The following is a 56,210-nucleotide window of genomic DNA, read 5'->3' as shown; positions in this document are numbered from 1 at the left end:
AGGATAGTCGGCGCGCAGGGCGTCGTCAGGAGCGTGACGGAGGCGGAGCATGACGGCAGCACCCCCGGTCCTCCGGAGCAGCAGGCCCGTCGCCCGAAGGCGCCCTCGCGCCGCAACCCCGGTCGTCCGCCGTGCCGCCGCTCTAGAATCGCTCGTGATGACTCGCGACGACGAACCCCGCACCACCCCCGCCGACGAGGCTCCCGAGCCCGCCGACGCGGAGCAGACGATCGTGGAGACCGTCGAGGAGTCGCTGGACGACGCCCCGGTCGAGGCTCCCGTCGATCTCCGCTCCCTCTTCGAGCAGCAGGCGCTGCCCTTCATCGACCAGCTCTACGCGGCCGGTCTGCGGATGACGAAGAACCCCTCCGACGCGCAGGACCTCGTGCAGGAGACGTTCGCGAAGGCGTTCGGCGCATTCCGCCAGTTCGAGCAGGGCACCAACCTGAAGGCCTGGCTCTACCGCATCCTCACGAACACGTTCATCAACTCGTACCGCAAGAAGCAGCGCGAGCCCTACCAGAGCGCGATCGACGAGCTCGAGGACTGGCAGCTGGGCGGCGCCGAGTCGACCACGGCCACTTCCAGCCGCTCGGCCGAGGCGGAGGCGATCGACCACCTCCCCGACACCGCGGTGAAGGAGGCGCTCCAGGCGATCCCGGAGGACTTCCGGCTCGCCGTCTACTTCGCCGATGTCGAAGGCTTCTCCTACCAGGAGATCGCGGACATCATGAAGACCCCCGTCGGGACCGTCATGAGCCGGCTGCACCGCGGCCGGCGCATGCTGCGCGAACGACTCACCGACTACGCACGCGAGCGCGGATTCCGCGCCGCATTCACTTCCGGGAGCACGAAATGACCGACAGCGGCTGCACGAAGGCGAAGGCCGAGCTCGAGGAGTACCTCCACAACGAGCTGTGCAAGGAGGACGCCGCCGACATCCGCGAGCACATGGCGGGATGCGGCGACTGCGCCGACGAGGCGAAGGTCGGCGTGGTTCTGACGGTCGCCGTGCAGCGGGCGTGCAAGGAGACGGCGCCGGAGGACCTCCGCGCCCAGGTGCTCGGCATGCTCCGCGACGAGCACGCCGCGCACTCCCAGGCGCCCGCCCGCCTCTAGGCGCAGCACGACCCGGGGAGCCCCGGCCGTTCGAGATCTCCCGCGCACCGCGGGCCCTCGAGGGGCCGGGGCTCCGTCGTGTCCGGCGGCCTCCGGTCGCCGCGGCACCCGCACGTCGCGAGCGCTTCTGCCGGTTTCTGTGGGCCTGCGGTCAGGCACGGTCCGCCCGCAACGCGACGGGCCCGCCGGAACACGAGGTTCCGACGGGCCCGACCGCGTCGTGCGGACCGCGGATCAGCGGGTGAGCGCCCGCGACAGCAGGTCGGCCTGCTCGGAGGCGTGCCGCTTGGCCGAGCCGGCCGCGGGGGAGGCCGCGGACGGCCGCGAGACCACGCGCATGGACCGGCCCAGCTTCGGAGCGACCTCGAGGGCCATGAACGGCCAGGCGCCCTGGTTCTCGGGCTCGTCCTGCACCCAGACGAGCTCCGCGTCCGGGTAGCGCTCGGCGATGCCGCGCAGCTCCTCGATCGGCGCCGGGTAGTACTGCTCGACCCGGACCAGCGCGATGCCGTCGTCGGGCTTCTTCTCGAGCTCCGCCTTGAGGTCGTAGTGGACCTTGCCGGCGTGGAGCAGGACGCGCTTCACGGCCGAGGCGTCCTGGATCCGCGCGTCGTCGATCACCGGCTGGAAGCGGCCCGAGGTGAAGTCCTCGACCGGGCTCGAGGCTCCGCGTAGACGCAGCATCGCCTTCGGGGTGAAGACGATCAGCGGTCGGCGGGGCCGGGAGTAGGCCTGGCGGCGCAGCAGGTGGAAGTAGGACGCCGGCGTCGACGGTCGCGCGACGGTCATGTTCCGCTCCGCGCACATCTGCAGGTAGCGCTCGATCCGCGCCGACGAGTGGTCGGGGCCCTGGCCCTCGTAGCCGTGCGGGAGCAGGAGCACGAGCGACGAGCGCTGGCCCCACTTCTGCTCGGCGGAGGAGATGAACTCGTCGATCACGATCTGGGCGCCGTTCGCGAAGTCACCGAACTGCGCCTCCCACAGCACGAGCGAGTCGGGCCGCTCCACCGAGTAGCCGTACTCGAACGCCATCGCCGCGTACTCCGAGAGCAGCGAGTCGTAGATCCAGAGCCGGGCCTGCTGCTCGGACAGGTTCATCAGCGGCAGCCACTCCTGGCCGTTCTCGCGGTCGTGGAGGACCGCGTGGCGCTGGACGAAGGTCCCGCGGCGCGTGTCCTGGCCGACGAGGCGCACCGGGGTGTCCTCGAGGAGCAGGGAGCCGAGCGCGAGCAGCTCGCCGAAGGCCCAGTCGATGGAGCCGGAGCGGCTCATCTCCTGGCGCTTCGCCAGCAGCTGCTGGAGCTTGGGGTGCACGGTGAAGCCCTCGGGCGGCGTCGTGAACGCGTCGCCGATGCGGGTCACGACCTCGGTCTTCACGCCGGTCACCTCGGGCTCGCCCGGGTAGTCCTCGCCCTGCTGCGCGTCGGGCAGCTCGAGGTCGGCCACGGAGTCGCCGTCGGCGGTGATCACGGGGATCGCGCCGGTCTGCGCGGCGTGGGTCTCGGCGAACGCACGCTCCAGGCGGTCCTGGAAGTCCTGGTGGGCGCGGTCGTACTCCTCCTCGGTGATGTCGCCGCGGCCGACGAGCGCCTCGGTGTAGAGCTTGCGGACAGAGCGCTTGGCCTCGATCAGGCTATACATCAGCGGCTGGGTCATCGAGGGGTCGTCGCCCTCGTTGTGCCCGCGCCGGCGGTAGCAGATCAGGTCGATGACCACGTCGCGGTGGAACCGCTGGCGGTACTCGAACGCGAGCTGCCCGACGTGGACGACCGCCTCGGGGTCGTCGCCGTTCACGTGGAAGATCGGCGCCTGGATCGTCTTCGCGCCGTCGGTCGAGTAGATCGAGGTGCGGGCCTCGTGAGGGGGAGTCGTGAACCCGACCTGGTTGTTGATGTTGATGTGGATCGTGCCGCCGGTGCGGTACGCGCGCAGCTGCGACATCTGCAGGGTCTCGACCACCACGCCCTGGCCCGCCATCGCGGCGTCGCCGTGCACGAGGATCGGCAGCGTGGTGAAGGTGCCGATGGGCTTGCGGTCCTGCTTGGCGCGGACGATGCCCTCGAGCACGCCGTTCACGGCCTCGAGGTGCGAGGGGTTCGCTGCCAGGTAGACCGGGATCTCCTCGCCCGCCGCGCCGCGGAAGGTGCCCTCGGTGCCGAGGTGGTACTTCACGTCTCCGGAGCCCTGGACCGTGCGCGGGTCCTGGGTGCCCTCGAACTCGCGGAAGATCTGGCCGTAGGTCTTGCCGGCGATGTTGGTCAGCACGTTCAGGCGGCCGCGGTGGGCCATGCCGATCGCGACCTCGTCGAGGTGCTCGTCGGCCGCGCCCTGCAGGACGGCGTCGAGCAGCGCGATGAGCGACTCCCCGCCCTCGAGCGAGAAGCGCTTCTGGCCCACGTACTTGGTCTGCAGGAAGGTCTCGAAGGCCTCGGCCTCGTTGAGCTTGCCCAGGATGCGCAGCTGCTCGTCGTGGCCCGGCTTCTCGTAGCCGCGCTCGAGCTTCTGCTGCATCCAGGCGCGCTGCTCCGGGTCCTGGATGTGCATGTACTCGACGCCGACGGTGCGGCAGTACGAGTCGCGGAGGATCCCGAGGATGTCGCGCAGCTTGAGCTGGCGCTTGCCGCCGAAGCCGTCCGTGACGAACTCGCGGTCGAGGTCCCAGAAGGTGAGGCCGTGGCTCTCGATGGCGAGGTCGGGGTGCGAGCGCTGCACGTACTCCAGCGGGTCGACGTCGGCCATCAGGTGCCCGCGGACGCGGAACGAGTTGATGAGCTCCTGCACGCGGGCGGTCTTGGAGACGCGCTCGGCGAGGTCGACGGCGATGTCCGTGGACCAGTGGATCGGGTCGTAGGGGATGCGCAGCGCGGCGAAGATGTCCTCGTAGAAGCCGCGGCCGCCGAGCAGGAGCTCGTGCACGATCTTGAGGAACTCGCCCGAGCCGGCGCCCTGGATGACGCGGTGGTCGTAGGTCGAGGTCAGGGTGATGGTCTTGCCGATGCCCAGCTCGACCAGCGTCTTCTCGGACGCGCCCTGGAACTCCGCCGGGTACTCGAGGGCGCCGGCTCCGATGATGCAGCCCTGGCCCTTCATCAGGCGGGGGACGGAGTGGACCGTGCCGATGCCGCCGGGGTTCGTCAGCGAGAGCGTGGTGCCCGCGAAGTCGCCGGCGACGAGCTTGTTGCCGCGCGCGCGCTTGACCAGGTCCTCGTAGGCCGAGAGGTAGGCCGTGAAGCTCAGCGTGTCGGCGCGCTTGATGCTCGGCACGAGCAGGGCGCGCGTGCCGTCGGGCTTCGGCATGTCGATCGCGATGCCGAGGTTGACGTGCGCCGGGGCGACGACCGCGGGCTTGCCGTCGACCTCGTCGTAGAACACGTTCTGGCTCGGGAAGTCCTTGAGCGCGCGGATGAGCGCCCAGCCGATCAGGTGCGTGAACGAGACCTTGCCGCCGCGGGTGCGGCGCAGGTGGTTGTTGATGACGATGCGGTTGTCGATCATCAGCTTCGCAGGGATCGTGCGGACGCTCGTCGCGGTGGGGATGCTGAGGCTGGCGTCCATGTTGGTCGCGAGGCTCTTCGCCATGCCGCGGAGCGGGGTGACGACGTCCTCGTCCGGCGTCGAGTCCTCGGCGGAGGGCTTGCTCACCGGAGCGTCGGCCGGGATCGGCTGCGCTTTCGGCTGCTTCGACGTGGTGCGGGAGGCGGGGGTCGACTCGGAGGAGGAGGCCGCGGCGGGATGGGTCACGGCGCCTCCGCCGCTCGACGAGACGCGCTCGGCGGCAGCGGCGGGCTTCGAGGCGGCGGGCGCGGGTGCCGCGGCGGGAGCCGGAGCCGGAGCGTCCTTGCCGGAGTTCGCGAGCTGGGCGCCGTAGCGCTCCAGGATGGGCCACCAGGACTCGTCCACCGAGGCGCGGTCGGCGCTGTACTGCTCGTACAGCTCCTCCACGAGCCACTCGTTGGCTCCGAAGTCCTCCGCGCCCTGCTCTGTTCCTGCTCCGGTCAACTGGCTCGACACAGCCGATCGCCCACTCTCTCCGTTGATTCGTCCTCGATCATCCGGACGGGCCCGTCGCATCCCTCGGCGCCTGCCACCGCGGCGGAGGAGGTCGTCCTCGCACCAGCGGGAACCGGTGCCGTCGCCTGGTCCCGTCCCGGTCGCCAAGCCTAGCCCCGTTCCCTGCACGGCCGACCCGGGGCCGCGCCGGAGTAGCGTTTCCCCCATGCGTTTCTCCGGCGGAACACCCTCAGGCGACCTCACCTACTCGGACGTCTTCCTCGTCCCCGGCCGCTCGTCGGTGACGAGCCGCCTCGACGTCTCGCTCGCCCCGGGCGACGGCACCGGGGCGACGATCCCCGTCGTCTCCTCCAACATGAACTCGGTCACCGGTCAGCGCCTCGCAGCGACGCTCGCGCGCCGGGGCGGGCTCGGCGTCCTCCCGCAGGACATGCCCCTGCAGGCGCTGGACGCCGCGATCCGCTGGGTGAAGCGCCAGCCGGTCGCCTTCTCCGGCGCCCTCACCGCTTCGCCGGCGACGACCGTGGAGGAGGCGCTGCGCATCCTGCCGGCCGTCGCCGGCCACGGCTTCGTGGTGCAGGAGGAGGGCGGCGCGATCCTCGGCTGCGTCCCGGCCGCGCGCCTGGCGACCGCGCTGCCGGACGCGCGCCTGGGCGACCTGGTGCACTCCGCCACCCCCTCGATCGACGCCGACGACGTGCCCACCGCGCGGGCCGCCTTCGACCTCATGGTGGCCGCCGACCTCGACTTCGCCCCCGTGCTGCACCACGGCGCCCTGGTCGGCACGCTGTCGCGCACCGGCGCCCTCCGCTCCACCGTCTACGACCCGGCGCTCGACGCGGACGGGCGTCTGCGCGTCGCGGCGGCGATCGGCATCAACGGCGACGTCGAGGCGAAGGCGCGCGCGCTCGTCTCCGCGGGCGTCGACGTCCTCGTCCTCGACACCGCGCACGGCCACCAGGAGGGGATGCTCCGGGCGCTCCGGACGGTCTCCGCGCTCGATCTCGGAGTGCCGATCGCGGCGGGCAACGTCGTCACGGCCGACGCGGTGCACGACCTCGTCGACGCGGGAGCGGACATCCTCAAGGTCGGCGTCGGCCCCGGCGCGATGTGCACCACGCGGATGATGACCGCGGTCGGCCGACCGCAGTTCTCGGCCGTCCTCGAGACGGCCGAGCGCGCGCACGAGCTGGGCGCCCACGTCTGGGCGGACGGCGGGGTGCGCTACCCGCGCGACGTCGCCCTCGCGCTGGCCGCGGGCGCCGCCTCCGTGATGATCGGCTCCTGGTTCGCCGGCACGATCGAGGCGCCGGGGGAGCTGCGCAGCGACGCGGTCGGCCGGGTCTACAAGGAGAGCTGGGGCATGGCCTCGGCCAAGGCGGTGCAGGAGCGCTTCGACCGCCTCGACGCCTACGAGCTCGCCCGCAAGCGCCTCTTCGCCGAGGGCATCTCCTCCTCCACCATCTACCTCGACCCGTTGCGGCCCTCGGTCGAGGACCTGCTCGACATGATCACCTCGGGGGTCCGCTCGTCCTTCACCTACGCCGGCGCCCGGAGCGTGGCCGACTTCCACGAGCGGGCGCACGTGGGCCTGCAGTCGGCCGCGGGCTACGAGGAGGGCAAGGCGCTGCCGGTCAGCTGGTGAGCGGGCGCCGCGTGCTAGAACCGAGCCCATGACCATCGTCGACAACGCCGTGTACGTCGACGGCCGCCGCATCCGGAACCCCGACTCGCTCGAGGACACCTTCGAGCTGATGCGCGACGAGCACGGCATGGCCTGGATCGGCCTCTACCGCCCGACGCGCGAGGAGGTCGAGGCGGTCGCCGAGGAGTTCGGGCTGCACCCGCTCGCCGTCGAGGACGCGCTCAGCGGGCACCAGCGGGCCAAGCTCGAGCGCTACGACGACGGGCTCTTCGTCGTGCTGCGGCCGGCGCGCTACGCGGACGCCGCCGAGACGGTCGTCTTCGGCGAGCTGCACGTCTTCGTCGGCCCCGACTTCGTGGTCACCATCCGGCACGCCGACTCCCCGGACCTCGCCCGCGTGCGCCGCCGCCTGGAGGAGGATCCGGCCCTCCTCGCCCGCGGGCCCGAAGCGGTGCTCTACGCGATCCTCGACCAGGTCGTCGACGAGTACGCGCCGGTGGTGTTCGGCGTCCAGGGCGACGTGGACGAGATCGAGGACCAGCTCTTCGGCGACGGCTCGGACGACGGGCTCTCGGAGCGCATCTACCGGCTCTCGCGCGAGGTCATCCACTTCCAGCGCTCGGTGCAGCCGCTGACCGCCCTGCTGCACGAGCTGCTGCAGGAGTCGACGCCCGTGGAGGGGGAGCCCTCGCCCTCGCCGGAGCGGATCGAGCTGCGCCGCTCCCTCCGCGACGTGCTCGACCACACCATCCGCGTGACGGAGGCGGTCGACTCCCTGCGCGCGATCCTCGACAAGGCGCTCACGGTGCACTCGACGCTCGTCTCGCGCCGGCAGACCGAGACCGGGCTCGCCCAGAACGACGTGGTCCGCAAGATCTCCTCGTGGGCGGCGATCCTCTTCGCCCCGACGCTCGTGGCCGGCATCTACGGGATGAACTTCGACGACATGCCGGAGCTGCACTGGCGGCTCGGCTACCCCTGGGCGCTGGGCCTGATGGTGCTGTTCGGCTTCGCGCTCTACGCGGTGTTCAAGCGGAAGAAGTGGCTCTGAGCCGCCGCGTCGGAGCACGCCCGGCGGCGCTCCGCGGCGGGTAGACTCGGCGCCACAATGGACGACCCTCCCTCTGCGCATCCGGCCTGTTCCGCTCACTGCCGTGCTCCTCGGACTCCCGCTCGACGCTCCGGTGCCGCCGCTCCGCCGGCCCGCACCGTCCGGCCCTCCTCGCACCTCCCTCTCGTGACCGGGGGCGACCACCGTGGGAACTGAGTGGCTCCTCCTCGGCGTCGGCCTGCTGCTGACCCTGGGCACCGGCGTCTTCGTCGCCAGCGAGTTCGCGCTGGTGAACCTCGACCGGGCCGACCTCGAGGCCCGTCGCGACCGCGGCGAGACGCGCCTGGGCATGACCATCGCGGCCCTGCGCGTCACCTCCACGCACCTCTCGAGCGCGCAGCTGGGCATCACTCTCACGACGCTGCTCACCGGCTACACGATGGAGCCCGCCCTCTCGACGCTGCTCCAGGAGCCGTTCAGCGGACTCGGCATCCCGGAGGAGGCGCTCGCGCCGGTCATGACGGTGGTCGCCATCGTCATCGCGACCCTGCTGTCGATGATCCTCGGCGAGCTGGTCCCCAAGAACTTCGCCCTCGCTCTGCCGCGGGCGACCGCGAAGCTCGTCGTGCCGCTGCAGACCGCGTTCACGACGGTGTTCCGCCCGGCCGTCGCCCTGCTGAACGGCAGCGCGAACGCCCTGCTGCGCCTGGTCGGCATCGAGCCGAAGGAGGAGCTCTCGGGCGCCCGCAGCGCCGAGGAGCTCTCGAGCCTCGTGCGCCACTCCGCCAGCGCCGGACTGCTCGAGGAGGACACGGCCGACCTGCTCGGGCGCACCCTCCGCTTCTCCGCCCTCACCGCGGGCGACGTGATGACGCCGCGCCTGCGCCTGTCGACGGTCGAGCGCGCGAGCACCGCGCAGGACGTGCTCGACCTCGCCCGCACCACCGGGTTCTCGCGCTTCCCGATCACGGACGACGACATCGACGACATCGTCGGAGTCGTGCACGTCAAGCAGGCCGTCGCCGTGCCCCGCGGCAAGAGGTCCGACGTGCCGGTCACGGCGCTGCGCTCCGAGCCGCTCCGCGTCCCCGAGACCATGAAGCTCGACGTGCTGCTCACGGAGCTGCGCGGACGCGGCTTCCAGCTCGCGGTCGTCGTCGACGAGTACGGCGGGACGGCGGGCGTCGCCACGCTCGAGGACCTGGTCGAGGAGCTGGTCGGCGAGGTCGCCGACGAGCACGACCGCTCCCGGGCCGACGTGGTCAAGCTCCCCGGCTCCACCACCTTCCCCGGCATGCTCCGCCCCGACGAGGTCCTCGACCGCGCCGGCGTGCACATCCCCGAGGAGGGGCCCTACGAGACGGTCGCCGGATTCGTGATGAGCGAGCTCGGCCGCCTCCCCGCCGTCGGCGACCGGGTCGACGTCGAGGGCGGATCTCTGCGCGTCGAGCGCCTGGACGGCCGCCGCATCGACCGCCTCCGCTTCACCCCCGACCCCGACGCGGATCTCGACGGGATCCCCGACCCGCTCGCCGACGTCGCCCGCGGACACCGCGGACGGAAGGAGTCCGACGATGAGTGACTGGGCCGGAATCGCCTGGCTCGTGGTGCTCCTCGCCGCGAACGCCTTCTTCGTCGGAGCGGAGTTCGCGGTCATCTCCGCGCGCCGCTCCCAGATCGAGCCCCTCGCGGAGAGCGGACGCCGCAGCGCGATCACCGCGCTCGCCGCGATGGAGCACGCCACACTGATGCTCGCGACCACGCAGCTGGGCATCACCGTCTGCTCGCTGCTGATCCTCAACGTGAGCGAGCCGGCGATCCACCACCTGCTCGGGGTGCCGCTCCACGCCGTCGGCATCCCCGACGAGCTCTCCGGCACCGTCGCCTTCGTCATCACGCTGCTGATCGTGTCGTTCCTGCACGTGGTGCTCGGCGAGATGGTCCCCAAGAACATCTCGTTCTCGATGCCCGACCGCGCCGTGCTCCTCCTGGCGCCGCCGCTCGTCGCCATCGCCCGGGTCCTCCGCCCGATCATCGTCGCCCTCAACGCGGTCTCGAACGGAGTGCTCCGCCTCTTCAAGGTGGAGCCCAAGGACGAGGCGAACAGCACCTTCACGCTCGAGGAGGTGCAGACGATCGTCGACCAGTCCACCCGCGAGGGCACCCTCCGCGACTCGACCGGGACCCTCCTCGCCGCGTTCGAGTTCACCGAGAAGAAGGTCCACGACGTCGCCCTGCCTCTCGACGGGATCGTCAGCCTCCCCAGCGGAGCGACCCCCGCCGACGTCGAGCGCGCCGTCGCCAAGCACGGCTTCTCGCGCTACGTGATCCTCGGCGAGGACGGCACCCCCGAGGGCTACATCCACCTCAAGGACGTCCTCGACCTCGACGGCGACACGGAGGGCGCCAAGTTCCGCCTCCCCGTCCCCGCCAAGCGCATCCGCCAGCTCGCCTCGATCTTCGAGGCCACCGACCTCGAGGACGCCCTCGCGATCATGCGGCGCACCGGCGCCCACCTCGCCCGGGCGTTCGACGAGCAGGGCCGCGCCACCGGAGTGCTGTTCCTCGAGGACATCATCGAGGAGCTCGTCGGCGAAGTCGACGACGCCACCCGCCGCTAGGCGCGGGCCGCGGAGGGGCCGTCTGCGGCGTTGTCGTCGGGCGCGATACCGCCGGTATCGCTTCCTCCTCCGCCTTGCATCCGACCCCTCCGCGGCCCGCGCCCGCGGGTGCTGGAGGCGGCGTTGTCGTCGGGCGCGATACCGCCGGTATCGCTTCCTCCTCCGCCTTGTATCCGACCCCTCCGCGGCCCGCGCCCGCGGGTGCTGGAGGCGGCGTTGTCGTCGGGCGCGATACCGCCGGTACCGCTTCCTCCTCCGCCTTGCGACTGCCCCCTCCAGCACCCGCGCCCCTCTGGAGCAAGGGGAGAGGGGTGCGGCTGCGCCGGCACCAGTGCGGCAGCGGCGGCACCGGGCGGCTCCGTCGCAGGGCGACGTAGGGTGGCGGGATGGGTGAGCGGGTCGGGACGGCGGAGGCGGCGCGGAGCATCAGGGTGCCGCGGGAGGACGACGACAAGTACACGCGCGGGGTGCTGGGGATCGCGACCGGGTCGGAGCGGTACCCGGGAGCGGCGGTGCTCGGCGTCGAGGCGGCGGTGCGGACGGGAGTCGGCATGGTCCGCTACCTCGGACCGGAGCGGCCCGCGGGACTGGTGCTCGCCCGGCGGCCGGAGGTCGTGACCGCGGTGGGACGCGTGCAGGCCTGGCTCGTCGGCTCCGGCACCAGCGCCGAGGACCGCAGCGACGAGGAGCGGCGCACCCTGATCGAGCAGCTGCACTCGGGAGTCCCGGTGGTGCTCGACGCGGGCGCGCTCGACCTGATCGACGAGGCCGCAGGCCCGGTCGTCATCACGCCGCACTACCGCGAGCTCGCCGGAGTGCTCGGCCGAGCGGGTCTGGACGCGGACGCCGCGACGATCGCCGAGGCCCCGGGGGAGTGGGCGCGCCGGGCGGCGGACCGCCTCGGAGTCTGCGTGCTCCTCAAGGGCGGCACCACCCACGTCGTCGCGGGCGGCGTCGAGCTCGAGGTCTCCGGATCCACGCCCTGGCTGGCGACCGCGGGCAGCGGCGACGTCCTCGGCGGCGTGCTCGGCGCACTCCTCGCCGGTCGGGCCGCGGACGCCGAGGCGGCCGGGGCGACTCTGACCGCGGAGGACCTCGCCCCCGTGGCCGCCGCGGCCGCCGTCCTGCACGCGGAGGCCGGACGGAGCGCCTCCGCCGGCGGCCCGATCGCCGCGCTCGACATCGCGGAGCACCTGCCCGGAGTGGTCGCCGCACTCCTGCGCTGACACGCCCGTCGGACGAGCGCTGAACCGAACCGGGACCGCCGCCGTTGTCCTGGAGGAAGCGACGCCCGCGGCCCGGCTCACCGGCTCCGCACCGCCGCCTCATCGGGTGCTCGAAGCGAGCACCTCTACCGTCGGATCCGCCGCGTCCGCCTCGACCAGGAGAACAGACATGACCGCGAAGACCACGACTCCCGCCCGCTACGCCCTGACCCTCCTCGCCGGCGCCGGCACCCTCGCCGCGCTCGCCGCCTGCTCCAGCACCACCACGACCGGGAGCGACGCCGCCGACGCGGCGACCACCACCGCTCCGAGCACCGCCACCAGCTCCGCCCCCGAGGCCACCGGCGCCGCGTCCTCCGCCGCGAGCGGCAGCAGCTACGCCGACGGCACCTACGAGGCCGAGGGCGCCTACACCTCGCCCGGAGGGAACGAGAAGGTGGGCGTCTCGCTGACCCTCGCCGACGGCGTCGTCACCGACGTGACCGTGACCCCGGAGTCGGAGAACCCCACCGGCCAGCAGTACCAGTCGCGCTTCGCGGGCGGCATCGCGGGCGAGGTCGTCGGCAAGCAGCTCGACGAGCTGAAGGTCTCCAAGGTGTCGGGATCCTCCCTCACCTCCGGCGGCTTCAACGACGCCGTCGAGACCATCAAGGCCGATGCCACGGCCTGACGCCCCGACGGTCCTCGGCCACGCGTGGCGGTTCGACGCGATCGGCACCGGCTGGCAGATCGACACCGCCGAGCCGCTCGGGCCCTCCCACCGCTCGCGGGTCGAGGCGCGCATCGCGGAGTACGACCGCACCTGGTCGCGGTTCCGTGACGACTCCGCCGTCTCGCAGCTGCGGGCCGGGGGCGAGCACGTCTTCCCCGACGAGGCGGCCGACCTCTTCGCACTGTACGACGTGCTCGACGAGCTGACCGGCGGGGCGGTCACCCCCTTCGTCGGCGGCTCTCTCGAGCAGCTCGGCTACGACTCCGCGTACACCCTCGTCCCGCGCGGACCCGCCGTCCCCGCTCCCTCCTGGGCCGCCGCCCGACGCGGGGCGGCGGGACTGCGGGTCGAGCCCGGGACCGTCGTCGACGTCGGCGCCGCGGGCAAGGGCCAGCTCGTAGACCTCGTCCTCGAGGAGTTCGACGGAGTCGGGCCCGCCGTCGTCGACGCGAGCGGCGACCTCCGGGGCATCGGAGCCGGACCCGTCCGGGTCGGCCTCGAGCACCCGTGGGACCCGAGCAGCGCACTGGGAGTGGCGGTGCCCGGCGACCGCGCGCTCTGCGGCTCGGCGAGCAACCGCCGCGCCTGGGGCAGCGGCCTCCACCACGTCCTCGACGGGCGGACCGGAGCTCCGGTCGAGAGCATCGTCGCCACCTGGGCGGTGGCCGACACGGCCCTCGTCGCCGACGGGCTCGCGACCGCGCTGTTCGTCTGCCCGCCCGAGGCCCTCGCCGAGCGCTTCGACTTCGAGTTCGTCCGCGTCCGCAGCGACGGCACCCTCCACTACTCGCCTTCCTTCCCCGGAGAGGTCTTCCGATGATCGGCACCTTCGACCGCGCCCTCGGCCGCGTCACCACCTACCGGCTGGTCTGGATGACGCTCGCCGCGCTCCTGCTCGTCGCCGTCGGCTACGCCGCAGCCGGCCTGATCTTCTCGTCGCCGCTCGAGATCCTCGGCACGACGCTGGTCGCCGTCGTCTCGACGGCCCTGGTCAGCGCGGTCCTCGCGAGGCTGTTCCGCAGCCGCGCGCACCTGGAGTCCTCGCTCGTCACCGGTCTGCTGATCGCCTGCCTGCTCTTCCCGACGGCCGATCCCCGCGGGCTCGCCGTGATCGCGCTCGTCGGCGCGATCGCCGCCGCGTCCAAGTACGTCCTCGCCTGGCGGGGCCGCCACCTCTTCAACCCGGCCGCGGTCGCCGTGCTGATCATCGGCTTCACGGGGCTCAACGCCGGAGCCTGGTGGATCGCCAGTGGCGCGATCTGGCCGTTCGTCGTCGTGGGTTCCCTCCTGATCGTCGCGCGGGTCCGCCGCTGGGCCGTCTTCGCCGTCTTCGTCGTCGTCGCCGGCGGGGTGTCCGTGCAGCAGGCGGTGCAGAACGGCCAGGACCTCGGCGCCGCGGCGGCCCTGGTCCTCACGGCCTACCCCTTCGTCTTCGCCGGCGCCTTCATGCTGACGGAGCCGCTCACGCTCGCGCCGCGCCGCTCGCAGCAGCTGATCATCGCGGTCGTCGCAGCGCTCGTGGCGAGCGTCCCCTTCCACATCGGCGTCGTCTCCGCCACTCCGGAGCTGGGCCTCGTGGTCGGCAACGCCCTCGCGTTCGCCTTCGCATTCCGCCAGCGTCGGCGGCACACGCTCGAGCTCGCCTCGACCCGCGTGCTGGCGCCGGGCATCGCGGAGTACCGCTTCCGCTCCCGCTCGCCGCTGACCTTCGAGCCGGGCCAGTGGCTCGAGCTCGACCTGCCGCACCGCGCCGACAGCCGGGGCAGCCGGCGCACCTTCTCGGTCTCCTCCGCTCCGTCCGACGGCGAGATCGCGATCGCCCTGCGGATGCCGGAGAAGGCGAGCAGCTTCAAGCGCGCCCTCGCCGCGCTGGAGCCCGGCGACTCGCTCCGGGCGACGAGCGTCGGCGGTGACTTCGTCCTGCCGGCCGATCCCACCGTGCCGCTGCTGCTGGTGGCGGGCGGCATCGGGATCACCCCGTTCGCCAGTCAGCTCCGCTCGCTCGCGGACGGTCCGCGGCGCGACGTCGTCGTCGTGGTCGCCGCGCCGAGCCTCGCCGAGGTCGCGTACCGCGACCTGCTGCAGGAGTCGGGGGCCCGGGTCGTGCTCTGCTCGAAGGAGGCGCCGACCGACCTGCCCGCACGGTGGTCGCACGTCACAGGCCGACTGACCGCCGAGCTGCTCGCGGACGCGGTGCCGGACGCCGGCCGCCGCGTGGGCTACGTCTCCGGGTCGCCGTCGTTCGTCGACTCGGTCCGCGGCGCCCTGCGCGGTGCCGGGGCGAAGCGGATCCGCACCGACGCGTTCGCCGGCTACTGAGTTCGTCGGGTCGCGACGCCGGCCGCTGACGCCCGGCGGCGACCGACGCCGCCGGGGGATCGATGCCCGGCGGGAGCGGCGCTCTCAGGCGGGCTCAGGTGCTGCCAGGGTCCCGTTCAGCGGCCCCTCTACAATGACGCGGTGCCGTCCTCCCCTCCTCGAGCGTCCTCCCGCCCCCTCGCCCGGCTGCGCGAGAACCGCGACTCCGTCGCCGTGCTCTGGGGCGCCTTCGCGCTGGTGCACGTGGTGCTCTCCCTCCTGGCGCTGTTCGCTCCGGGTCTGCCGATGGGCGACGTCAGCATCGTCTACAAGGAGTGGATGAGGACCGCCGTCGAGGGCGGCGGCATCGCCGGGATCGACACGGGCTGGGTCTACCCGATCCTCGCCTGGGGCCCGATCGCCGCCTCCTGGCTCTTCGGCTCGGCGGGCTACGACCTGATGTGGCTCGTCCTCGTCGCGCTCGCCGATGCCGCCGCCTTCGCCCTGCTGCTGCGCGGCCGGTCGGCGCCTCGCCTCGCCGCGGCGCGCTGGTGGCTGCTGTTCCTCGTCCTCCTCGGGCCGATCGCGATCGGCCGCATCGACGCCTTCACTGCGCCGCCGGCCATCGCCGGGACGCTCTGGGCGGCGACCCGTCCGGGCGTCGCGGCGCTGCTGCTGACCGTGGCCACCTGGATCAAGGTGTGGCCGGCCGCGATCCTCGCCGCTGCCGTGCTGGTCCTGCGCGGACGGCTGCGGATGATCCTCGTCCCCGCGGTCGCCTCCGTGATCATCGTGCTCGCGGTCGTCCTCGTCGGCGGCGGGGACCAGGTCTTCAGCTTCGTCACCGACCAGACCGATCGGGGCCTCCAGATCGAGGCCGTCGTGAGCACTCCCTGGATGTGGCTGTCGGTCCTCCCGGGATCGGGGAGCTACGTCTACTACGCCGCCGACATCAACACCTTCGAGATGCACGGGCCCGGCACCGAGTTCGCGGCGAGCCTGATGACCCCGCTGCTCGCTCTGGCCATGCTCGGCGTGGCCCTGCTGGGTGCCCGTGCTCTCGCCCGCCGGGCGGACCCCGCCAGGCTGTTCCCGCTGCTCGCGCTGACCTTCGTGGTCGTGTTCATCGACACCAACAAGGTGCTCTCGCCGCAGTACATCGTCTGGCTCGCGCCGCCGGTGATCGCCGGGCTGATCGCGTGCCGCGACGGCGCGTTCGACCGGCCCGCGAAGCTGACGCTCGTCACTGCGGCTCTGACCCAGGTGGTCTACCCGTACCTCTACCTCTTCCTCCTCTGGTCGCACTGGTGGATGGTGCTCGTGCTGACCGTGCGGAACGTCCTCCTCGTGGTGCTGCTCGGCTGGCTGCTGCGCGAGCTGTGGAGGATGGGGACGGCGCGGGTCGTCGCACCCGGCGCCACGACTTCCGCGTCGTCGCTGACCGGCGAGACCCGCCTGGCGCCCCAGGGCTCGTAGGCTCGGAGGGCGCGGGGCCGGCACGCGGTGCGCGCAGTCAAGGAGGCTCCCATGCTCGTCGCATTCTCGGTCGCACCGTCCGGGGGCGAGGCGCCCGACGCGTCCGTCCACGACGCCGTCGCCGCCGCCGTCCGCATCGTCCGCGAGAGCGGCCTGCCGTCGCGGACGACCTCGATGTTCACCGAGATCGAGGGGGAGTGGGACGAGGTCTTCGACGTCGTCAAGCGCGCGACGGAGGCCGTCGGAGCGTTCGGGACGCGCGTGTCGCTCGTCCTGAAGGCGGACATCCGCCCCGGCTACTCGGGCGAGATCGACGGCAAGATCGCCCGGCTGAACGACGCGCTGGGGGAGTAGCGGGTCCGCGCCGAGACCTCTCGTGTCCGGGCTTTCTCGAATCGATTCGACATCCGCCCGATCCTGAGTAGCCTTGACCGGTGACGCTCTCGCCCGCTCGGACCCGCCTCGCCCTGCTCGCCCTCGCGATGGGGGGCTTCGGCATCGGCTCGACCGAGTTCGTCGCGATGGGGCTCCTCCCGCAGCTCGCCGCCGACCTCCTCCCCGGGGTCTGGGCCGTGAGCCAGGAGCAGGCCGTCTCGCAGGCCGGGATGCTGATCTCGGCCTACGCACTCGGCGTCGTGGTCGGCGCCCCCACCATCGCCGCCGCAGCGGCGCGCTGGCCGCGCAAGAGGCTCCTCCTGACCCTCCTCGTCGCCTTCACCGTCGGGACGATCGGCTCGGCGCTGCTCCCGAGCTTCCCGCTCGTCCTCGCCGCGCGCTTCGTCGCCGCGCTCCCGCACGGTGCCTACTTCGGCATCGCCTCCCTGGTCGCCGCCGACCTGATGGGTCCCGGCAAGCGCGGCAAGGGAGTCGCGTTCGTCCTCTCCGGGCTCACGATCGCGAACGTCGTCGGCGTGCCCGCGATCACCTGGGTCGGGCAGGTGGCCGGCTGGCGCAGCGCCTACCTCGTGGTCGCGGTGCTCTTCGCGCTGACCGTCGTGGCCGTCCAGCTTCTGGTGCCCGCGCAGCCCGGGAATCCGGCGGCGACCGTCCGCAACGAGCTGCGGGCGTTCGGGCGCCTGCAGGTCTGGATGACCCTGCTCGTCGGCGCCATCGGCTTCGGCGGACTCTTCGCGATGTACAGCTACATCTCGCCGCTCGCGACCGAGGTGACGGGCCTGCCGCTCGGCGCGGTCCCGTGGATCCTGGTCGTCATCGGCCTCGGGATGACCGTCGGCAACCTCGTCGGCGGCTGGGCCGCCGACCGCGACGTGCGGCGGGCGCTGGTGGTGTTCTTCGCCGGCGTCGGCGTCTCGCTGATCGGGCTCGCGCTGTCGGCCTCGTCGGTCGTCGGGCTGGTGGTGTTCGCGTTCCTCTCGGCGGGCTTCTCGGCCGCCGCGTCGCCCGCGATCCAGACCCGGCTGATGGACGTGGCGCGCGACAGCCAGACGATCGCGGCCGCGCTCAACCACTCCGCGCTCAACATCGGCAACTCGGTGGGTGCCGCGCTCGGCGGCCTGACGATCGCCGCCGGACTGGGCTATCTGTCGCCCATCTGGGTCGGCGTGGGCCTGACCGCGGCAGGAATCGTGCTCGCCCTCGGCAGCATCGCGATCGACCGCGCCCGGGGCACGGTCTACCCGGTCCACCGCGAGCCCGCCCAGCCGGGCACCGGCGGCATCCCGGTCGACGCACTGTAAGCAGAGCGCGGCCCGGGCCTCTGGGAGACTCTCGGCATGCGCGCCGTGAGCTACTCGTCCTTCTCCGCCCTCCCCGCGATCATCGAGGTCCCGGAGCCCGTCTGCCCCGTCGACGGCGTCGTCGTCCGCGTCGCGGCGACCGGGGTGTGCCGAAGCGACTGGCACGCGTGGAAGGGGCACGACGACTCGGTCGTCCTTCCGCAGATCCCCGGGCACGAGTTCGCCGGGACGGTGATCGCGACGGGAGCCCAGGTGTCGCTCTTCGCGGTCGGTGACCGGGTCACAGCGCCGTTCGTGTTCGCCTGCGGCGACTGCGAGCAGTGCCGGGAGGGGGCGACGCAGGTGTGCCTCCGGCAGCAGCAGCCGGGATTCACCCTCGACGGGTCGTTCGCCGAGGCGGTGGCCGTGCCGGGTGCGGATCTGAACCTGGTGCGACTGCCCGACTCCGTCGGCTTCGTCGAGGCGGCCGGTCTCGGCTGCCGCTTCGGGACCGCGTACCACGCCCTGCACGAGCGCGGCCGGGTCGCCCCGGGGGAGTGGGTCGCGGTGCTGGGCTGCGGCGGAGTCGGCCTCTCCGCGGTGATCGTCGCGCTCGCGGCCGGGGCCCGTGTGGTGGCGTCGGACGTCTCCGCCCCGGCGCGGGAGGCCGCAGCCGCGCTCGGGGCGGTGACCGTCCCCGGAGGCGAGGGTGCCGCCGAGGCGATCCGGGCGGCGACCGGAGGAGGTGCGCATCTGGCGATCGACGCCGTCGGAAGCAGCGTCACGGCGGAGGCGTCGATCGCCGCCCTGCGTCCGCGCGGCCGGCACGTGCAGGTGGGTCTGCTCCTCGGGCCCGATGCCGCACCGGCGATCCCGCTCGGCCGGGTCATCGCCCAGGAGCTCGAGCTGCTGGGCAGCCACGGCATCGCCCGAAGCGGCTACACGGCCCTCCTCGACGACGTCGTCGCCGGCCGTCTGCGCCCCGCCGACTCCGTCGGCCGCACCATCGCCTTCGAGGACCTGCCCGCCGCCCTCGCCGCGATGGACGCCCCCGCCGCGACGCCCGGCATGACGGTCGCCGTCCTGGCCTCCTGACGCGGGCCCGCAGGAGCACGGGCAGTCCCGGTCCGGTGGGTCTCGATGCCGCGCGTCCCGCGGCCTCTCGACCAGCATCGACCCGTTGCCCGTGCCTGGTGGGTCTCGATACGCCGCGTCCCGCGGCTACTCGACCGGCACGACTCGGGCACGCCCGCCCTGCTCGACCGCAGGAGCAGGTGGCCGCCGCTCGACGAGGTGGAGCCCGCCGACAGCGATCCGCGTGTCAGCGGATCGATGCCGGGCGACGCGCCCCGCTCTGCGGAACGCACCACGTCGTGAAGCCGACCGCGCCGCGGCGGGCGGGGACCGCCGCGCCCTCGTGGAGCCCGCCGACAGCGATCCGCGTGTCAGCGGATCGATGCCTGGCGACGCACCTCGCTCCGCGGAACGCACCACGTCGTGAAGTCGACCGCGCCGTGTCGGGCGGGGACCGCCGCGCCGTAGTGGAGCCCGCCGACAGTGATCCGCGTGCCGGCGGATCGATGCCGGGCGACGCACCCCGCTCTGCGGAGCGCACCGCGTCGTGAAGTCGACCGCGCCGCGGCGGGCGGGGACCGCCGCGCCTTTCGTGGAGCCCGTCGACAGCGATCCGCGTGCCAGCGGATCGATGCCGGGCGACGCACCCCGCTCTGCGGAACGCGCCACGTCATGAAGCCGACCGCGCCGCGGCGGGCGGGGACCGCCGCGCCCTCGTGGAGCCCGCCGACAGCGATCCGCGTGCCAGCGGATCGATGCCGGGCGACGCACCTCGCTCCGCGGAACGCACCACGTCGTGAAGCCGACCGCGCCGTGGCGGGCAGGGACCGCCACGGAAGAGGACTCAATCCGTCTCGATGAGGATCCCGTCGTGGATGGCGCGCTTGCGGAGCGCCACCTTCGTGCCGACGTCGATGCCGACGACGCGGTACTTCTCGCGGATCCGCTTGAGGTACGACTTCGCCGTCTCCTCCGAGATGCCCAGCTCGAACGCGACCGACTTCACCGGCTCGCCGCCGCCGTAGAGGGCCATCACGCGGCGCTCCTGCGCGCTGAGCTTCGGCGCTCCGTCGGAGTCGCCGGTGGAGAGCGCCATGTCGAGCTCGTGCGAGATGTAGGAGTGGCCGTCCTTGGCCGCGCGGATCGCCTCGACGATCATGTCCGCGTCCTCGGTCTTCACCAGGTAGCCGAGGGCTCCTGAGGCGAGCGCCTCGCGGACCACGGCGGGCTCGGAGTAGGTGCTCATCAGCACGGTCTTCACCCCGGTGGTCTTGAGGGTCGAGAGCTTCACCGAGATCGGGATGTTGTCCTTGAGGTCGAGGTCGAGGAGGACGACGTCGACGGGGAACTCGGGGTGCGTGAGCAGCTCGGGCCAGGAGGCGACCGCGGCCACCAGCTGGATGTCGGAGGCGGCTCCGCGGATCCACTCCGTGAGGGCTCCGAGGAGCATCTTGTGGTCGTCCACGACCGCGAGAGTGATCTTCGCGTCAGCGGTGAGTGTCATCGGTGTCCTTCGGTCGGCGGTCTCTCGGCGGCTGCTCACCGGTCGGCGGGATTCTCGACCAGGCAGTCGATCTCGATCCGGAGCTCCCCGTCGCGCGAGGTGTCGCGGAAGACGCCGACCTGAGCGATAGCCTCCCACGTCGCAGGATCGACGCCGCGCAAGGGCGCGCCTGAGGAGCGGAGCGTGATCGGCACGAGCAGTCCTCGAGCGGCCGTCCCGACTCCGGGATCGCGGGGGCTGCCCGACTCGACGTGGAGGACCACGGCGAGCCCGGTCGCGCTGTCGGCGATCAGCCAGATCGCCGAGAGGAGCCCGTCGCGCTGCTGGTGTCCGAGGAGCCCGGCGGTGCCGTCCGGGTCGTCGAGCTCGACGAGCGGCGCGAGCAGCTCGGACTCGAGCACGGCGTGGTGCAGCCAGGTCTCGCGCCGCCCCTCGATGAGGTGGAGGCGGAGCTGGGTGGCGAGCGAGGTCGCGTGCGCGGCGCGCTGGGCGTCGAGGGGCAGGCGGACCGAGCCGTCGCCCACCTCGGCGAGGAGGCGCTCGGCGGCGAGGTCGAGCCGTGCGAGCTCCTCCGAGGCGAGCATCCCGACCGCGTAGCGCGGGCCGAGCGTAGTGCTCTGCACGAGGGCGCGGTCGATCTCGAGCTGGACCATCCGGCGGAACCCGCGCATCATCACGACCACGACGACGGCCGGCGCGATCGTCACCACGAGGGCGCTGATGCGCACCGAGAGCGCGCCCGCGCCGCCCGACTCCATCGAGAGGAACGCGATCACCTCGGCGATCGCGACGAGGGCGCTCACCGCGAGGATCTCGATCCCACGCCGGTGGACGATCAGCGCGGCGTGCGCGACGGCGCCTGCGACCGCGGCGGTGGGGACGGTGCGGGCCGCGCCGGAGTCGGTCACGGCCACCAGGTCGAGCACGACGGCGGCTCCGAGGGCGACGAGGAAGCAGAGGTAGACCGGGAGCGGCAGGCGGCGTCCGCCGAGGTGGATCGCGAGGACGGTGGACCCGAAGGCCAGGACGACGAGGACCCAGGCGATCGCCGCGGGTGCGAGGTCGCTGTAGCGGGCGGAGGTCGAGAGGAAGATCAGCAGCTCGTAGGCGAGGATCGCGGCGGCGATGCCGTTGAGGCCGCTGCCGAGGTAGTTGGTGCCGAGCCCCTCCTGCTGGCGGCGGACCGAGCGGGCGGACCGGGAGGAGCGGCCGTGCGTCGCGGGCACGCGTCCCAGCAGCGGGGCCCGAGACTCCGGTGCGGGGCTCATTTCGGGACCTCCAGCACCACGGTCGTCCCCGATCCGGGGGCGCTGAACAGGCGGGTGCGGCCGCCGACGTCGCCGAGCCGGGCGATCACCGACTCCTTGAAGCCGAGCTTCGTGTCGGGGACGGTCGCGATGTCGAAGCCCGCGCCCGCGTCCGTGACCATCGCGCGGACGGTCGTCTCGTCCTCGGTGATCGTCACGTCGGCCGAGGCGACGCCGGAGTGGCGGCGCACGTTCTCGAGGCACTCCGCCAGGGCGAGCACGAAGGAGTCGAGGGCCGCGCCGGTGAGCGCCACCTGGCCGGAGCCGTGCCAGATCACGTCGAGCCCCATCCGGCCGAAGCGGTTGCGGACGGTCTCGAGGGTGTTGGCCGCGGGGGCGGAGGTGACGCTGGTCAGCTGGTAGGAGCCGGACGCGCTCGGGGTGGGGGTCCCGCCGAGCCGGAGCTGGCGCAGGAGCTGCGCGTCCTGCGCCGCCTGCTGACGGAGCGCGTCGACCGACACTCCGCGGCCCGAGTGCGCGAGGAGCGTGAGGGTGGCCAGCACCGTGTCGTGCAGGAGCCGCGCACCCTGCCGGCGCTGCGCCTCCGTCTCGCTGGCGAGGCGCTCCACACGGTGCGCGTTGCCGATGCTGTCGATCCGCCGCACCACCCGAGGGACCGCTGTGCCGATCCAGAGGGCGAATCCGCAGAGCGTGCCCCAGGGCAGCAGGCTCTGGACGACCACGGTGGGGATCATGGTGCCGCTCGAGACGAGCACCGACGGGATCAGGCTCGGGAGGACCACTGGCAGCAGCAGGAGCAGTCGGCGCGCGGACGTCGTCACGACCACGGCGATGCTCGCGGTCACGGCGTTCGCGGTGTTGACCAGGACGAACCCGGCGAAGTCGGCGCCCGGAGCGAGCCCCAGCGCGAGGCCCCAGCCCAGCAGCAGGCCGCCGACGGCGACGGCGATCACGCGGCTGCGGCGCCCCGTCCGGGCGAGCTCGACGTGGGCGGCCATCATGCCCAGGAGCAGCGCGACGGCGAACGGCACGGCGGCGGGCTGGAGCGTCCCGGGGATGAGGGCCATGCCGAGCGCCCCCGCCTCCGTGAGCAGGCCGATCCCGCAGGCGGAGTGGCGCAGCAGCCGGTCGCGCTCGCGGGCGCTGCGGATCATCGGCACGCTCTGGCCCCCTCCGGTCGTGGCGCGGGGCTGGCCCCCGTCTCACGATAGCCACTGGCCGGGCCGGTCGGCGCGGTTCGGGGCGTCGAACCGCGCCGGAGTCGGGCGGGTCAGGCCGTCGCGGGATGCGCCAGCAGCCGGGCGAGGTGCGCGCCGACCGCGTCGTCCTCGATGAGGAACCCGTCGTGGCCGAACGTCGAGGTGATCACCGCGACCTCTCCGCCGTCGAGGGCGCCGGGAGCGTGCGCCGCGATGATCCGCTGGCCCTCGACCGGGAAGAGCCGGTCGCTGTCGATGCCGAGGACGAGGGTCGGGCTGGTGATCCGGGAGAGGGCGGCCGCCTCGCCGCCCCGGCCGCGGCCGACGTCGTGCGAGTTCATCGCCTCGACGAGCGTGATGTAGCTGTTCGCGTCGAAGCGGCGGGTGAACTTGTTGCCGTGGAAGTCGAGGTACGACTCCACGGCGAAGCGGCCGCCGCCGCCGAGCGGGCTGAGCCCCGACTGCCAGCTGCGCTCGAAGCGGTCGTTGAGCTCGGAGGGGCTGCGGTAGTTGAGCAGTGCCATCCGGCGGGCGAGCGCGAGGCCGTGGTACGGGCCCTGGCCGTCGCCGGCGTCGTAGTAGGAGCCGCCCGCGAAGGCCGCGTCGTTGCGGATCGCCTCGAGCTGCACGAAGTTGAGGGCGATCTGGTCGGCCGTGGCCCGCGGGGGAGCGGCCAGAACCGCGAGGCGCGCGACCCGCTCCGCGTGGTCGATCCCCCACTCCAGCGCCTGCATCCCGCCCATCGAGCCGCCGATGACGGTGTGCCAGCGCTCGACGCCGAGCAGGTCGCTGAACTGCACCTGCGCCCGCACCTGGTCGCGGATGCTCGTGTACGGGAACCGTGCGCCCCACTCGTGGCCGTCGGGGGCGAGGGACGCGGGACCGCTGGAGCCCTGGCAGCCGCCGAGCATGTTCGGGGCGACCACGAAGAAGCGGTCGGTGTCGATCACGAGGCCGGGGCCGACGAGTCCCGACCACCAGCCGTCCGTCGCGTGGCCGGGATCGCCGCGGCCGAGCAGGTGGGAGTCGCCGGTCAGCGCGTGCAGGACGAGGACGGCGTTGTCACGGCGCTCGTTCAGCGCGCCCCAGCTCTCGTAGGCGATGCGGGCGTGGGGGAGGCGGCCGCCCGCCTCGAAGTCGAACGGGCCGAGGTCGACGAAGCGGCGCCCGCCCGGGTGGTCGCCGTCGCGCCAGGCTCCGGTGGCGGGCGGCTTGCCGATGACCGAGAGGAGCTGGCGCTCGGTGACGAACGCCGACGGGACCGTGTCCTCGAGTGTCTGCTGCCAGTCCATAGCGCTGTCCATCGTGTCAGAGCGCCGCGGGGCGGAGCCGTTTGTTACGCCCTGCTCCCCCGCTCCTCCGCCCGCGCGCGGAGCGCCCCGACGTGGTCCCCGAGGACGGGGACCCCGTCAGGGCGCCGAGGGGTCTCAGGCGTTCGCGCGGGAGGCCTCGACGACGGCGCGCGCGGCGCGGAGGGCCTGGTCGAGGTCGGCGCGGAGGTCGTCGACGTTCTCGAGTCCCACCGACAGGCGCACCAGGCCCGGAGTGACGCCGGCGGTCAGCTGCTGCTCGGGCGAGAGCTGCGAGTGCGTGGTCGACGCGGGGTGGATGACGAGCGAGCGGACGTCGCCGATGTTGGCAAGGTGCGAGAACAGCTCCAGCGAGTCGACGAAGGCCCGGCCGGCGTCCACTCCGCCCTTGAGCTCGAACGAGAGCACCGCGCCCACGCCCTTCGGCGCGTAGCGGTTGGCCGCGGCGTACCAGGGCGAGGTGGGCAGGCCCGAGTAGTTCACCGAGGCGATGTCGGAGTGGTTCTCGAGGTACTCCGCGATCTCCTGCGCGTTCTGCACGTGGCGCTCGATCCGGAGCGAGAGGGTCTCGATGCCCTGGATGAGCTGCCAGGCGCTCGCCGGGGCGATCGAGGCGCCGAGGTCGCGCAGCAGCTGCACGCGGGCCTTGATGATGTAGGCGAGGGAGTCGCCGACCGCGGCGGTGTAGACGGCGCCGTGGTACGACTCGTCCGGCGTGGTGAGGCCGGGGAAGCGCTCGGCGTTCGCGGTCCACGAGAAGCGGCCGCCGTCGACGATCGCTCCGCCGATGACCGTGCCGTGGCCGCCGAGGAACTTCGTCGCCGAGTGCACGATGATGTCCGCGCCGTGCTCGAAGGGGCGGATCAGGTAGGGCGTCGCGATGGTGTTGTCCACGATCAGGGGCACGCCGGCGTCGTGCGCGACATCGGCCACGGTGCGGATGTCGAGGATGTTGATCTTGGGGTTGCCGACGGTCTCGGCGAAGAACAGCTTCGTGTTCGGGCGGACGGCGCGGCGCCACTCCTCGCGGTCGTCCTGGTTCTCGACGAAGGTCGTCTCGATGCCGAGCTTGGCGAGGGTGTACTTGAAGAGGTTGTAGGTGCCGCCGTAGATCGAGGACGACGAGACGATGTGGTCGCCGGCCTGGGCGATGTTCAGCACGGCCGCGGTCTCGGCGGCCTGGCCCGAGGCGAGCAGCAGGGCGCCGGAGCCGCCCTCGAGGGCGGTGAGCCGCTCCTCCACGACCGCCTGGGTCGGGTTCTGGATGCGGGTGTAGATGTTCCCGAACTCGGCCAGCGCGAACAGGTTCTGGGCGTGCTCCGCGTTGTCGAAGACGTAGGAGGTGGTCTGGTAGATCGGCGTCGCGCGGGCCTTGGTCACCGGGTCCGGCGCGGCGCCCGAGTGGATCTGCTTGGTCTCGAACTGCCACTGGTCGGAGTCGGTCATGGTGCTTCCCATCGGATCGTCGGGGTCGGGGACGGGGCCGTTCTCCGTCGCGACGAGCGTACGCGGGGGCCCGCCGGGCGGCCAGGACCGCCGACACACGGGGTAACGGCCGTCAGCGCCGCTCGGGCTGCCGGTCGCGCTTGGCGCCCGTGGGGTCGGCGCGGTCCGGGCGCCGGGGCCTCTCGTCGGCCGCCGGGGCGAAGAGCCAGGCCGCGCGGGGCTCGACCAGCCGGTGGAAGACGGTGCGGGTCCAGCCCAGTGAGAGCGCGACCGAGACCGCGATGCAGAACACGATCATCAGCGCGAGGGCGAGCGTGCTCTCCGTCCGCGAGAGGATCCCGGACTCCCGCAGCGGATAGAGGACGAAGCTGTGGAGGAGGTAGACGTACATCGTCGATTGCCCCCAGGCGGTGAGCGGGGTGCGGCGGCGCGGAACCAGCGCGAAGAGCGCGAGCGAGAGCACGACCGCTCCGGCCATCAGGGCCAGCCGCACCAGCCCGGCCCACCACTGGGTCTCGCCGAGGGCGTCGTAGGGGCGGTCGTAGAAGAACCAGTAGCGCAGGTCCGCCGCTCGGAACGCCTCGATGTTGACGGTCATGACGACCGCCGTGACCGCGAAGAGGACGACGGCGAGGATCCGGGCGAGGAGGACCCGCGACGGCGGCTGATCGAGCCAGCGCTCGACGGCGGAGCGGCCGCCGGGGGCGAAGCCGCGCAGGCGCCAGCCGAACACGAAGAACGGCAGGATCCCGATCGCGCGTGCGAGCGAGAAGGTCGAGTCGATGTTGTCGTAGTAGCTGACCCCGACCGCGAGCACCACGCTGATCAGCAGCGGCCAGCGCAGCAGCGCCAGGTAGGGGAGGACGAGGCGGAAGATGCCCAGCGCGAGCAGGAACCACAGCGTCCAGCTCGGCTTCGTCGGGTTGAACTCCTGCTTCCCCTCGACCAGGAACTGCACCAGGGTCCAGATCGTCTCCATGATCAGGTAGGGCAGGAGGATGTCGGTCAGCACCCGCCGCATCGCGCGCCCGCTCGGTGCGCCGCTCTTGGAGAAGTAGCCCGAGATGATCGCGAACGCCGGCATGTGGAAGGCGTAGATCGTCAGGTAGACGATGAGCGAGGTGTCGGAGTTGGCCGTCAGCCGCTGGACGCCGTGCCCGATCACGACGAGGGTCACGCAGACGAAGCGCGCGTTGTCCCAGAGGGGAACGCGGCGCTTCGGGGTGACGGCTGTCCCGGCGGTCGCGGGAACCGGGTCGGCGGGCGGCACGCGGCCAGACTAGCGTTGGGCTGCGACGACGGAGTCGAGGGTGTCCGAGGCTTGACGGAAGGGGACGGGCGTGGATCGACGCGTTGTCGTGACAGGAGCGAGTTCAGGGATCGGGGCGGCCGCGGTCCGCCTGTTCCGCGAGCACGGCTGGGAGGTCGTCGCCGTCGCGCGCCGGCGCGACCGGCTGGAGGCGCTCGCCGCCGAGACCGGCGCCGGGTACTTCGCCGCCGACCTCACCGACGCCGCTCAGGTCGACGCTCTGCGCGACCACCTCGCCTCCTCCGGGCCCGTGCACGCGCTCGTGAACAACGCGGGCGGTGCGCTCGGACTCGACTCGGTCGAGAGGTCCGACCCCGAGGACTGGCGCCGCATGTTCGAGATCAACGTGCTCTCGGTGAAGCTCGTGACCAGCGCGCTGCTCCCGCTGCTGCGCGCCGGGGTCCGGGGGAGCGGCACCTCCGCGGACATCGTGACGGTCACCTCGATCGCCGGCCACGTCGCCTACGAGGGCGGAGGCGGGTACAACGCCGCCAAGCACGCCGCGCACGCGCTGGTCGCCGTGCTGCGGCTCGAGCTGGCCGGCGAGCCGATCCGCGTGATCGAGATCGCGCCGGGGATGGTGCACACGGACGAGTTCTCGCTGGTCCGCTTCGGCGGCGACCGGGAGCGCGCCGACGCGGTCTACGCCGAGGTCCCCGACCCGCTCGTCGCGGAGGACGTCGCCGCTGCGATCGTCTCCTCGGTGGAGCTCCCCGCCCACGTCAACCTCGACCTCGTGACCATCAAGCCGGTCGCGCAGGCGGCCCCGCACAAGGTCGCGAAGGGACCCCTGGCCCCGCGCGCCTGACCGATGTGACGCGGAGGCCCGCGACGGCCTAGCCTGTCCCTCATGGTTTCCGACGCCGACGACTCCGCCGCCCTCCTCGCCGCCACGGAGAAGGAGGTGCTCGGCTGGCTCGAGTTCGGCGACGCCGCTCGGCACCTGGCCGACGACGTGGTCGCGTCGGGCTACCGGCCGGAGCTGGTCGTCGCCATCGCGCGCGGCGGTCTGCTCCTCGCGGGCGCCGTGGCCTACGCGCTCGGCATCAAGAGCTGCGGCGCGCTGAACGTCGAGTTCTACACCGGCGTCGAGGCGCGCCTGGCGGAGCCCGTGGTGCTGCCGCCGCTGCTCGACGAGGCGTCCGTGCGCGGCAAGCGCATCCTCCTGGTCGACGACGTCTCCGACTCCGGCCACACCCTCGCCCTCTCGGTGAAGCTCATCCGCGCGATGGGTGCCGAGGTGCGCACCGTGACCCTCTACACGAAGCCGCGCACGGTGCTCGAGCCCGATTTCTTCTGGCGCCGCACCCCGCGCTGGATCGTCTTCCCCTGGTCGGCTCTGCCCCCGGTGGACGGAGCCCTCGCCGAGGACGACGAGTGAGCGTCCACCTGATCGGCGGCGGAGGCGGCGTCGAGCACGACCAGCAGCTGTACGGGGCGTTCCTCGCGGAGGCGCGCGCCCACGCGGTGGACGCCGGCCGGATCGAGGGCCCGCGCATCGCGATCGTCGTCGTCCACGACGGGCTCGGCCCCGAGGCCTACGCCGGCTACTCGGCACTGCTCGCGACGGTCGGCCCGCTCGATGCGTTCGCCGTGATGAAGCCGGAGGGCGGCCGGATCGATCCCGCGGTCTTCGACGACGTCGACGGGATCTTCGTCGGCGGAGGGCTGACCCCGGCCTACCGCGACGCGCTCGAGGCCTGCTTCCCGCGGCTGCGCGATCTCGTCTCCTCCGGAGTGCCGTACGCCGGCTACTCGGCGGGAGCCGCCGTTGCGGCCGACCGCGCCCTCGTCGGCGGCCACCGGATCGGCGGCGTCGCCGTCGTCCCGGAGGGCGCGGCGGAGGAGCTCGACGAGGTCACGGTGCTCGAGGGCATCGGTCTCATCGACGTGACGGTCGACGTGCACGCGGCGCAGTGGGGGACCCTCGGCCGCCTGGTCGCGGCCGTCGAGGCGGGCCTGGTCGACGGCGGCGTCGCGCTCGACGAGTCCACCGTGCTGATCGTTGGCACCGGCGCGCTCCGCGTCGGCGGCGCCGGCTCGGTATGGCGCGTGAGCGGCAGCGACGCCGGAGTCGTCGTCGCGACGCTCGCGGCGGGCTGACTCGGTGGACCTCGCTGAGCTCGCGGCCTCGGGACTGATCGACAGGGGCTGGGCGGAGGCGCTCGCCCCCGTCGCCGGGGACATCGCCGCGATGGGCGATTTCCTCCGCGGCGAGGTCGCGGCCGGCCGGCCCTACCTCCCCGCGGGCCGCGACGTGCTCCGCGCCTTCGCCGCACCGCTCGCGGACGTGCGCGTCCTCATCGTCGGACAGGACCCGTACCCGACGCCCGGGCACCCGATCGGGCTGTCCTTCGCGGTCGAGCGCCACGTGCGCCCGCTGCCGAGGAGCCTGCAGAACATCCACCGCGAGCTCCGGGACGACCTCGGCGTCGAGCCGCCCGAGCACGGCGACCTCAGCGGCTGGACCTCGAGCGGCGTGATGCTGCTCAACCGGGTCCTCACCGTCGCCCCCGGCTCTCCCGCCTCGCACCGCGGGAAGGGCTGGGAGGCGGTCACCGAGCACGCGATCCGCACGCTGGCCGCCCGGGACGCGCCTCTCGTCGCGATCCTCTGGGGCCGCGACGCCGCGTCGCTCCGCCCGATGCTGGGGGAGGCCGGAGTGATCGAGAGCGCGCACCCCAGCCCGCTGTCGGCCTCGCGCGGCTTCTTCGGCTCCCGGCCGTTCAGCCGCGCCAACGCCCTCCTGGAGGAGCGCGGCGCGGAGCCGGTCGACTGGAGTGCTCTCGCGTGACCGGGTGCTCGCCCGCGGGGCGGCTACGCTGGCCCGGATCGATGGGCGGAGCCGAAGGGGAGCCGGATGCTTGAGGAAGAGTACGAGAGCCGGCGCGTCCTGCCGCCGCACCTGCGGAAGGCGCCGCCTCCCGAGCCCGGCTTCTCGTTCGAGATCCGCGACGCCCGCGACGCCGACCTCCCGGACATCCGCGAGATCTACAACCACTACGTGCGCAACACGGTGGTGACCTTCGACGAGGACGACTCGACGCTGAAGGAGTGGCGGACGAAGTTCTCCCGCAACCAGAAGCTCGGGCTGCCCTTCATCGTGGCCGTCTCGCCGTCGGGCCAGATCCTCGGCTATGCGATGGTGTCGCCGTGGTCCTCCAAGCGGGCGTACCGCTTCACCGTGGAGAACTCGATCTACCTGCGGGCGGCCTCCACCGGCAAGGGCCTCGGCCGGGCTCTGATGGCCGAGCTCCTCGAGCGCGCGAAGGCCGTGGGGATCCGTCAGATCATGGCCGTCATCGCCGACAAGGGCGCGGAGGCGTCGTTGGCGATGCACGCGCAGTTCGGATTCGTCGAGGTCGGCCGGATGGGCCGCGTCGGCTTCAAGTTCGAGCGCTGGCTCAGCACCGTCCTGCTGCAGAAGACCCTCAAGTAGGGCCGACCCGCCCCTGCGAATGCGCCTCATCGACAGGTGCCGGGGAGCGCGCCGTCCCTACACTGGACGGCATGGAATGGCTCGTCCCGCTCATCGTCGTCGTCGCGCTCGTCGTCATCCTCGGGGTCTACCTCTGGGCGACGTACAACTCGCTGGTCACCCTCAACGTCCGCGTGGACGAGGCGTGGAGCGACATCACCGTCCAGCTGAAGCGCCGCGCGGATCTGATCCCCAACGTGATCGACTCCGTGAAGGGCTACGCCTCGCACGAGCGCCAGGTCTTCGAGTCGGTGACGCAGGCTCGCGCCGAGACGCTGCAGGCCCAGGGCCCGGCGGAGGCGTCGGTCGCCGAGGACCACATGCAGAGCGCTCTGAAGTCGATCTTCGCGGTCGCGGAGGCGTACCCCCAGCTGCAGGCGAGCCAGAACTTCCTCCAGCTGCAGGGCGAGCTGGTCGACACCGAGGACAAGATCCAGTCGGCCCGGCGCTTCTACAACGGCGGCGTGCGCGAGATGAACACCAAGGTGAAGGTCTTCCCGAACACGCTGTTCTCGCGCCGGCTCGGCTTCTCGGAGCGCGAGTTCTTCGAGGTCGGCGATCTCGCCGCGATCTCGGAGCCCCCGCGCGTCCAGTTCTAGGCAGCCGCCGTGTACAGCGCGATCGCCCGCAACAAGCGCAACACGGTCCTGATCCTCGTCCTGTTCCTGGCGATCATCGGCGGACTGGGCGCCCTGGCGGCAGCGGTCTACCGCAGCACGGCGATCGTCGTGGTGGTGCTCGTGATCGCCGCCGCGTACGCGTTCTTCCAGTACTTCTTCGCCGCTCGCCAGGCGGTCGCGCTCAGCGGCGGCGTGGCGGTGGAGAAGGCGGACGAGCCGAGGCTCTACCGCATCGTCGAGAACCTCTCGATCGCGACGGGCACGCCGATGCCGAAGGTGTACCTGATCGACGACCCGGCGCCGAACGCGTTCGCGACCGGCCGTGATCCCGAGCACGCCGTCGTGGCTGCGACGACGGGCCTGCTCGCGATCATGGACGACGCCGAGCTGGAGGGCGTGATGGCCCACGAGCTGGGCCACGTCCGCAACTACGACATCCGCGTCTCGATGATCGTCTTCGGTCTCGTCGTCGCGGTGGGCTTCCTCTCGGACGCCTTCCTCCGCCTGGCCTTCTTCGGGCGGGGCGGCAACGGCAACGGCGGGGGCAACCCGGCGCTCCTGATCGTCGGGCTGGTGTCGATGGTCCTCGCGCCGATCGTCGCCTCGGTCGTGCAGCTCTCGATCTCCCGTCAGCGCGAGTACCTCGCCGACGCGACCGGCGCGCTGACGACCCGCCACCCCGACGCCCTCGCCCGCGCCCTGCTCAAGCTCGAGTCCGCGGGCCGGCCGATGCAGCGGCAGAACAGCTCGATGGCGCACCTCTGGATCGCCGACCCGTCGAAGCCGGGGGTGGTCGCGCGCCTCTTCGCGACCCATCCGCCGATCGCGGACCGCGTCGCCCGCCTCTCCGAGATGGGCTCGCGCTTCTAGCAGGCCGATCCGGCCGACGCCCCGTCGACGATCGCCGCCCCGCACCGCATCCCGCTTCGGTCAGAGGCGCGCCCGTCACCGCGCCGGACGGGACGTCATCCGGTCGGAGCCGCGAGCGGACCGCCGTCGACGGTCGTCAGGTACTCGGCGAAGACCGGCGCCGGGTCGATGCCGCTCGCCGCCGCGTCGACCAGCGCCCGCCGGACCAGGGCGAGGACGACGGTGGCCAGGACGGCCGCCCGGTGCGGGGACGTGCGGCCGAGCCCCATCCGCTCCGCGAGGAACGGCGTCAGCGCCTCCTCGCCGTCGTGCAGCGACTGCGCCCAGACGGCGCGCATCGCCGAGGTCTCGGTCAGCAGGGGGATCAGCCGGAGGGTGCGGTCGAGCTGGGGACCGGAGGCCGCCGCGGCGAAGGCGTGACCGAGCGCCGCGTTCAGCGGCTCGGCGGCCGGGCGCTCGAGGAGGGCGCGTCCCATCGCGGCGATCGCGGCGGCGAGCACCGGGCGCACGCAGTCCTCCTTCCCGCCGAGGTACCGGTGAAAGGTCCGGAGGGAGACGCCGGCTGCGTGGGCGAGCTCGCCCGTGCCGACCCCGACGACGCTCCCGCGCTCGAGCAGACGGGCGACGCAGCGCTCCGAGAGCGCCAGCGCCAGGACGCCGCCGGGCGCGCTCACGCGATCCTCCTCAGTGCTGCGGCGAGGGCGCCCGCGAGGTCGCCGCGACCGACGACCTCGACGGCGTCGAGGCCCTGCCAGGCCGCCGCCTCGACCAGCAGTGCGGCGAGCCGCTCCGGCGTGTCGGCCGGGGCCCCCGGCTCGAGCCAGGCGGCCTGCACGAGGAGGACCCGGCGCTTGCGCTCGCTCTTGAGGTCGACCCGGGCAGCGATCACGTCGTCGAGGAGCACGGGGAGGACGTAGTAGCCGTGGACCCGCTGCTCGGCCGGGGTGTAGATCTCGATCCGGTAGTGGAAGCCGAAGAACAGCTCGGCTCTCGGCCGGTGCCAGACCACGGGGTCGAACGGCGAGAGGAGCGCGTCCGCCCGGAGCGTGCGGGGGCGTCGGGCATCGACGTGCCGCCAGAGCGGCACGGGTCGCCCGCCCCGCTCCCAGCCGCGCACCTCGACGCGCTCGAGCTCGCCCGCCTCGAACAGCTCGTCGATCGCGACGCGCGTGGGGGACTGGAGCAGCCGGTGGTAATCGGCCAGGTCGCCGAGGGTGCCGATCCCATGGGCCCGGGCCGCCCGGCGCACGAGCTCGCGGACGGCGTCGGGGAGGGGCACGTCGGCATCGAGCACCGCGCTCGGGAGGAGCCGCTCGGCGAGACCGTAGGAGCGCTCGAAGCGCGTGCGCCCCGCCGTCACCACCTCGCCCCAGCGGAACAGGACCTCGAGGCCGCGCTTGATGTCGGACCAGCCCCACCAGGGTCCCGTGCGGACGTTGGCCTCGTGCTCGATCTCGGAGGCGCGGAGGGGACCGTCGGCGAGCGCGGCGCGGAGCCAGTCGAGGGTGGCGCGGTTCTCGTGGGCCCAGCCCTCGTGCTCGGGCAGGCGGACCCGGCGGTAGTGCTCCATCCGCCAGCGGTAGAGCGGGAGGTCCTCGCGGCGGACGAGGGCGGCCTCGTGGGCCCAGTACTCGACGTAGGGGCCGTCGGGGGAGAAGGCCGCGGCGTCGAGGAGGGAGCGATCGTACGGGCCGAGCCGCGCGAGCAGCGGCAGATAGTGGCTCCGCTCGAAGACGTTCACCGAGTCGAGCTGGAGCGGGCGGATCCGGTCCACGGCGGCGCGCACCCGGCGCGCGTCGACCCGGGACGGACGGGGGACGCCGAACCCCTGCGCCGCCAGGGCGATGCGGCGCGCCAGCGCGGCGGAGAGCTGCTCGGTCATGGTCCGCCCACGCTAGCGAACGCCCCCGACATCGCCGTCCCCGATAAGGCCCCCGGCGTTCGCCCGGCATTCACCGCCGCGCTCCGTCACCGACTCGCGGCGCTCCTACCGTGCCCGAGGCCGTCCCACCGGGGCGGCCCACCCGACTCCTGGAGGACCCTTGACCATTCAGCGCCTGTCGCGCGCCGCCGCGGTCGCCGCCGCCGGCACCGCCCTCGTCTTCACACTCTCGGCCTGCTCCGGCGGCGCCACCGCCTCGTCCGACGGCGGCGGCGCGGACGCGGCGTCCGCCACGTCCGGCGCGGACCTCGGCGGGCTGGACGCCCTGGTCGAGGCCGCGAAGGCCGAGGGTGAGCTCAACGTCATCGCCCTGCCCGACACCTGGGCGAACTACGGCGAGCTGATCAGCGGCTTCGAGGACGAGTACGGCATCACCGTGAACTCCGCCGACCCCGACGTCTCCTCCGCGGAGGAGATCAGCACGGCGGAGAACCTCGCCGGGCAGGACACCGCTCCCGACGTGTTCGACCTGGGACCGGCCGTCGCTCTGGCGAACACGGACATGTTCGCGCCGTACAAGGTCCAGTCCTGGGACGACATCCCCGAGGGGAACAAGGAGGAGTCGGGCCTCTGGGTCAACGACTACACCGGCCTGATGTCGATCGGGTTCGACGCGGCCGCGGTGCCTGCGCCCGCGTCGCTCGAGGACCTCCTCGGCGCCGACTACCGCGGCTCGGTCGCGATCAACGGCGACCCGACCCAGGCGGGAGCCGCCGCGGCCGCAGTGCAGCTCGCGGCTCTCCAGTCCGGCGGCTCCGCCGACGACGTCCAGGCGGGGATCGACTTCTTCGAGAGGCTGAACGACGCCGGCAACTTCCTGCCGCTGGACCCGACCGACGCCACCGTCGCCTCGGGCGAGACCCCGGTCGTCTTCGACTGGAGCTACAACGACCTCGCCGCCGGGAAGGCGAACGAGGGCACCCGCGAGTGGACGACGACCGTCCTCCCGGGCTCCGCCGTCGGCAGCTACTACAACCAGGCGGTCAACGCCGACGCTCCGCACCCCGCGGCCGCGCGGCTCTGGCAGGAGTACCTCTACTCCGACGCCGCGCAGAACCTCTACCTCGCCGCCGGCGCCTACCCGGTGCGCCTGGCCGCGATGACCGAGGCCGGCACGGTCGACCAGGACGCGCTCGACGCCGTCGGCGCCGCTCCCTCCGACCTCGTCCAGTTCACGGAGGAGCAGACCGAGGCGGCCTCGTCGCTCCTCGCCGAGAAGTGGGCCGCGGCGATCCAGTGACCACCGCTCCCGCCGAGGCCGTCCCCGGGGCGTCCGCGCCCCGGGGACGGCGCGGCACCCCGGCCGTGCTGGGCGTCGCCCCCTTCGCGCTCTACGTCCTGCTGTTCCTGGCCGTCCCCACGGTCCTCGCGGTGGCGACCGGATTCACGGACGGAGACGGCCGCTTCACCACGGCTAACGTGCTCGCGCTCGGGGATCCCGTCGTGCTGTCCACCTTCGGCGCGTCGCTCGGGCTCTCGGCCGTCACCGCCGTCGTCGGCGCGGTGCTGGGCGCGGTCGTGTGCCTGGCCCTGCTCGGCTCCGATGCGCGCGGGGCGCTCCGGACCGTCGTCGATGCAGCGGCGAGCGTCCTCGCGCAGTTCGGCGGGGTGATGCTCGCGTTCGCGTTCATCGCGACGATCGGCGTGCAGGGGCTGGTGACGACCCTCCTCGCGGGAGCGGGCGTCGACCTCTACGCCGACGGCGTATGGCTCTACCAGCTGCCCGGGCTCGTCCTGCCCTACCTCTACTTCCAGGTGCCCCTGATGGTGCTCACGTTCCTGCCCGCGCTCGAGGGTCTGCGTCCGGAGTGGGCCGAGGCGAACGCGGTGCTCGGCGGGGGCCGGCTCGGCTACTGGCTGCACGTGGCCCTCCCGGTGCTGGCGCCGTCGTTCCTCGGCTGCGTGCTGCTGCTGTTCGCGAACGCGTTCTCCTCCTTCGCCACCGCGGCGGCGCTGATCAGCCAGGGCGCGCAGATCGTCCCGCTGCAGATCCGCGCCGCGCTGGTCAGCGAGACGGTGCTGGGCCGCGAGAACTTCGCGGGCGCCCTCGCGCTCGGGATGCTCGCGGTGATGGTGGTCCTGATGTCCGGGTACGCGCTGCTGCAGCGCCGGGCCCGGCGGTGGCAGCGATGAGGCCCGCGCGGCTCCTGTCCGGGGCGGTGCTCGTGATCACCGGGCTGGTGTTCGCCGTTCCGATCGTCGCGATGGCGGAGTTCACGCTCCGCCGCGCCGGCGGCCACGACCTCTCGCACTGGACGGCGATCCTCGACCCGGAGAACGAGCGCGCCTACCGCTCGCTGTTCCAGGGGATCGGAAACTCGCTGGTCCTCGCCGTCGTCACCGCCCTCATCGTCCTGGTCCTGCTGGTGCCGACGATGCTGCTCGTCGAGATCCGGCTCCCGCGCCTGCGCCGGGCTCTGGAGCTGGTCTGCCTGCTCCCGCTGACCGTGCCCGCCATCGTCCTCGTCGTCGGCCTCGCGCCGGTCTACTCCGTGGTCACCGAGCTCGCCGGCTCCGCGCCGTGGACGCTCGCTCTCGCCTACGGGGTGCTGGTCCTGCCCTACGCCTACCGCGCCGTGGCGGCGGACCTCGCCGGTCTCGACGCCGTGACGCTCTCGGAGGCGGCCCGCTCGCTCGGCGCGGGCCCGCTCGCGGTGCTCGGGAGGGTCCTCCTGCCGAACCTGCGCCGGGGCCTGGTCGCGGCCGCGCTGATCACCGTCGCAGTCGTTCTCGGCGAGTACACGATCGCCTCGCTCCTCAGCCGCACCACTCTCCAGACCGGCCTGGTGCAGGTGTCGAAGTCCGACGCCTACGTCGCCGTGATCTTCTCGCTGCTCTCGCTCCTCTTCGCCTTCGCCCTCCTGCTCGGGATCGGCCGCCTCGCGCGGATCGGCCTGCCGACGGGCCGGGCGCGCTCCTCGAAAGGCTCCTCGTGACCGCTCCCACCCTCCCCGGCGCCCGCGTGCGCTTCGTCGACGTGGAGCGGCACTACGGCTCCGCGCGAGCGCTCGACGGCGTCTCGTTCGACGTGGCCCCGGGTGAGTTCATCGCGCTGCTCGGCCCCTCCGGCTGCGGCAAGACCACAGCCCTGCGCGCCCTCAGCGGTCTCGAGCGGATCGACGCGGGGCGGATCCTCGTCGACGAGGAGGACGTCGCCCACGTCCCCGTCGCGAAGCGCGACATGGGCATGGTCTTCCAGTCGTACTCGCTCTTCCCGCACCTGCGGGCGCGCGAGAACGTCGAGTTCGGGCTGCGCACCCGGGGAGTCGGGGCGCGCGAGCGCCGGGCGGCCGCGGGGGAGGCGCTGGAGGTCGTGGGCCTCGGCGCCCTCGGCGACCGCTACGCGCACGAGCTCTCCGGCGGCCAGCAGCAGCGGGTGGCGCTCGCGCGCGCCCTCGTCACGCGGCCGCGGGTGCTGCTGCTGGACGAGCCCCTGTCGGCCCTGGACGCGAAGGTCCGCGTCCAGCTGCGCGACGAGATCAAGCGCCTGCAGTCCGAGATCGGCATCACCACGTTCTTCGTCACGCACGACCAGGAGGAGGCGCTCGCCGTCGCCGACCGCGTCGCGGTGATGAACGCCGGGCGGATCGAGCAGCTGGGTGCACCGGAGGACCTCTACGCGCGCCCGGCGACCGCCTTCACGGCCCGCTTCGTCGGCCTCTCGACGGTGGTCGCGGGGACGGTCTCGTCGGGATCGGTCCTCGCGCTCGGCGTGCGCCTGCCGCTCGTCGACGCGGCGGCGGCCGACGGTCCCGTGTCGGTGTTCCTCCGCCCCGAGGACCTCGCCGTCGTGGCCGACGGCGCTCCCGACTCCCTGCCCGGAGTCGTCCTCGCCTCGAGCTTCCTGGGGCCGGTGCGGCGCTCGACCGTCCGGCTGTCGACGGGCGAGGAGGTCACCGTCCAGCACGCGTCGGGTCACCGCCTCGAGCCGGGGGAGCGGGTCGGCGTGCTGCCCGCGCGGCGCCCGGTCGCGGTCGGTCCGGCACCGGAGCAGGCGGCGGTCGGCGACGCCGCATGAGCACTCCCCGGGGATACCGCGCGGGGTATGCGCCGGGGCCTAGTCTGGGCAGATGAGACTCGGCAGGTCCCGCCGCACCTCCGGCCCGCGCGCCGTCCAGCCCGCCGCGCCCGCCGCCCCGGCCGCCCCCTCCCGGCCCGCTCCCGTCGCCGATTCGGCCTTCGTGAGCGACGGGATGCGCATCGCCGGCGCCTGGGCCTGGCGCGTCCTCGTCGTGGTCGCGGCGCTCGCGGTGCTGGTGCTGCTCGTCATCGAGCTGCGGCTGATCGTCATCCCGCTCCTGCTCGCGATCGTGATCGCCGCCCTGCTCGTGCCGTTCTCGAGCTTCCTCCAGCGCCACCGCTGGCCCAAGTGGGCCGCCGTCGTCCTGGCGGAGCTGGGGATCGTCGTGGTGATCGGCGGGCTCCTCTTCCTCGTCGTCACCCAGGTCTACTCCGGCTTCGACGACCTCAGCCGGCAGACGGTGCAGTCCTACGACGACTTCAAGGCCTTCCTCCTCGAGTCGCCGCTCCACCTCACCGAGACCGACATCAACCAGTACGCGCAGCAGGCCCTCACGGCCCTGCAGCAGGACTCGGGGATGCTGGTCAGCGGCGCGCTCAGCGTCGGCTCGACCGTCGGCCACCTGCTGACGGGCGTGCTGCTCACCCTCTTCTCGACGCTGTTCATCCTGATCGACGGGCCGAACATCTGGAGCTGGGTCGTCCGCCTCTTCCCGCGCCGCGCCCGCGGAGCCGTCGACGGCGCCGGTCGCGCAGGGTGGGTGACGCTGACCAACTTCGTGAAGGTGCAGATCCTGGTCGCCTTCGTCGACGCGGTCGGCATCGGCCTCGGCTCCTTCCTCCTCGGCGTCCCGCTGGCCATCCCGATCGGCGTGCTCGTCTTCCTCGGCTCCTTCGTGCCGGTCATCGGCGCCGTGGTGACCGGGGCGCTGGCCGTCTTCATCGCGCTGGTCTACAACGGACCGCTGATCGCGCTCTTCCTGCTGATCGTCGTCCTCGCGGTGCAGCAGCTCGAGGGCCACATCCTCCAGCCGCTGATCATGGGGTCGGCGGTCAAGGTCCACCCGCTGGCCGTCGTGCTCGCGGTGGCAGGAGGCTCGATCATCGGCGGCATCGCCGGCGCCTTCTTCGCGGTGCCCGTCGTGGCCACGCTCAACGTCATGGTCAAGTACGTCGCGAGCGGAGCCTGGCGCTCGCCGACCCGAACCCCCGAGAGAGTTGCCGCAGAGCATGCAGACTAGCCGCGTCGTCGGACCCGCCCTCCACGAGTTCGAGGCGGCCCGCGCCGTCCTCGCCCCCGTCATCGCCGCCACCCCCATGGAGACGAGCACCTTCCTCGCGCAGGTCCTCGGCTCGCCCGTGTTCCTCAAGTGCGAGAACCTCCAGCGCACCGGCTCCTACAAGATCCGTGGAGCGGTGTTCCGGATGTCGCGGCTCACCCCGGAGGAGCGGGCCCGCGGAGTCGTGGCCGCCTCGGCCGGCAACCACGCGCAGGGCGTCGCCTACGCGGCGCGGGAGCTGGGGATCAAGGCCACGATCTTCATGCCGATCGGCGTCGCGCTGCCCAAGCTCGCGGCCACCCGTGACTACGGCGCTGACGTGGTGCTGAGCGGGCACATCTTCAACGAGGCGCTCGCGGCGGCGGCGGAGTTCGCCGAGCGCACCGGCGCGGTCTTCGTTCCTCCCTACGACCACCCCGACGTGATCACCGGCCAGGGGACGGTCGGCCTCGAGATCCTCGAGCAGGCCCCCGCCGTCGAGACCATCGTGGTGCCCATCGGCGGAGGCGGCCTCATCGCCGGGGTCGCGTCGGCGGCCAAGCAGAAGGCGGCCGAGGAGGGGCGCACGCTCCGCGTCATCGGCGTGCAGGCGGCCAACGCGGCGCCGTACCCGCTCTCGCTCGCGAGCGGCGAGCCGACCGCGATCACGATCTCTCCGACGATCGCCGACGGCATCGCCGTGGCGAAGCCGGGGCAGCTGAACTTCGCGATCGTCCGCGAGATGGTGGACGAGGTCGTCACCGTCGAGGACGACGACATCGCCCGGGCTCTGCTGGTGCTGCTGGAGCGGGCGAAGCTCGTGGTGGAGCCCGCGGGCGCGGTGGGCATCGCGGCGATCCTGACGGGGAAGATCCGCGACGCCGGAGCGACCGCGGTCATCCTGTCGGGCGGCAACATCGATCCGCTGATGATGGAGCGGGTGATCAGCCGGGGCCTGGCCGCGTCGGAGCGCTACCTCAAGATGAGCATCGGTCTGCCGGATCGTCCGGGGCAGCTGTCGCGCATCGCGGAGCTCATCTCGGAGGCGAACGCGAACGTGGTCGAGGTGCTGCACACTCGGCACGGCCGGGGCCTGCAGATCAGCGAGGTCGAGATCGAGATCAGCGTCGAGACCCGCGGCCCCGAGCACGCCGACCGCGTCATCCAGGTCCTCACCGACGCCGGCTACGCCCCCCGCATCTCCCGCAACTGACCGCTCGAGGGCGCCGCGTCCGCGATCCCGTCGCGAGGCCGGCGCCCCGAGTCCGGGGAAGGCCGTTCGTCCGTCTCGGCGTTCCCCGCACAGCGGGGAAGAATCCGATCACGGCGATCACGGCGATCTCGCGTCCTCCGCTGCCGCCGCGAAGCCGGCGCCCCCCGTCTGGAGAGGGCTGATCGTGCGTCGCGGTGTTCTCCGCGAGGCGGAGGAGGAAGCGGTACCGGCGGCATCGCGCCCGACGCTGTCGCCGCGAAGCCGGCGCCCCGCTCCCGTCTGGAGAGGGCTGATCGTGCGTCGCGGCGTTCTCCGCAAGGCGGAGGAGGAAGCGATACCGGCGGTATCGCGCCCGACGACAACGCCGCGGAGAGCGCCGCGACGTGCGATCAGTGGCCGGACCAGGTCTCGACGTTGGCGACGCGGACCTCGATCTCCCGCCCGTTGGGTGCCGTGAAGCGGGCGGTGTCGCCGACGTTCAGGCCCATGATCGCCGATCCGAGGGGGCTCTGGGGGCTGTAGACGTCGAGGTCGCTCTCGCCCGCCATCTCGCGGTTGCCGAGGAGGAAGCGGGACTCGTCGCCGGCGATCTCGGCGGTGATGATGGTGCCGGCCTCGACGACTCCGTGGCTCTCGGGGGGCGTGCCGATCTCGGCTTCGCGGAGGAGGGAGGTCAGCTGGCGGATGCGGGCCTCGATCTTGCCCTGCTCGTCCTTCGCGGCGTGGTAGCCGCCGTTCTCCTTCAGGTCGCCCTCCTCGCGGGCGACCTCGATGCGCTTGGCGATCTCCTCGCGTCCGTTGGTGGACAGCTCGGTGAGCTCCGCCTCGAGGCGGTCGTACGACTCCTGGGTCATCCAGGTCACCTGTGACTGGTCGGCCATGGTGGGCTCCTGCTCTGCGGGCCGCGCTCGCGGCGCCCGGCAGCACCGTGCGGAGGTGTCCGCGTCCGGCGGTGGGGACGGCCGGCGTCAGGCGGCGGTGGGAATGGCGAGGCCCCGACGAGTCCGTCAGGGCTTCGGGCAAGCCTACGGGAGCCAGCAGGAGGAGATCAAACCTGTGTTCGCGAGCTCGGTGGTGCGGACGGTCTCCGTGTAGGAGCGGAAGCGCTCCGTCGTGGCGGGGTACTCCACGACCAGCCAGCCGACCACGGCGGACTGCTCGTTGAGGGCCTGGACCGCGCAGGCGACCTCGCGGCCGACGGGCGCGGTGAGATCGAAGGAGACGGTGACGGTGCGGTCGTCGACGACCTGGTGCGCGGTGTCCTGGACGTCCACCCCGCCGCGTGCTCCGTCGAGTCCGGCCCAGACGACCCAGGCGGCGAAGACGGCGACGAAGGCGAGCGCGACGCCGCCGAAGAGCCAGCGGTTGCCGCGGCGGGTGCGCGTCGTGCGGCCGTAGCGGGTGGCGAGGGGTCCGGCGGCGCGGACGGCGTCCGGATCGAGCGCGGGCGCGGCGGCTCCCTCGACGCTCTCGGACGTGCGGGCGGCCACGGAACTCCCTGGGTGATGCGTCTACTCTGGACGGGTGGCGCGCGTCCTTCGCGGACGGGAGCGCCGATCCCATTAAACCCCGAGGAATCGAGCGATCGTGTCCCAGGCCGTCGAGGTCTCCGTCGATTCGGAGGTGCGGGACACTCCGCGCCTCCTCGCCGTGCACGCCCATCCTGACGACGAGTCGAGCAAGGGCGCGGCGACGCTGGCCGCCTACGCCTCGCGGGGCGCCGAGGTCATGGTGGTCTCCTGCACCGGAGGCGAGGCCGGCTCCGTGCTGAACGAGGGCCTCCAGGCCCGCGCGTACGCCGAGCGCGACATCGGCGGCCTCCGCCGGTACGAGATGGCGGCCGCTCGCGAGGCGCTCGGCGTCGAGCACGCCTGGCTCGGCTTCGTCGACTCCGGCATGCCCGAGGACGGGAAGGTCGACGCCGCCTCGTTCGCGGGTCTGCCGCTCGCCACGGCCGCCGCTCCGCTCGTGCGCCTGGTCCGCCGGTTCCGGCCGCACGTGATCATCAGCTACGACGAGAACGGCGGCTACCCGCACCCCGACCACATCCGCGCCCACCAGGTCGCCGTCGAGGCCTACCGCGCGGCGGGCCTCGCCGAGGAGTACCGGGACACGGGCGCTCCGTGGTCGGTCTCGAAGCTGTATTACGACCGCGTCTTCAGCGGCCAGAAGCTGCGGGCGATCGCCGAGCACCTGCGCTCGATCGACCCGGAGGACCCGCGCCTGTCGGTCTTCGAGGAGATGAAGCGCTGGAACGAGGACACCCCGTACCTCGCGACCACGCGGGTCGTGATCTCCGGCTTCCACGATCGGCGCGATGCGGCCCTGCTGGCCCACGCCAGCCAGGTCGCTCCGGACAACGCCTTCTTCTTCCTCCCGCACGAGGCGATCGACGCCGCCTGGCCGACCGACGACTTCCAGCTCGTCGAGAGCCGGGTCGACGCGCCGACGCCCGAGACGGATCTCTTCGCCGGTCTCGACCTGGCCGAGCTCGCCCCGGGCCCGACCGCGGTCGTCCCGCCGATCGCTCCCGACCCCGAGCCCTCGGGGGACGCCCCGGTGTCCCCGGAGCCCGACGGCTCCGGCGTCGTCGTCGCCGACGAGGTGCGCGCGTGATCGCCGGGCTGCTCGAGGGCGCCCAGCGCGTCGTCGTCCTCGCCTCCACGACGGTGCCGACCCCGGGTCCCGAGTTCAACGAGGACACGGTCACGCCGGGCCTCTTCGGCTTCATCACGATGCTCGTGATCGCTCTGGCCGCCGTCCTCCTCGCGCTCGACATGGTCCGGCGCGTGCGGCGCACCACCTACACCGCCCAGGTGAAGGAGCGGCTCGACGCCGAGGAGGCGGAGCGCACCGAGGGCTGAGCCCGGCCCGCAGCGGTGGGCCCGGGCCCCGCTAGGCGTTGTAGGCGGGGTGGAGCGAGACGATCAGCGCCGCCGTCCAGTGGCAGAGGAACGCCACGGCCGTGAGCGCGTGGAAGATCTCGTGGAAGCCGAAGACGCCCGGGACCGGGTTGGGCTTCTTGATCCCGTAGATCACGGCTCCGGCGGAGTAGCAGAGCCCGCCGGCGAGGACGAGCACCATCATCGTCGCGCTGGCCTCGAAGAGCGGACCGAGGTACATCACGGCCGCCCAGCCCAGCAGCAGGTAGAGCGGCACGTAGAGCCAGCGCGGCGCGCCGATCCAGAAGACGCGGAAGCCGATCCCGAGCAGCGCCCCCGCCCAGACCAGGACCAGCAGGAGCGTGCCCTGCGCGGGCGGCAGGGCGAGCACGGCCAGCGGCGTGTAGGTGCCGGCGATCAGCAGGAAGATGTTGGCGTGGTCGATCCGCTTGAGGATCATCTTCGTCCGCGGCTTCCAGTCGAAGCGGTGGTAAAGAGCGGAGTTGCCGAAGAGCAGGAGCGACGTGGTCGCGAACACCGCGGCCGCCCACTTCGCCGCGGTCCCATCCGCGACCACGATCAGCACCACTCCGGCGACGATCGCGAGCGGGAAGAGGCCGGCGTGGATCCAGCCGCGCCAGGTGGGCCGGACCTCCGCCGAGGAGTCGTGCTCGATCGCGTCCTCGACGAGGGGGAGGGCGGGCAGGTCCGGGCGGTCCGCTCCGACGGCGTCTCCGCCGCGGTCGGTGCGGGCGCGGGGATCGGACGGGGGAGGCGTCGGCCGCTGGCTCATGCCGGACAGACTACGACGCCGTCCCGGGCCGACGCCGAGCGCCGCCGGGCTTCGAGGAGCGCCCCGGGTCGACTACCGTGTCACTGTGCCGAAGCCGAGACTGCCTGTGGGAAGGGACCTCCTCTACGGCGTCTACAAGAAGCGCCTCCGCTCGAGCCTTCCTCCCGACTCCCTGCCGAACCACGTCGCGATGATCATCGACGGCAACCGGCGCTGGGCGCGGCAGCGGGCCCTCGAGACCGCCGCGCACGGCCACCGGGCCGGCGCCGCCAAGGTGCACGAGTTCCTGCAGTGGTGCGACGAGCTCGGCGTGCGCCACGTCACCCTCTACCTGCTCTCGCAGGACAACCTCGTCGGCCGCGACAGCAGCGAGCTGACCGAGCTGATCGCGATCATCGCCGACCTCGCCGAGGAGGTCTCCCAGCAGCCCGACTGGCGCGTGCAGCACGTCGGCTCCGACGAGGGCCTCCCGCCCTCGCTCGTGGCCGCGCTCGACACGGCGGAGGCGCGCACCGCCTCCCACACGGGCCTGCACGTCAACCTCGCGGTCGGCTACGGCGGGCGGCACGAGATCGCCCAGGCCGTGCGGAGCATCCTGGAGGAGCACGGCAAGCGCGGCTCCTCCATCGAGGACGTCGCGGGCCTGCTGACCCCGGAGCTCATCGGCGAGCACCTGTACACCAGCGGGCAGCCCGACCCCGATCTGGTCATCCGCACCTCGGGGGAGCAGCGCCTCTCCGACTTCATGCTCTGGCAGAGCGCGCACAGCGAGTTCTACTTCATGGAGGCGCTCGGCCCCGACATCCGCGAGGTCGACTTCCTCCGCGCGCTCCGCGACTACGCCGGACGGCACCGCCGCTTCGGCAGCTGACCTCGCGGCTCCTGCCGCACCACCGACCGGAAGGGCCGGCATGAGCTCGAACGAGGCCACCTCCACCACGACCGAGGACTACCTCGCCGGCTTCGGCGAGGAGACCGGGTACCTCGACTTCGGCCGGGTGGGCCCGCTCTCGGCGACCGTCGCCGCCGAGCAGGAGGCGGCCGTCGAGCTGCTGGTGCGCGCGCGCAGCGGCACCCTCGACGAGCTGTTCCGGCAGGACGAGCGCGTCCGGGAGGCGGCGGCGGCGCTCGTGCGCGTCCCCAGCGACCGCGTCGTCTTCCAGCCCAACACCTCGACCGGCCTCCTGCACGCGCTGTTCGGCGCCTCGGGCGCGGTGCTGCTGTCGGCCGCGGAGTTCCCGAGCCTGCCGTTCGCGGCGGTGCGTTCGGCGCAGGCTCTCGGCTCGGTGGAGCCCCGCTGGCTGCGGACCGAGCAGGGACGGGTGACGCCGGAGGCGGTCCGCGAGCAGCTCACGGACGACGTGACGACCGTCGCGGTGAGCCTGGTCGACTCCCGGACGGGCTACCTCGCGGACGTCGCGGCGATCCGGGACGTGATCGGCGACCGGATGCTCGTCCTCGACGCGATCCAGGGCTTCGGCGTCGTCGACGCGCCCTACGAGCTGGCGGACGTGGTCGTCACCGGCGGCCAGAAGTGGCTCCGCGCCGGCTGGGGGACGGGCTTCCTCGCGCTCAGCGAGCGGGCGCTGTCGCGGCTGACCCCGGTGCTCTCCGGCTGGACGGGATCGGAGCAGGCGGAGCCGTGGGACGAGGTGGCTCCGCCGCGCGGCGACGCCCGCGCCTTCAGCATCAGCAACCCGGACCCGATCGCCCAGGCCCGGCTCGCGTCGGCGCTGGAGGAGGTCGCCGCGGTCGGGCAGTCGACGATCGCCGCGCTCGTCGCGGAGCGGGTCAGCGCGATCGTCGACCTCGCGGACGAGTTCGGACTGGCGGTCGTGGGCTCCCGCGGCGAGCACGAGCGCGCCGGCATCGTGGTCGTCGAGCCGGAGCCGGAGGAGCTGGCCCCGCTGGCAGCCTCCCTCGCCGCGCACGGCGTCACCGCGCGCCTGCGTCCGAGCACCGTCCGCTTCAGCGCGCACGCCGGCACCACCGACGCGACCCTCGCGCTGCTCCGCGCCGCCCTGATCTCGTCGGCCACGAGCATCGACTACTAGGCCGGATTCCGCGCGTTCACACACTGGTTACACATTCGTAGCGGTGAGAAGCACACGGATGTCATTCGCCGGGTTAGGTTCGAGTCATCAGGTACAGCGCCTGGTCGAGACGGCCACAGAAGTACGGCTCGACATCGCGCAGACGCCGAAGGGACGCTGCGCGGTGCACGACACGCACCGATGAGGCCGGCTCGAGGACATGAGCCGGGGGCTCCGGCCCCCGGAGTGTGGAGAGTCGTCGTGACAGTTCCCCAGGGCATAGATCCGCAGACCGGGACGCAGGGCGGCGTCCACCGCCGTGTCCAGCACGGCTCCTCGGATCCGGCCGATCAGCTCCTCCGCACCTACGTCCTGGACACCTCGGTGCTGCTGTCGGATCCCTCCTCGATGTTCCGGTTCGCGGAGCACGCCGTCGTGCTGCCGATCGTCGTCATCAGCGAGCTCGAGGGCAAGCGCAACGATCCCGAGATCGGCTACTTCGCCCGGCAGGCCCTGCGCCGCCTCGACGAGCTGCGCGTGCAGCACGAGCGCCTCGACTTCCCCATCGCCGTCGGCCGGGGCGGCACGCTCCGCGTCGAGCTCAACCACTCGAACATGTCGGTGCTGCCGAGCGGGCTCCAGATGGGCGACAACGACGCGAGGATCCTCGCCGTCGCGCTCAACCTGCAGAGCGAGGGCGCCGCGGTGACCGTCGTGTCCAAGGACATGCCGATGCGCGTGAAGGCCGCCTCCATCGGCCTCGCCGCGGAGGAGTACCTGGCCGAGCAGGCCCCCGAGTCCGGCTGGACCGGCATGGACGACGTGACGCTCGGCGGCGACGCGATGAGCGAGCTCTACGACCGCGAGCGGCTCTTCACGGACGTCGTGGCCGACATCCCGGTCAACACCGGACTCGTCGTCCACTCCGACCGCGGCTCCGCTCTCGCGAGGGTCACCGGCAAGCGGCAGATCACGCTGGTCCGCGGCGACAAGGACGTGTTCGGCTTGCACGGGCGGTCGGCGGAGCAGCGGCTCGCGATCGACCTGCTGCTCGACCCGGAGGTCGGCATCGTCTCGCTCGGCGGCCGGGCCGGCACCGGCAAGTCGGCGCTGGCGCTCTGCGCGGGCCTGGAGGCGGTGCTGGAGAAGCGCCAGCACAAGAAGATCATGGTCTTCCGGCCGCTCTACGCGGTGGGCGGCCAGGACCTCGGCTTCCTGCCCGGCGACGCGGCCGAGAAGATGAACCCCTGGGCGCAGGCGGTCTTCGACACGCTCGGGGCGCTGGTGTCGCAGAACGTGCTCGACGAGGTGATCGAGCGCGGGATGCTAGAGGTGCTGCCGCTCACGCACATCCGCGGGCGCTCGCTGCACGACGCGTTCGTGATCGTCGACGAGGCGCAGTCGCTGGAGCGGAACGTCCTGCTCACGGTGCTCTCGCGCGTCGGGCAGAACTCCCGGGTGGTGCTGACCCACGACGTGGCGCAGCGCGACAACCTCCGGGTCGGCCGGCACGACGGGGTCGCCTCCGTGATCGAGACGCTGAAGGGCCACCCGCTGTTCGCGCACGTCACGCTGACCCGCTCCGAGCGCTCGGCGATCGCCGCTCTGGTCACCGAGATGCTGGAGTCGAACGAGCTCGCCTGACGGGCTCGCCGTGCGTCCGACCCGTGGGATCCGAGGATCCCCGGGCCGGGCGCGTCCCTGCAGGGCACCGGGGCGTAGCGTGGACGGGTGAGCATCCTCGACGACGCGCTCCTCGAGCGCTTCCGCACCCGCGCGGCCGACTACGACGAGCGCAACGCGTTCTGCGCGGACGACCTGGAGGAGCTGCGCTCGATCGGGTACCTGGCGCTGCTCGTCCCCGAGGAGCTCGGCGGTGCCGGCCTCGGCCTGGAGCAGGCGGCAGCCGAGCAGACGCGCCTCGCGACCGCCGCGCCCGCGACCGCGCTCGCCGTCAACATGCACCTGGTCTGGACCGGGATCGCGCGACTCCTGCTCGAGCGGGGCGACGACTCCCTCCGCTCGGTCCTCGTCGACGCCGCGGCGGGTCACGTCTTCGCCTTCGGCAACAGCGAGGCGGGCAACGACCTGGTGCTCTCGGATTCGCTGACGCGGGCGGAGCCGCTCGGGGACGGCGGCTACCGCTTCACCGGCACGAAGGTCTTCACCTCCCTCGCGCCCGCCTGGACGCGGCTCGGCGTGTTCGGCCGCGACGACAGCGGGACGGAGCCGCGGCTCGTGCACGGCTTCGTGCACCGTGAGAGCCCGGAGTCTGCGGTCGCCGGGCTCGAGGTCCGCGACGACTGGGACACGCTCGGCATGCGGGCGACCCAGAGCCGCACGACGGTGCTCGACGGCGTCGTCGTCCCGGCCGGGCGGATGATCCGCTCGCTGCCCGTCGGACCGACCGCCGACCCCTTCGTCTTCGCCGTCTTCGCGGCCTTCGAGCTGCTGATCTCCTCGGTCTACCTCGGTGTCGCGCAGCGCGCGCTCGACCTTGCCGTCGCCTCCGTCCGCCGACGGACCTCCCTCCGGGCGGGAGGGCGGCCACTGGCGGAGGACCCCGAGGTGCGGCACCGGGTGGCTGAGGCCGGGATGCTGCTCGACGGGCTCGAGGCGCCCCTGCGCACGGCGGCGGCCGACGTGGACGCGCTCGTCGACCGCGGTGCGCGCTGGTTCCCCTCGCTGGTCGGGGTGAAGATCCGCACCACGGAAGGAGCGCTCCGCGTGGTCGAGAGCGCCGTCCGGATCGCGGGCGGCTCGGCGTACCAGCGCCGGTCGGAGCTCGGTCGCCTCTACCGAGACGTGCTCGCCGGGCAGTTCCACCCCTCCGACGACGCGTCGGCCCACGGCGCCTGGGCGTCGCTCCTGCTGGGACCGCTGCCTCCGCGCGACTGAGGCCGGGGAGGGACCCGCCGCCGCCCGAGCACACCTGCGGGCCGCCCTGTGGAGAACTCCGACGCCCCGAGGGCGGTGCCCCCTAGTCTCGGCGGATGCTCCGCGGATCACTGCTCGACCGGGCCGCCCTGCTCCTCGGCGCCCTGGTGCTCCTCCTGATCGGGGCCCCGCACCTGGGTCGGGCGCCCGGCCTCGTCCCGGTGGCGCTCGCGAGCGTGCCGTTGGTGCTGGCGGACGTGCGCGGGCACCGGCTCCCGAACGCGGTCACGCTCCCGCTGCTGGTGGTCGGAGCCGTCCTCGCGCCCACGGCGGGGACGCTTCTCGCCGTCCTCGCGACGGTGCTGTGCCTGGGCGTGCTGCATGCGGCGGGCGGGCTGGGCCTCGGCGACGTGAAGCTCCAGGCGGCCCTCGCACCGCCGCTCGCGGCTCTCGGACCCGAGCAGGTCGTCGCCGCGCCCGCTGTCGGCTTCGCGGTGGCGGGGCTGTGGGTGCTCGTGCTGCGCGTCCGCGGACGGGTCGCATTCGGACCGTTCCTGCTCACGGGGTTCTGGCTGGTGCTCTGACGGCCCGCCTCCGCGCCGAGCGCAGGGACGGGCCGTCGGAGGGCCGGGCTCAGCCGGGGTGGGTCATCGACATGACGTCGAGGGCGCTGTCGAGCTGCTCCTCCGTCACCTCGCCGCGCTCGACGAAGCCGAGGTCCACGACCGACTCTCGGACGGTGATCCCCTTGGCGACCGAGTTCTTCGCGACCTTGGCGGCGGCCTCGTAGCCGATCACCTTGTTGAGCGGCGTGACGATCGAGGGGGAGGACTCGGCGAGGGCGCGGGCGTGCTCGACGTCGGCCTCGAGGCCGTCGACGGTCTTGTCGGCGAGCAGCACGGCGGAGTTCGCGAGCAGGCGGATCGACTCCAGCAGCGCCGTCCCCATGACGGGGATCGCGACGTTGAGCTCGAAGGCGCCCGAGGCGCCCGCCCAGGCGATGGTGGCATCGTTGCCGATCACGCGCGCGCAGACCATGAGGACGGCCTCTGGGATCACCGGGTTCACCTTGCCGGGCATGATCGAGGATCCGGGCTGGAGGTCGGGGATCCGCAGCTCTCCGAGGCCGGTGTTGGGGCCGGAGCCCATCCAGCGGAGGTCGTTGTTGATCTTGGTCAGGCTCACCGCGAGCACGCGCAGCGCTCCGGAGGCCTCGACCAGCGAGTCCCGCGCGCCCTGGGCCTCGAAGTGGTTGCGGGCCTCGGTGACGGGCAGGCCCGTCTCCTCCGCGAGGCGCGCGATGACCTTCTGCGGGAAGCCGGCGGGGGTGTTGATCCCGGTGCCGACCGCGGTGCCGCCGAGCGGGACCTCGGCGACGCGGGGGAGCGCCGACTGCACGCGCTCGATGCCGAGGCGGATCTGCGCGGCGTAGCCGCCGAACTCCTGGCCGAGCGTGACGGGGGTGGCGTCCATCAGGTGGGTGCGGCCGGCCTTGACGACCTCGGCCCACTGCTCCGCCTTGACCTCGAGCGACTCGGCGAGCTGCTCGAGCGAGGGGATCAGCGACTCGATGAGCGCGCCGGTGACGGCGACGTGGACCGAGGTGGGGAACACGTCGTTGGAGGACTGCGAGGCGTTGACGTGGTCGTTCGGGTGCACGGTGCGGCCGAGGGCCGTGGTCGCCAGCGAGCCCAGCACCTCGTTCATGTTCATGTTCGAGGACGTGCCCGAGCCGGTCTGGTACACGTCGATCGGGAAGTGCGCGTCGTAGCCGCCCCCGACGACGAGGTCGGCCGCGTCGGCGATCGCCGTGGCGATGTCGGCGTCGAGCACGCCCAGCTCGGCGTTGGCCAGCGCCGCCGCCTTCTTGATGCGGGCGAGGGCCGCGATCTGGGCAGGCTCGAGGCCCGCACCGGAGATCGGGAAGTTCTCGACCGCCCGCTGGGTCTGCGCGGCGTAGAGGGCGTCGCGGGGGACCCGCACCTCGCCCATCGTGTCGTGCTCGATGCGGAAGTCGCCGGAGTCGTCGGTCGGGGAGTGATCCACCACGCTGTGTTCGTCCTTGTCTGATCGGTTGGTGCTGTGCTGTCCGGAGCCGCTCACGCGGGATCCGATCCCACCGCGCTCGGAGCGGCGGCGGAGGAGGCCGAGCCGGAGTCGCGCTCCAGCTCGGAGACGTAGGGGCTGAGCTCGGGCGGATCGATGCCGAGCACGACATCGGACATCACGGTGCCGTCCGAGAGCCGGTAGTTGGCGCCCACGAGGGCGAGCCGCCCGGTCGCGACAGCGTCGGCGATCAGCGGGGAGCGCTGGAGCAGCTCGGCGACCGTGTCGCGCAGGTGCTCGCGGCCGACGGCCAGCGCGTCGGTCGCCGACGGGTCGACGAGCACGCGGCCGTCCGGCTGGGCGCCCACGAGGCGGCGCACCGCGGGGATGATCGGCTCGATCAGGTGCTCGATGTGCGGGGGGAGCCGCTCGGCGCCGGGCGCCTGCGACTGGATCGCTGCCCGGACCGCTCCGCACTCGTCGTGGCCGAGCACGAGCAGCACCTTCACGCCGAGAACGGCGACGCCGTACTCCAGCGAGCCGATGATGGAGTCGGCGATCACCTGGCCGGCGTTGCGGACGACGAAGAGGTCGCCGAGCCCCAGGTCGAAGATGATCTCGGCCGCGAGGCGGGAGTCGCTGCAGCCGAAGAGCGCGGCGAGCGGGGCCTGAGCGGCGGCGAGCTCGGCGCGGCGCTCGACGTCCTGGCGGGGGTGGCGGGGCTCGCCGGCGACGAAGCGCTGGTTGCCGCGGAGCATCTCCTTCCAGACCCACGCCGGCGGGCGGGACTCGCGGGGGACGGTGCTGCTGGTTCCGAGGCTCATCGGGACTCCTCCTGGCCGATCTGCGGGGTGATGGCGTCCACGACCAGGCGGATCTCGTCCGTCGGGGCCGTGCCGTAGACGAGGTAGGTGCTGGAGCCCTCCGTCGTCTCGAGTGCGTAGGGCGTGTTGCCGGTGTCGTCGCCGGAGTCGCGGTGGTCGTAGACGGTCCAGTCGCGGCCGTCGATCGTCTCGACGCCGGTCGCCGCCCGGCGGTCGAGCTGCGTCGCGACCCAGGCCGCGTCCGCGTCGAGCCCCTGGCTCAGGCCGATGTAGCCCGCCTTCGGGGTGATCAGGCCGACGTACCAGTAGTCGGTGCCGTTCTCGCGGCGGAGCTCGGCCGCGTTGGCCTTCCAGCCGTCGGCCAGGGAGGGCACGGCGAGCGTCTGCTCCTCGCCCAGCTGGACCTGTGCGGCGACGCGGGGGACGTCGACCGAGGAGAGCTCCACGGTGTCGCCGCGGGGGACGAGCAGGACGATGAGCGCTACGGCGCCGACGGTCGCGAGCAGCGAGAAGACGAGGTTGTTGACCGTCTTGCGCTGACGGTAGAGCCGGGAGTTCTCGGCCTTGCGTGCGGCCGTTTCGGCCGCCGTCTCCGGGCGCCCGAGCTCGGCGACGACCCGCGCGGGCTTCGCGCGGCTCATCCGGCGGCCGCCCCTCCGGAGCGGGCCGCGTCCAGCCGGGCGCGTGCTCCGATCAGCCACTCCTCGCAGCGGGCGGCGAGGGCCTCGCCGCGCTCCCACAGGGCGAGCGAGCGCTCGAGGGTGGAGCTGCCCTGCTCGAGCTCGGACACGACGCGGACGAGCTCGTCGCGCGCCTGCTCGTAGGAGAATCCCGAGACGTCGGAGTCGGTCGCCGGGGCGTCGGGGGAGTCGGGCATGGGTCTGATCCTATCGATCGGGGCTGAGGGGGACGGGTGGCGCGGCGGGCTCAGGACCGGCCGGCGGGATCGCCGGTGGGCCCCTCGGAGCGGGCGCCGACGGCCCCCTCCGCGAGCGTGAGGACGAGTGCGCCGCCGGCCGGTGCGTCGCCGGGCGCCCGGACGACGTGCCCGGCCGCGTTCTGGACGATCGCGTAGCCGCGGTCGAGGGTGTGCTGGGGGGAGAGGGCGCGCAGGTGGCCGTGCAGGCGCTCGACCTCGAGGTGCGCGCGCTCGAGGCGGCGGTCCACCAGCTCGGCGCCGCGCGCCACCCAGCGGGTCAGCTCCTCGGAGTGCCGGTCGACCAGGACGTGCGGCTGGGCGAGCACCGGCCGCGAGCGCAGCTGCGAGAGCCGGTCGATCTCGTGCGAGACGAGCCCGCTCACGCGGCCGGTCATCCGCAGCCGGGCCTGCTGCACGCGCAGCAGCTCGTCGGAGACGTCGGGCACGACCCTCTTCGCGGCGTCGGTGGGAGTGGAGGCGCGCAGGTCGGCGACGTCGTCGAGCAGCGGGCGGTCGGCCTCGTGGCCGATCGCGCTGACGACCGGAGTGGAGCAGGCGGCGACGGCGCGCACGAGCGCCTCGTCGCTGAAGCCGAGCAGGTTCTGGAAGTCACCGCCTCCGCGGGCGATCACGATCACGTCGATGCTGTCGTCGGCCTCGAGGGTCCGCAGGGCCGAGAGCACCTCCGGGACCGTCCGGTCGCCCTGCACGGCCGAGTGGACCACCCGGAAGCGCACAGCCGGCCAGCGCAGCTGCGCGTTCCGCAGCACGTCCTTCTCGGCGTCCGAGTCCTTGCCGGTGATGAGGCCCACGCCGTGCGGGAGGAACGGCAGCGGCTTCTTGCGGGAGGCGTCGAACAGCCCCTCCGACGCCAGCTGCCGGCGGAGCCGCTCGAGCTTCTCCAGCAGATCGCCCAGGCCGACGTGGCGCATCTCGAAGACCTGCATCGAGAGCGTGCCGCCCTTGACCCAGTAGTTGGGCTTCACCAGCGCGATGACCCGATCGCCCTGCTTGAGGTCGGCCGGGAGGCGGCTCCGCACCGACGACCAGACGGTGAAGCCGACCGTCGAGTCTCCGGACAGGTCCTTCAGCTTCCCGTAGACGTTGCCGCCGGACGCGCCCCACTGGGTGATCTCGCCCTCGACCCACGCGGTGCCGAGGCGCTCGATCCAGCCCTTGATCTTGCTGGCGAGCAGGCCGACCGGCCAGGGTGCGTCGGCGGTGGGTGGGGCGTCGGTCATCGCTGCCTCTGCTCGGAGGGACGGGGGGAGCGGGAGTGCCCTCCCGCGACGACAACGGTACGGGACGCGTCCGACACCGGGACGGCCCGGGCACAGGATGCACCACGTAGAATCAGGGGGTGAGCCAAGTCCCGATCAGCCTGCCCATGCCGCGCATGCCCCGCGCCACAGGGCGTCTGCGCGACGTCCCCGTCGAGGGCCGCAAGCGCGTCCTCCTCGCCGCGCCCCGCGGCTACTGCGCCGGAGTCGACCGCGCGGTCGTCGCCGTCGAGAAGGCCATCGAGCACTACGGTGCGCCGGTCTACGTGCGCAAGCAGATCGTGCACAACGTGCACGTCGTCTCCACGCTCGAGAGCCAGGGCGCCATCTTCGTCGACGAGGTCGACGAGGTGCCCGAGGGATCGCACATCGTCTTCAGCGCGCACGGCGTCTCACCGGCCGTCGTCCAGGGCGCGGCCGACCGCGGTCTCCAGGCGATCGACGCGACCTGCCCCCTGGTGACGAAGGTGCACCGCGAGGCCGTCCGCTTCGCGCGCGACGACTTCGAGATCCTCCTCATCGGCCACGAGGGCCACGAGGAGGTCGAGGGCACCGCGGGCGAGGCCCCCGATCACGTCACCCTCGTCGGCAGCCCCGACGACGTGCCGAACATCGTCGTGAAGGACCCGGACAAGGTCGTCTGGCTCTCGCAGACGACGCTCTCGGTCGACGAGACGATGGAGACGGTGCGCCGCCTCCGCGAGCGCTTCCCCAACCTGCAGGACCCGCCGAGCGACGACATCTGCTACGCCACGCAGAACCGCCAGGTCGCGATCAAGAAGGTCGCCGCGGGCGCCGAGCTGGTCATCGTCGTCGGCTCCGCGAACTCCTCCAACTCCGTGCGCCTCGTCGAGGTCGCCCTCGAGTACGGCGCGAAGGCCGCCTACCGGGTCGACTACGCCAGCGAGATCAAGCAGGAGTGGCTCGAGGGCATCCGCACCGTCGGCGTCACCAGCGGCGCCTCGGTGCCCGAGGTGCTCGTCCAGGAGGTCCTCGACGACCTCGCCGCCGCCGGGTACGGCGATGTCGAGGAGGTCAAGACCGCGGAGGAGGACCTGATGTTCTCGCTCCCGAAGGAGCTGCGCAAGGACGTCGCCGGCAAGCGCGACGCCCGCGGCGTCGGTGGACGCATCAGCGCGGGAGCGGGCGCCTAGAGCCTTCCGGCCCGGACACGGAAGAGGCCGCCCTCCCTCAGGAGCGGCGGCCTCTTCCGTGTCCGGTCGGACGGGGATCGACGCTAGACGTCGGTGCCCGCGCCGCCCTGCGAGCCCGACATGCGCGTGACGTACTCCGCGAACGTCGGGTCGCCCAGGATGGCGATCGCCGCGACGATCAGGGAGAGCAGCACGGTCGCCGCGATCCCGAGGATCGGGACGAGCACGGCGCGCTTGCCGGCGCGGAGCCGCCGGATCGAGATCCACACCGCGAAGGCGACGATCAGCGACTGCGCGAGCGCCACCACGACGCCGAGGATCCGCGCGAGCTCCGGCGACGCGTAGGTGCCGATGCCCTGGGAGCGGTAGAGCTCCTGGAGGGTCGTCGCGAAGCTCGAGGGATCGAGCAGCGTCGGTACGGCGAAGAACACGCCGAGCGCGAGCAGCACGATCGTGAGCAGGCGGTCGACGGGATGCGCGACGGGCTTCGCGGCCGGAGCGGTCGCGGGCCTCGGATCGGTCTCCGACCCCCTCGGGTCGGGGACGACCACGGCGTCCTCCGGCGGCTGCCACGACCAGCCGGGCGGCGCGTACTCGCCGTACTGCGGCTCCGGACGCCTGTCGCCCGGCTGATCGTGTGCGTTCGTCACGGAGCGGTGCCCTACTTCCCGGAGTTCCCGGCCGAGCCGAGCTGACGGGTCGCCTCGGCGACGCGCACGGCCATCGCGGTCTCGGCGATCTTGCCCCACGAGCGCGGGTCGTAGACCTTCTTGTTGCCGACCTCGCCGTCGACCTTGAGGAAGCCGTCGTAGTTCTTCAGCACGGTGTCCGCGACGGAGCGGCTGAACGCGTACTGCGTGTCGGTGTCGATGTTCATCTTGACGACGCCGTTGCGGACCGCCTCGGCGATCTCCTCGTCGGTCGAGCCCGAGCCGCCGTGGAAGACGAGATCGAGGGGGAGCGCGCCGGTGCCGTACTTCGCCTGCAGGCCGTCCTGGATCTCGCGGAGCAGCTCCGGGCGCAGTCGGACGTTGCCCGGCTTGTAGACGCCGTGG

Annotated in this window: 54 protein-coding genes (1 of these 54 cut by a window edge); 35 read left to right on the top strand and 19 right to left on the bottom strand. The window is 72.8% G+C overall.

Translation table 11 applies throughout. The features are described from left to right. The first annotated feature begins 157 nt into the window (after positions 1-157). Positions 158-859, top strand: coding sequence for a sigma-70 family RNA polymerase sigma factor (locus C5C63_RS01265; RefSeq protein ID WP_104224117.1), 702 nt, complete (start codon positions 158-160; stop codon positions 857-859). Beyond that, a complete protein-coding gene (locus C5C63_RS01260; protein ID WP_104325360.1) occupies positions 856-1,119 on the top strand; it encodes a zf-HC2 domain-containing protein in 264 nt (87 codons plus the stop codon). Before C5C63_RS01265 ends, C5C63_RS01260 begins: the two co-directional genes overlap by 4 nt. Before the next feature lie 234 nt (positions 1,120-1,353). On the opposite strand, the gene C5C63_RS01255 is transcribed toward C5C63_RS01260, so the two are convergent. After that, on the bottom strand, positions 1,354-5,130 hold the full coding sequence (locus C5C63_RS01255) for a multifunctional oxoglutarate decarboxylase/oxoglutarate dehydrogenase thiamine pyrophosphate-binding subunit/dihydrolipoyllysine-residue succinyltransferase subunit (protein ID WP_181068290.1): 3,777 nt from the start codon (positions 5,128-5,130) through the stop codon (positions 1,354-1,356). A 205-nt stretch (positions 5,131-5,335) separates the two neighbouring features. Between C5C63_RS01255 and C5C63_RS01250 the strand changes: the two genes are divergently transcribed. From C5C63_RS01250 to C5C63_RS01195, 12 genes are all read left to right on the top strand, one after another. Then, entirely contained in the window at positions 5,336-6,775 is a 1,440-nt protein-coding gene (locus C5C63_RS01250) for a GuaB1 family IMP dehydrogenase-related protein (RefSeq protein WP_104249514.1), read from the top strand. A 28-nt stretch (positions 6,776-6,803) separates the two neighbouring features. After that, on the top strand, positions 6,804-7,826 hold the full coding sequence (gene corA, locus C5C63_RS01245; RefSeq protein ID WP_104291587.1) for a magnesium/cobalt transporter CorA: 1,023 nt from the start codon (positions 6,804-6,806) through the stop codon (positions 7,824-7,826). A 205-nt stretch (positions 7,827-8,031) separates the two neighbouring features. After that, on the top strand, positions 8,032-9,408 hold the full coding sequence (locus C5C63_RS01240) for a hemolysin family protein (protein WP_104325359.1): 1,377 nt from the start codon (positions 8,032-8,034) through the stop codon (positions 9,406-9,408). Further along, positions 9,401-10,447, top strand: a complete 1,047-nt coding sequence (locus C5C63_RS01235; RefSeq protein WP_104325358.1) for a hemolysin family protein — start codon at positions 9,401-9,403, stop codon at positions 10,445-10,447. The genes C5C63_RS01240 and C5C63_RS01235 overlap by 8 nt, the downstream gene beginning before the upstream one ends. A 386-nt stretch (positions 10,448-10,833) precedes the next feature. Further along, entirely contained in the window at positions 10,834-11,673 is an 840-nt protein-coding gene (locus tag C5C63_RS01230) for an ADP/ATP-dependent (S)-NAD(P)H-hydrate dehydratase (protein ID WP_104287629.1), read from the top strand. A gap of 169 nt (positions 11,674-11,842) precedes the next feature. Next, a complete protein-coding gene (locus tag C5C63_RS01225; RefSeq protein ID WP_104224453.1) occupies positions 11,843-12,343 on the top strand; it encodes an FMN-binding protein in 501 nt (166 codons plus the stop codon). After that, positions 12,330-13,205 carry an FAD:protein FMN transferase gene (locus C5C63_RS01220; protein ID WP_104325357.1) on the top strand — a complete coding sequence of 292 codons (876 nt, stop codon included), beginning with the start codon at positions 12,330-12,332 and terminating at the stop codon, positions 13,203-13,205. Before C5C63_RS01225 ends, C5C63_RS01220 begins: the two co-directional genes overlap by 14 nt. Next, entirely contained in the window at positions 13,202-14,704 is a 1,503-nt protein-coding gene (locus C5C63_RS01215) for an oxidoreductase (protein WP_104291584.1), read from the top strand. The genes C5C63_RS01220 and C5C63_RS01215 overlap by 4 nt, the downstream gene beginning before the upstream one ends. Positions 14,705-14,845: 141 nt before the next feature. Beyond that, the gene (locus C5C63_RS01210) at positions 14,846-16,159 is read left to right on the top strand and encodes a glycosyltransferase 87 family protein (protein ID WP_104291583.1); all 1,314 of its coding nucleotides are present in this window, start codon (positions 14,846-14,848) and stop codon (positions 16,157-16,159) included. A 51-nt stretch (positions 16,160-16,210) separates the two neighbouring features. After that, on the top strand, positions 16,211-16,513 hold the full coding sequence (locus C5C63_RS01205; RefSeq protein ID WP_104224449.1) for a thiamine-binding protein: 303 nt from the start codon (positions 16,211-16,213) through the stop codon (positions 16,511-16,513). A gap of 128 nt (positions 16,514-16,641) precedes the next feature. Beyond that, the gene (locus C5C63_RS01200) at positions 16,642-17,856 is read left to right on the top strand and encodes an MFS transporter (protein ID WP_104257102.1); all 1,215 of its coding nucleotides are present in this window, start codon (positions 16,642-16,644) and stop codon (positions 17,854-17,856) included. A 36-nt stretch (positions 17,857-17,892) separates the two neighbouring features. Next, complete coding sequence (locus C5C63_RS01195) at positions 17,893-18,930, top strand: alcohol dehydrogenase catalytic domain-containing protein (protein WP_104257084.1); 1,038 nt, start codon at positions 17,893-17,895, stop codon at positions 18,928-18,930. 823 nt (positions 18,931-19,753) lie between these two features. Here C5C63_RS01195 and C5C63_RS01190 read toward each other — a convergent pair. From C5C63_RS01190 to C5C63_RS01165, 6 genes are all read right to left on the bottom strand, one after another. Next, positions 19,754-20,413, bottom strand: coding sequence for a response regulator (locus tag C5C63_RS01190; RefSeq protein ID WP_104232779.1), 660 nt, complete (start codon positions 20,411-20,413; stop codon positions 19,754-19,756). Between the two features lie 35 nt (positions 20,414-20,448). Next, positions 20,449-21,639, bottom strand: a complete 1,191-nt coding sequence (locus tag C5C63_RS01185) for a hypothetical protein (protein WP_104325356.1) — start codon at positions 21,637-21,639, stop codon at positions 20,449-20,451. A 38-nt stretch (positions 21,640-21,677) separates the two neighbouring features. Continuing rightward, positions 21,678-22,835: a sensor histidine kinase gene (locus C5C63_RS01180; RefSeq protein WP_104257082.1), complete on the bottom strand. Its 1,158-nt coding sequence runs from the start codon at positions 22,833-22,835 to the stop codon at positions 21,678-21,680. A 116-nt stretch (positions 22,836-22,951) separates the two neighbouring features. Further along, positions 22,952-24,172, bottom strand: coding sequence for a homoserine O-acetyltransferase (locus tag C5C63_RS01175; protein ID WP_104232776.1), 1,221 nt, complete (start codon positions 24,170-24,172; stop codon positions 22,952-22,954). Between the two features lie 135 nt (positions 24,173-24,307). Further along, on the bottom strand, positions 24,308-25,636 hold the full coding sequence (locus C5C63_RS01170) for a bifunctional o-acetylhomoserine/o-acetylserine sulfhydrylase (RefSeq protein ID WP_104249523.1): 1,329 nt from the start codon (positions 25,634-25,636) through the stop codon (positions 24,308-24,310). 112 nt (positions 25,637-25,748) lie between these two features. Then, a complete protein-coding gene (locus C5C63_RS01165) occupies positions 25,749-26,906 on the bottom strand; it encodes an acyltransferase family protein (protein WP_104325355.1) in 1,158 nt (385 codons plus the stop codon). A gap of 70 nt (positions 26,907-26,976) precedes the next feature. On the opposite strand from C5C63_RS01165, the gene C5C63_RS01160 reads away from it, so the two are divergent. The 7 genes from C5C63_RS01160 to C5C63_RS01130 all read left to right on the top strand — a co-directional run bounded on the left by C5C63_RS01160 (position 26,977) and on the right by C5C63_RS01130 (position 31,913). After that, positions 26,977-27,753: an SDR family NAD(P)-dependent oxidoreductase gene (locus C5C63_RS01160; RefSeq protein ID WP_258065363.1), complete on the top strand. Its 777-nt coding sequence runs from the start codon at positions 26,977-26,979 to the stop codon at positions 27,751-27,753. Between the two features lie 42 nt (positions 27,754-27,795). Beyond that, positions 27,796-28,326, top strand: a complete 531-nt coding sequence (locus C5C63_RS01155; RefSeq protein WP_104224441.1) for a phosphoribosyltransferase — start codon at positions 27,796-27,798, stop codon at positions 28,324-28,326. Then, on the top strand, positions 28,323-29,048 hold the full coding sequence (locus C5C63_RS01150; protein ID WP_104325353.1) for a peptidase S51: 726 nt from the start codon (positions 28,323-28,325) through the stop codon (positions 29,046-29,048). The genes C5C63_RS01155 and C5C63_RS01150 overlap by 4 nt, the downstream gene beginning before the upstream one ends. A gap of 4 nt (positions 29,049-29,052) precedes the next feature. Then, positions 29,053-29,739 carry a uracil-DNA glycosylase gene (locus C5C63_RS01145; protein ID WP_104232774.1) on the top strand — a complete coding sequence of 229 codons (687 nt, stop codon included), beginning with the start codon at positions 29,053-29,055 and terminating at the stop codon, positions 29,737-29,739. A gap of 66 nt (positions 29,740-29,805) precedes the next feature. Further along, the gene (locus tag C5C63_RS01140) at positions 29,806-30,384 is read left to right on the top strand and encodes a GNAT family N-acetyltransferase (protein WP_104224438.1); all 579 of its coding nucleotides are present in this window, start codon (positions 29,806-29,808) and stop codon (positions 30,382-30,384) included. A 71-nt stretch (positions 30,385-30,455) separates the two neighbouring features. After that, positions 30,456-31,022, top strand: a complete 567-nt coding sequence (locus C5C63_RS01135; protein ID WP_104225511.1) for a LemA family protein — start codon at positions 30,456-30,458, stop codon at positions 31,020-31,022. 9 nt (positions 31,023-31,031) lie between these two features. Next, entirely contained in the window at positions 31,032-31,913 is an 882-nt protein-coding gene (locus tag C5C63_RS01130) for a M48 family metallopeptidase (RefSeq protein WP_104325352.1), read from the top strand. Positions 31,914-32,008: 95 nt separating this feature from the next. Here the strand turns inward: C5C63_RS01130 and C5C63_RS01125 are convergent, their stop codons facing one another. Both C5C63_RS01125 and C5C63_RS01120 read right to left on the bottom strand, forming a co-directional pair. Continuing rightward, positions 32,009-32,587, bottom strand: a complete 579-nt coding sequence (locus C5C63_RS01125) for a TetR/AcrR family transcriptional regulator (protein WP_104224435.1) — start codon at positions 32,585-32,587, stop codon at positions 32,009-32,011. After that, positions 32,584-33,795, bottom strand: a complete 1,212-nt coding sequence (locus C5C63_RS01120; protein ID WP_104291576.1) for a winged helix-turn-helix domain-containing protein — start codon at positions 33,793-33,795, stop codon at positions 32,584-32,586. Before C5C63_RS01120 ends, C5C63_RS01125 begins: the two co-directional genes overlap by 4 nt. A gap of 160 nt (positions 33,796-33,955) precedes the next feature. Between C5C63_RS01120 and C5C63_RS01115 the strand changes: the two genes are divergently transcribed. From C5C63_RS01115 to ilvA, 6 genes are read left to right on the top strand one after another with little or no spacing between them, the layout of a single operon-like run. Beyond that, the gene (locus C5C63_RS01115; protein WP_104291575.1) at positions 33,956-35,095 is read left to right on the top strand and encodes an ABC transporter substrate-binding protein; all 1,140 of its coding nucleotides are present in this window, start codon (positions 33,956-33,958) and stop codon (positions 35,093-35,095) included. Beyond that, positions 35,092-35,988 carry an ABC transporter permease subunit gene (locus tag C5C63_RS01110; RefSeq protein WP_104325391.1) on the top strand — a complete coding sequence of 299 codons (897 nt, stop codon included), beginning with the start codon at positions 35,092-35,094 and terminating at the stop codon, positions 35,986-35,988. The genes C5C63_RS01115 and C5C63_RS01110 overlap by 4 nt, the downstream gene beginning before the upstream one ends. Continuing rightward, positions 35,985-36,791, top strand: coding sequence for an ABC transporter permease (locus tag C5C63_RS01105; RefSeq protein ID WP_104291574.1), 807 nt, complete (start codon positions 35,985-35,987; stop codon positions 36,789-36,791). Before C5C63_RS01110 ends, C5C63_RS01105 begins: the two co-directional genes overlap by 4 nt. Beyond that, complete coding sequence (locus C5C63_RS01100) at positions 36,788-37,873, top strand: ABC transporter ATP-binding protein (protein ID WP_104291573.1); 1,086 nt, start codon at positions 36,788-36,790, stop codon at positions 37,871-37,873. The genes C5C63_RS01105 and C5C63_RS01100 overlap by 4 nt, the downstream gene beginning before the upstream one ends. Before the next feature lie 52 nt (positions 37,874-37,925). Further along, a complete protein-coding gene (locus tag C5C63_RS01095) occupies positions 37,926-39,116 on the top strand; it encodes an AI-2E family transporter (RefSeq protein ID WP_104246634.1) in 1,191 nt (396 codons plus the stop codon). Continuing rightward, entirely contained in the window at positions 39,106-40,347 is a 1,242-nt protein-coding gene (ilvA, locus tag C5C63_RS01090) for a threonine ammonia-lyase (protein WP_104224429.1), read from the top strand. The genes C5C63_RS01095 and ilvA overlap by 11 nt, the downstream gene beginning before the upstream one ends. Before the next feature lie 389 nt (positions 40,348-40,736). Here the strand turns inward: ilvA and greA are convergent, their stop codons facing one another. Next, positions 40,737-41,228: a transcription elongation factor GreA gene (greA, locus tag C5C63_RS01085; RefSeq protein ID WP_104225519.1), complete on the bottom strand. Its 492-nt coding sequence runs from the start codon at positions 41,226-41,228 to the stop codon at positions 40,737-40,739. Positions 41,229-41,372: 144 nt separating this feature from the next. After that, complete coding sequence (locus C5C63_RS01080; protein WP_104232767.1) at positions 41,373-41,837, bottom strand: DUF4307 domain-containing protein; 465 nt, start codon at positions 41,835-41,837, stop codon at positions 41,373-41,375. A 97-nt stretch (positions 41,838-41,934) separates the two neighbouring features. Here C5C63_RS01080 and mca point away from each other — a divergent pair, with 97 nt between their 5' ends. Further along, complete coding sequence (gene mca / locus C5C63_RS01075) at positions 41,935-42,963, top strand: mycothiol conjugate amidase Mca (protein ID WP_258065362.1); 1,029 nt, start codon at positions 41,935-41,937, stop codon at positions 42,961-42,963. After that, complete coding sequence (locus tag C5C63_RS01070; RefSeq protein ID WP_258065361.1) at positions 42,960-43,211, top strand: hypothetical protein; 252 nt, start codon at positions 42,960-42,962, stop codon at positions 43,209-43,211. The genes mca and C5C63_RS01070 overlap by 4 nt, the downstream gene beginning before the upstream one ends. A 31-nt stretch (positions 43,212-43,242) precedes the next feature. Here C5C63_RS01070 and C5C63_RS01065 read toward each other — a convergent pair whose 3' ends face one another. After that, the gene (locus tag C5C63_RS01065; protein WP_104291572.1) at positions 43,243-44,022 is read right to left on the bottom strand and encodes a hemolysin III family protein; all 780 of its coding nucleotides are present in this window, start codon (positions 44,020-44,022) and stop codon (positions 43,243-43,245) included. A 106-nt stretch (positions 44,023-44,128) separates the two neighbouring features. Here C5C63_RS01065 and C5C63_RS01060 point away from each other — a divergent pair, with 106 nt between their 5' ends. The 5 genes from C5C63_RS01060 to C5C63_RS01040 all read left to right on the top strand — a co-directional run bounded on the left by C5C63_RS01060 (position 44,129) and on the right by C5C63_RS01040 (position 49,516). Further along, positions 44,129-44,893: an isoprenyl transferase gene (locus tag C5C63_RS01060; protein ID WP_279630826.1), complete on the top strand. Its 765-nt coding sequence runs from the start codon at positions 44,129-44,131 to the stop codon at positions 44,891-44,893. A 40-nt stretch (positions 44,894-44,933) separates the two neighbouring features. After that, on the top strand, positions 44,934-46,076 hold the full coding sequence (locus C5C63_RS01055) for an aminotransferase class V-fold PLP-dependent enzyme (RefSeq protein WP_104232765.1): 1,143 nt from the start codon (positions 44,934-44,936) through the stop codon (positions 46,074-46,076). Positions 46,077-46,316: 240 nt separating this feature from the next. Further along, positions 46,317-47,699: a PhoH family protein gene (locus C5C63_RS01050; protein ID WP_308471534.1), complete on the top strand. Its 1,383-nt coding sequence runs from the start codon at positions 46,317-46,319 to the stop codon at positions 47,697-47,699. A gap of 87 nt (positions 47,700-47,786) precedes the next feature. Next, on the top strand, positions 47,787-48,953 hold the full coding sequence (locus C5C63_RS01045) for an acyl-CoA dehydrogenase family protein (RefSeq protein WP_104291555.1): 1,167 nt from the start codon (positions 47,787-47,789) through the stop codon (positions 48,951-48,953). A 95-nt stretch (positions 48,954-49,048) separates the two neighbouring features. Further along, the gene (locus C5C63_RS01040; protein WP_104291554.1) at positions 49,049-49,516 is read left to right on the top strand and encodes a prepilin peptidase; all 468 of its coding nucleotides are present in this window, start codon (positions 49,049-49,051) and stop codon (positions 49,514-49,516) included. A 49-nt stretch (positions 49,517-49,565) separates the two neighbouring features. On the opposite strand, the gene C5C63_RS01035 is transcribed toward C5C63_RS01040, so the two are convergent. The 5 genes from C5C63_RS01035 to xseA are packed head-to-tail and all read right to left on the bottom strand — an operon-like array spanning position 49,566 to position 53,962. Then, positions 49,566-50,981: an aspartate ammonia-lyase gene (locus tag C5C63_RS01035; protein WP_104224420.1), complete on the bottom strand. Its 1,416-nt coding sequence runs from the start codon at positions 50,979-50,981 to the stop codon at positions 49,566-49,568. 50 nt (positions 50,982-51,031) lie between these two features. After that, positions 51,032-51,802 (bottom strand): carbonic anhydrase, encoded by a 771-nt coding sequence (locus C5C63_RS01030; protein WP_208543312.1) that lies wholly within the window; start codon positions 51,800-51,802, stop codon positions 51,032-51,034. Continuing rightward, positions 51,799-52,443, bottom strand: coding sequence for a DUF4245 domain-containing protein (locus tag C5C63_RS01025; RefSeq protein WP_104291553.1), 645 nt, complete (start codon positions 52,441-52,443; stop codon positions 51,799-51,801). Before C5C63_RS01025 ends, C5C63_RS01030 begins: the two co-directional genes overlap by 4 nt. Then, a complete protein-coding gene (locus C5C63_RS01020) occupies positions 52,440-52,679 on the bottom strand; it encodes an exodeoxyribonuclease VII small subunit (RefSeq protein WP_104224418.1) in 240 nt (79 codons plus the stop codon). Before C5C63_RS01020 ends, C5C63_RS01025 begins: the two co-directional genes overlap by 4 nt. Positions 52,680-52,729: 50 nt before the next feature. Continuing rightward, positions 52,730-53,962 carry an exodeoxyribonuclease VII large subunit gene (gene xseA / locus C5C63_RS01015; RefSeq protein WP_104325350.1) on the bottom strand — a complete coding sequence of 411 codons (1,233 nt, stop codon included), beginning with the start codon at positions 53,960-53,962 and terminating at the stop codon, positions 52,730-52,732. Positions 53,963-54,108: 146 nt separating this feature from the next. Here xseA and C5C63_RS01010 point away from each other — a divergent pair, with 146 nt between their 5' ends. Beyond that, the gene (locus tag C5C63_RS01010) at positions 54,109-55,155 is read left to right on the top strand and encodes a 4-hydroxy-3-methylbut-2-enyl diphosphate reductase (protein WP_104225527.1); all 1,047 of its coding nucleotides are present in this window, start codon (positions 54,109-54,111) and stop codon (positions 55,153-55,155) included. 83 nt (positions 55,156-55,238) lie between these two features. Here C5C63_RS01010 and C5C63_RS01005 read toward each other — a convergent pair whose 3' ends face one another. Both C5C63_RS01005 and fbaA read right to left on the bottom strand, forming a co-directional pair. After that, positions 55,239-55,805 (bottom strand): DUF6264 family protein, encoded by a 567-nt coding sequence (locus tag C5C63_RS01005; RefSeq protein WP_104224415.1) that lies wholly within the window; start codon positions 55,803-55,805, stop codon positions 55,239-55,241. An 11-nt stretch (positions 55,806-55,816) separates the two neighbouring features. Further along, a protein-coding gene (fbaA, locus tag C5C63_RS01000; RefSeq protein ID WP_104325349.1) for a class II fructose-bisphosphate aldolase crosses the window boundary here: on the bottom strand, positions 55,817-56,210 show its final stretch. The gene runs 632 nt beyond the window's last position; 394 of the gene's 1,026 nt are visible here — the last part of the coding sequence; its start codon lies off the right edge, out of view; its stop codon occupies positions 55,817-55,819.

Source organism: Rathayibacter sp. AY1B8 (assembly GCF_002932775.1).
GTDB lineage: Bacteria > Actinomycetota > Actinomycetes > Actinomycetales > Microbacteriaceae > Rathayibacter.
This window is presented reverse-complemented; position numbering and strand designations above follow the sequence as displayed.

Bases quoted from the DNA above. Each gene is read 5' to 3' on its own strand.
- C5C63_RS01265 (WP_104224117.1), top strand. From the start codon at position 158: ATGACTCGCGACGACGAACCCCGCACCACCCCCGCCGACGAGGCTCCC.
- C5C63_RS01260 (WP_104325360.1), top strand. From the start codon at position 856: ATGACCGACAGCGGCTGCACGAAGGCGAAGGCCGAGCTCGAGGAGTAC.
- C5C63_RS01250 (WP_104249514.1), top strand. From the start codon at position 5,336: ATGCGTTTCTCCGGCGGAACACCCTCAGGCGACCTCACCTACTCGGAC.
- corA (WP_104291587.1), top strand. From the start codon at position 6,804: ATGACCATCGTCGACAACGCCGTGTACGTCGACGGCCGCCGCATCCGG.
- C5C63_RS01235 (WP_104325358.1), top strand. From the start codon at position 9,401: ATGAGTGACTGGGCCGGAATCGCCTGGCTCGTGGTGCTCCTCGCCGCG.
- C5C63_RS01230 (WP_104287629.1), top strand. From the start codon at position 10,834: ATGGGTGAGCGGGTCGGGACGGCGGAGGCGGCGCGGAGCATCAGGGTG.
- C5C63_RS01225 (WP_104224453.1), top strand. From the start codon at position 11,843: ATGACCGCGAAGACCACGACTCCCGCCCGCTACGCCCTGACCCTCCTC.
- C5C63_RS01220 (WP_104325357.1), top strand. From the start codon at position 12,330: ATGCCACGGCCTGACGCCCCGACGGTCCTCGGCCACGCGTGGCGGTTC.
- C5C63_RS01215 (WP_104291584.1), top strand. From the start codon at position 13,202: ATGATCGGCACCTTCGACCGCGCCCTCGGCCGCGTCACCACCTACCGG.
- C5C63_RS01205 (WP_104224449.1), top strand. From the start codon at position 16,211: ATGCTCGTCGCATTCTCGGTCGCACCGTCCGGGGGCGAGGCGCCCGAC.
- C5C63_RS01200 (WP_104257102.1), top strand. From the start codon at position 16,642: ATGGGGGGCTTCGGCATCGGCTCGACCGAGTTCGTCGCGATGGGGCTC.
- C5C63_RS01195 (WP_104257084.1), top strand. From the start codon at position 17,893: ATGCGCGCCGTGAGCTACTCGTCCTTCTCCGCCCTCCCCGCGATCATC.
- C5C63_RS01190 (WP_104232779.1), bottom strand. From the start codon at position 20,413: ATGACACTCACCGCTGACGCGAAGATCACTCTCGCGGTCGTGGACGAC.
- C5C63_RS01180 (WP_104257082.1), bottom strand. From the start codon at position 22,835: ATGATCCGCAGCGCCCGCGAGCGCGACCGGCTGCTGCGCCACTCCGCC.
- C5C63_RS01175 (WP_104232776.1), bottom strand. From the start codon at position 24,172: ATGGACTGGCAGCAGACACTCGAGGACACGGTCCCGTCGGCGTTCGTC.
- C5C63_RS01170 (WP_104249523.1), bottom strand. From the start codon at position 25,636: ATGACCGACTCCGACCAGTGGCAGTTCGAGACCAAGCAGATCCACTCG.
- C5C63_RS01155 (WP_104224441.1), top strand. From the start codon at position 27,796: ATGGTTTCCGACGCCGACGACTCCGCCGCCCTCCTCGCCGCCACGGAG.
- C5C63_RS01140 (WP_104224438.1), top strand. From the start codon at position 29,806: ATGCTTGAGGAAGAGTACGAGAGCCGGCGCGTCCTGCCGCCGCACCTG.
- C5C63_RS01135 (WP_104225511.1), top strand. From the start codon at position 30,456: ATGGAATGGCTCGTCCCGCTCATCGTCGTCGTCGCGCTCGTCGTCATC.
- C5C63_RS01120 (WP_104291576.1), bottom strand. From the start codon at position 33,795: ATGACCGAGCAGCTCTCCGCCGCGCTGGCGCGCCGCATCGCCCTGGCG.
- C5C63_RS01105 (WP_104291574.1), top strand. From the start codon at position 35,985: ATGAGGCCCGCGCGGCTCCTGTCCGGGGCGGTGCTCGTGATCACCGGG.
- C5C63_RS01095 (WP_104246634.1), top strand. From the start codon at position 37,926: ATGAGACTCGGCAGGTCCCGCCGCACCTCCGGCCCGCGCGCCGTCCAG.
- ilvA (WP_104224429.1), top strand. From the start codon at position 39,106: ATGCAGACTAGCCGCGTCGTCGGACCCGCCCTCCACGAGTTCGAGGCG.
- greA (WP_104225519.1), bottom strand. From the start codon at position 41,228: ATGGCCGACCAGTCACAGGTGACCTGGATGACCCAGGAGTCGTACGAC.
- C5C63_RS01065 (WP_104291572.1), bottom strand. From the start codon at position 44,022: ATGAGCCAGCGGCCGACGCCTCCCCCGTCCGATCCCCGCGCCCGCACC.
- C5C63_RS01055 (WP_104232765.1), top strand. From the start codon at position 44,934: ATGAGCTCGAACGAGGCCACCTCCACCACGACCGAGGACTACCTCGCC.
- C5C63_RS01040 (WP_104291554.1), top strand. From the start codon at position 49,049: ATGCTCCGCGGATCACTGCTCGACCGGGCCGCCCTGCTCCTCGGCGCC.
- C5C63_RS01030 (WP_208543312.1), bottom strand. From the start codon at position 51,802: ATGAGCCTCGGAACCAGCAGCACCGTCCCCCGCGAGTCCCGCCCGCCG.
- C5C63_RS01025 (WP_104291553.1), bottom strand. From the start codon at position 52,443: ATGAGCCGCGCGAAGCCCGCGCGGGTCGTCGCCGAGCTCGGGCGCCCG.
- C5C63_RS01020 (WP_104224418.1), bottom strand. From the start codon at position 52,679: ATGCCCGACTCCCCCGACGCCCCGGCGACCGACTCCGACGTCTCGGGA.
- xseA (WP_104325350.1), bottom strand. From the start codon at position 53,962: ATGACCGACGCCCCACCCACCGCCGACGCACCCTGGCCGGTCGGCCTG.
- C5C63_RS01010 (WP_104225527.1), top strand. From the start codon at position 54,109: ATGCCGCGCATGCCCCGCGCCACAGGGCGTCTGCGCGACGTCCCCGTC.